At 70.1% G+C, this 50,737-nt stretch carries 47 protein-coding genes and 1 riboswitch; of the genes, 17 read left to right on the forward strand and 30 right to left on the reverse strand.

What is annotated here, in order from left to right; translation table 11 throughout:
- Positions 1 to 109: 109 nt before the first annotated feature.
- The 16 genes from ACFWV3_RS40495 to ACFWV3_RS40570 all read right to left on the reverse strand — a co-directional run bounded on the left by ACFWV3_RS40495 (position 110) and on the right by ACFWV3_RS40570 (position 17,507).
- Complete coding sequence (locus tag ACFWV3_RS40495; RefSeq protein WP_382419251.1) at positions 110 to 1,078, reverse strand: serine protein kinase RIO; 969 nt, start codon at positions 1,076 to 1,078, stop codon at positions 110 to 112.
- Between the two features lie 205 nt (positions 1,079 to 1,283).
- Entirely contained in the window at positions 1,284 to 2,012 is a 729-nt protein-coding gene (gene yaaA / locus ACFWV3_RS40500; protein ID WP_382419252.1) for a peroxide stress protein YaaA, read from the reverse strand.
- Between the two features lie 56 nt (positions 2,013 to 2,068).
- Complete coding sequence (locus ACFWV3_RS40505) at positions 2,069 to 2,959, reverse strand: hypothetical protein (RefSeq protein WP_382419253.1); 891 nt, start codon at positions 2,957 to 2,959, stop codon at positions 2,069 to 2,071.
- Between the two features lie 81 nt (positions 2,960 to 3,040).
- A complete protein-coding gene (cobA, locus tag ACFWV3_RS40510) occupies positions 3,041 to 4,249 on the reverse strand; it encodes a uroporphyrinogen-III C-methyltransferase (RefSeq protein ID WP_382419254.1) in 1,209 nt (402 codons plus the stop codon).
- A 51-nt stretch (positions 4,250 to 4,300) separates the two neighbouring features.
- A complete protein-coding gene (locus ACFWV3_RS40515) occupies positions 4,301 to 5,017 on the reverse strand; it encodes a PIG-L deacetylase family protein (RefSeq protein ID WP_382419255.1) in 717 nt (238 codons plus the stop codon).
- A 47-nt stretch (positions 5,018 to 5,064) separates the two neighbouring features.
- Entirely contained in the window at positions 5,065 to 5,841 is a 777-nt protein-coding gene (locus ACFWV3_RS40520; protein ID WP_382419256.1) for a S1 family peptidase, read from the reverse strand.
- Positions 5,842 to 5,965: 124 nt separating this feature from the next.
- Complete coding sequence (locus ACFWV3_RS40525) at positions 5,966 to 7,336, reverse strand: M36 family metallopeptidase (RefSeq protein ID WP_382419257.1); 1,371 nt, start codon at positions 7,334 to 7,336, stop codon at positions 5,966 to 5,968.
- 101 nt (positions 7,337 to 7,437) lie between these two features.
- Positions 7,438 to 8,694: a cobalamin biosynthesis protein gene (locus ACFWV3_RS40530; protein ID WP_382419258.1), complete on the reverse strand. Its 1,257-nt coding sequence runs from the start codon at positions 8,692 to 8,694 to the stop codon at positions 7,438 to 7,440.
- A 43-nt stretch (positions 8,695 to 8,737) separates the two neighbouring features.
- A complete protein-coding gene (locus ACFWV3_RS40535; RefSeq protein WP_382419259.1) occupies positions 8,738 to 9,559 on the reverse strand; it encodes a hypothetical protein in 822 nt (273 codons plus the stop codon).
- Positions 9,559 to 10,605: a cobalt-precorrin-4/precorrin-4 C(11)-methyltransferase gene (locus tag ACFWV3_RS40540; RefSeq protein WP_382419260.1), complete on the reverse strand. Its 1,047-nt coding sequence runs from the start codon at positions 10,603 to 10,605 to the stop codon at positions 9,559 to 9,561. The genes ACFWV3_RS40535 and ACFWV3_RS40540 overlap by 1 nt, the downstream gene beginning before the upstream one ends.
- A gap of 32 nt (positions 10,606 to 10,637) precedes the next feature.
- Positions 10,638 to 12,014, reverse strand: a complete 1,377-nt coding sequence (locus tag ACFWV3_RS40545; protein WP_382419261.1) for a cobyrinate a,c-diamide synthase — start codon at positions 12,012 to 12,014, stop codon at positions 10,638 to 10,640.
- Positions 12,011 to 12,625: a cob(I)yrinic acid a,c-diamide adenosyltransferase gene (gene cobO, locus ACFWV3_RS40550; RefSeq protein ID WP_382419262.1), complete on the reverse strand. Its 615-nt coding sequence runs from the start codon at positions 12,623 to 12,625 to the stop codon at positions 12,011 to 12,013. Before cobO ends, ACFWV3_RS40545 begins: the two co-directional genes overlap by 4 nt.
- 10 nt (positions 12,626 to 12,635) lie before the next feature.
- A complete protein-coding gene (locus tag ACFWV3_RS40555; RefSeq protein WP_382419263.1) occupies positions 12,636 to 14,552 on the reverse strand; it encodes a putative cobaltochelatase in 1,917 nt (638 codons plus the stop codon).
- 39 nt (positions 14,553 to 14,591) lie between these two features.
- Positions 14,592 to 14,716, reverse strand: a riboswitch (cobalamin riboswitch).
- 135 nt (positions 14,717 to 14,851) lie between these two features.
- Positions 14,852 to 15,376 carry a hypothetical protein gene (locus tag ACFWV3_RS40560; protein WP_382419264.1) on the reverse strand — a complete coding sequence of 175 codons (525 nt, stop codon included), beginning with the start codon at positions 15,374 to 15,376 and terminating at the stop codon, positions 14,852 to 14,854.
- A gap of 81 nt (positions 15,377 to 15,457) precedes the next feature.
- Positions 15,458 to 16,423, reverse strand: coding sequence for a threonine aldolase family protein (locus ACFWV3_RS40565; RefSeq protein WP_382419265.1), 966 nt, complete (start codon positions 16,421 to 16,423; stop codon positions 15,458 to 15,460).
- Between the two features lie 22 nt (positions 16,424 to 16,445).
- A complete protein-coding gene (locus ACFWV3_RS40570) occupies positions 16,446 to 17,507 on the reverse strand; it encodes a hypothetical protein (RefSeq protein WP_382419266.1) in 1,062 nt (353 codons plus the stop codon).
- Between the two features lie 37 nt (positions 17,508 to 17,544).
- Between ACFWV3_RS40570 and ACFWV3_RS40575 the strand changes: the two genes are divergently transcribed.
- Positions 17,545 to 18,744 carry an 8-amino-7-oxononanoate synthase gene (locus ACFWV3_RS40575; RefSeq protein WP_382419267.1) on the forward strand — a complete coding sequence of 400 codons (1,200 nt, stop codon included), beginning with the start codon at positions 17,545 to 17,547 and terminating at the stop codon, positions 18,742 to 18,744.
- On the opposite strand, the gene ACFWV3_RS40580 is transcribed toward ACFWV3_RS40575, so the two are convergent.
- Complete coding sequence (locus ACFWV3_RS40580; protein ID WP_382419268.1) at positions 18,698 to 19,156, reverse strand: GNAT family N-acetyltransferase; 459 nt, start codon at positions 19,154 to 19,156, stop codon at positions 18,698 to 18,700. The two genes, ACFWV3_RS40575 and ACFWV3_RS40580, sit on opposite strands and share 47 nt — an antisense overlap.
- 13 nt (positions 19,157 to 19,169) lie before the next feature.
- A complete protein-coding gene (locus ACFWV3_RS40585; protein WP_382419269.1) occupies positions 19,170 to 19,904 on the reverse strand; it encodes a serine protease in 735 nt (244 codons plus the stop codon).
- Positions 19,905 to 20,052: 148 nt separating this feature from the next.
- Here ACFWV3_RS40585 and ACFWV3_RS40590 point away from each other — a divergent pair, with 148 nt between their 5' ends.
- Positions 20,053 to 20,661 (forward strand): LysE family translocator, encoded by a 609-nt coding sequence (locus ACFWV3_RS40590; RefSeq protein WP_382419270.1) that lies wholly within the window; start codon positions 20,053 to 20,055, stop codon positions 20,659 to 20,661.
- Here the strand turns inward: ACFWV3_RS40590 and ACFWV3_RS40595 are convergent.
- Genes ACFWV3_RS40595 through ACFWV3_RS40605 form a run of 3 tightly spaced genes read right to left on the reverse strand, consistent with a single transcriptional unit; the run spans position 20,633 to position 22,947 of the window.
- The gene (locus ACFWV3_RS40595; RefSeq protein WP_382419271.1) at positions 20,633 to 21,115 is read right to left on the reverse strand and encodes a GNAT family N-acetyltransferase; all 483 of its coding nucleotides are present in this window, start codon (positions 21,113 to 21,115) and stop codon (positions 20,633 to 20,635) included. The two genes, ACFWV3_RS40590 and ACFWV3_RS40595, sit on opposite strands and share 29 nt — an antisense overlap.
- Before the next feature lie 23 nt (positions 21,116 to 21,138).
- Positions 21,139 to 21,909, reverse strand: a complete 771-nt coding sequence (locus ACFWV3_RS40600) for a S1 family peptidase (RefSeq protein ID WP_382419272.1) — start codon at positions 21,907 to 21,909, stop codon at positions 21,139 to 21,141.
- A 15-nt stretch (positions 21,910 to 21,924) separates the two neighbouring features.
- Positions 21,925 to 22,947, reverse strand: a complete 1,023-nt coding sequence (locus ACFWV3_RS40605; protein ID WP_382419273.1) for a M48 family metallopeptidase — start codon at positions 22,945 to 22,947, stop codon at positions 21,925 to 21,927.
- Between the two features lie 70 nt (positions 22,948 to 23,017).
- On the opposite strand from ACFWV3_RS40605, the gene ACFWV3_RS40610 reads away from it, so the two are divergent.
- The 5 genes from ACFWV3_RS40610 (at position 23,018) to ACFWV3_RS40630 (ending at position 29,571) form a co-directional block, all read left to right on the forward strand.
- Positions 23,018 to 23,914, forward strand: coding sequence for an alpha/beta hydrolase (locus ACFWV3_RS40610; RefSeq protein WP_382419274.1), 897 nt, complete (start codon positions 23,018 to 23,020; stop codon positions 23,912 to 23,914).
- Between the two features lie 34 nt (positions 23,915 to 23,948).
- A complete protein-coding gene (locus tag ACFWV3_RS40615) occupies positions 23,949 to 25,823 on the forward strand; it encodes an ABC transporter ATP-binding protein (RefSeq protein ID WP_382419275.1) in 1,875 nt (624 codons plus the stop codon).
- Entirely contained in the window at positions 25,820 to 26,452 is a 633-nt protein-coding gene (locus ACFWV3_RS40620) for a CatB-related O-acetyltransferase (RefSeq protein ID WP_382419276.1), read from the forward strand. Before ACFWV3_RS40615 ends, ACFWV3_RS40620 begins: the two co-directional genes overlap by 4 nt.
- A gap of 56 nt (positions 26,453 to 26,508) precedes the next feature.
- Positions 26,509 to 28,389 carry a patatin gene (locus tag ACFWV3_RS40625; protein ID WP_382419277.1) on the forward strand — a complete coding sequence of 627 codons (1,881 nt, stop codon included), beginning with the start codon at positions 26,509 to 26,511 and terminating at the stop codon, positions 28,387 to 28,389.
- A gap of 153 nt (positions 28,390 to 28,542) precedes the next feature.
- Positions 28,543 to 29,571 (forward strand): hypothetical protein, encoded by a 1,029-nt coding sequence (locus ACFWV3_RS40630; protein ID WP_382419278.1) that lies wholly within the window; start codon positions 28,543 to 28,545, stop codon positions 29,569 to 29,571.
- On the opposite strand, the gene ACFWV3_RS40635 is transcribed toward ACFWV3_RS40630, so the two are convergent.
- Complete coding sequence (locus ACFWV3_RS40635; protein ID WP_382419296.1) at positions 29,544 to 30,338, reverse strand: SAM-dependent methyltransferase; 795 nt, start codon at positions 30,336 to 30,338, stop codon at positions 29,544 to 29,546. The two genes, ACFWV3_RS40630 and ACFWV3_RS40635, sit on opposite strands and share 28 nt — an antisense overlap.
- Positions 30,339 to 30,506: 168 nt before the next feature.
- Here ACFWV3_RS40635 and lon point away from each other — a divergent pair, with 168 nt between their 5' ends.
- Positions 30,507 to 32,855, forward strand: a complete 2,349-nt coding sequence (lon, locus tag ACFWV3_RS40640; protein WP_382419279.1) for an endopeptidase La — start codon at positions 30,507 to 30,509, stop codon at positions 32,853 to 32,855.
- Between the two features lie 68 nt (positions 32,856 to 32,923).
- Here the strand turns inward: lon and ACFWV3_RS40645 are convergent, their stop codons facing one another.
- The 4 genes from ACFWV3_RS40645 to ACFWV3_RS40660 form a co-directional block, all read right to left on the reverse strand.
- On the reverse strand, positions 32,924 to 33,400 hold the full coding sequence (locus tag ACFWV3_RS40645) for a hypothetical protein (RefSeq protein ID WP_382419280.1): 477 nt from the start codon (positions 33,398 to 33,400) through the stop codon (positions 32,924 to 32,926).
- Positions 33,401 to 33,467: 67 nt separating this feature from the next.
- A complete protein-coding gene (locus tag ACFWV3_RS40650) occupies positions 33,468 to 33,932 on the reverse strand; it encodes a hypothetical protein (RefSeq protein WP_382419281.1) in 465 nt (154 codons plus the stop codon).
- A 20-nt stretch (positions 33,933 to 33,952) separates the two neighbouring features.
- Positions 33,953 to 34,402 carry a hypothetical protein gene (locus ACFWV3_RS40655; protein WP_382419282.1) on the reverse strand — a complete coding sequence of 150 codons (450 nt, stop codon included), beginning with the start codon at positions 34,400 to 34,402 and terminating at the stop codon, positions 33,953 to 33,955.
- A 64-nt stretch (positions 34,403 to 34,466) separates the two neighbouring features.
- Positions 34,467 to 35,090, reverse strand: a complete 624-nt coding sequence (locus tag ACFWV3_RS40660) for a polysaccharide deacetylase family protein (protein ID WP_382419283.1) — start codon at positions 35,088 to 35,090, stop codon at positions 34,467 to 34,469.
- 245 nt (positions 35,091 to 35,335) lie between these two features.
- Between ACFWV3_RS40660 and ACFWV3_RS40665 the strand changes: the two genes are divergently transcribed.
- The 3 genes from ACFWV3_RS40665 (at position 35,336) to ACFWV3_RS40675 (ending at position 38,157) form a co-directional block, all read left to right on the forward strand.
- Positions 35,336 to 35,863 (forward strand): YbhB/YbcL family Raf kinase inhibitor-like protein, encoded by a 528-nt coding sequence (locus ACFWV3_RS40665; RefSeq protein WP_382419284.1) that lies wholly within the window; start codon positions 35,336 to 35,338, stop codon positions 35,861 to 35,863.
- A gap of 442 nt (positions 35,864 to 36,305) precedes the next feature.
- The gene (locus ACFWV3_RS40670; protein ID WP_382419285.1) at positions 36,306 to 37,679 is read left to right on the forward strand and encodes a mycothione reductase; all 1,374 of its coding nucleotides are present in this window, start codon (positions 36,306 to 36,308) and stop codon (positions 37,677 to 37,679) included.
- Positions 37,680 to 37,743: 64 nt separating this feature from the next.
- A complete protein-coding gene (locus ACFWV3_RS40675) occupies positions 37,744 to 38,157 on the forward strand; it encodes a hypothetical protein (protein ID WP_382419286.1) in 414 nt (137 codons plus the stop codon).
- Positions 38,158 to 38,161: 4 nt separating this feature from the next.
- Here the strand turns inward: ACFWV3_RS40675 and ACFWV3_RS40680 are convergent, their stop codons facing one another.
- Positions 38,162 to 38,566, reverse strand: coding sequence for a VOC family protein (locus ACFWV3_RS40680; RefSeq protein WP_382419287.1), 405 nt, complete (start codon positions 38,564 to 38,566; stop codon positions 38,162 to 38,164).
- A 78-nt stretch (positions 38,567 to 38,644) separates the two neighbouring features.
- On the reverse strand, positions 38,645 to 39,739 hold the full coding sequence (locus ACFWV3_RS40685; protein ID WP_382419288.1) for an MFS transporter: 1,095 nt from the start codon (positions 39,737 to 39,739) through the stop codon (positions 38,645 to 38,647).
- A 204-nt stretch (positions 39,740 to 39,943) separates the two neighbouring features.
- Here ACFWV3_RS40685 and ACFWV3_RS40690 point away from each other — a divergent pair, with 204 nt between their 5' ends.
- The 4 genes from ACFWV3_RS40690 (at position 39,944) to ACFWV3_RS40705 (ending at position 46,752) form a co-directional block, all read left to right on the forward strand.
- Positions 39,944 to 40,615 (forward strand): FadR/GntR family transcriptional regulator, encoded by a 672-nt coding sequence (locus ACFWV3_RS40690; RefSeq protein ID WP_382419289.1) that lies wholly within the window; start codon positions 39,944 to 39,946, stop codon positions 40,613 to 40,615.
- A 44-nt stretch (positions 40,616 to 40,659) separates the two neighbouring features.
- Positions 40,660 to 41,763: an epoxide hydrolase family protein gene (locus ACFWV3_RS40695; RefSeq protein ID WP_382419290.1), complete on the forward strand. Its 1,104-nt coding sequence runs from the start codon at positions 40,660 to 40,662 to the stop codon at positions 41,761 to 41,763.
- Positions 41,760 to 42,851 carry a winged helix DNA-binding domain-containing protein gene (locus tag ACFWV3_RS40700; RefSeq protein WP_382419291.1) on the forward strand — a complete coding sequence of 364 codons (1,092 nt, stop codon included), beginning with the start codon at positions 41,760 to 41,762 and terminating at the stop codon, positions 42,849 to 42,851. Before ACFWV3_RS40695 ends, ACFWV3_RS40700 begins: the two co-directional genes overlap by 4 nt.
- Positions 42,852 to 42,924: 73 nt before the next feature.
- Positions 42,925 to 46,752: a hypothetical protein gene (locus tag ACFWV3_RS40705; protein ID WP_382419292.1), complete on the forward strand. Its 3,828-nt coding sequence runs from the start codon at positions 42,925 to 42,927 to the stop codon at positions 46,750 to 46,752.
- Here ACFWV3_RS40705 and ACFWV3_RS40710 read toward each other — a convergent pair.
- Entirely contained in the window at positions 46,700 to 47,623 is a 924-nt protein-coding gene (locus tag ACFWV3_RS40710; protein WP_382419293.1) for a LysR family transcriptional regulator, read from the reverse strand. The two genes, ACFWV3_RS40705 and ACFWV3_RS40710, sit on opposite strands and share 53 nt — an antisense overlap.
- 73 nt (positions 47,624 to 47,696) lie before the next feature.
- On the opposite strand from ACFWV3_RS40710, the gene ACFWV3_RS40715 reads away from it, so the two are divergent.
- Positions 47,697 to 48,590, forward strand: coding sequence for an EamA family transporter (locus tag ACFWV3_RS40715; RefSeq protein ID WP_382419294.1), 894 nt, complete (start codon positions 47,697 to 47,699; stop codon positions 48,588 to 48,590).
- Here the strand turns inward: ACFWV3_RS40715 and ACFWV3_RS40720 are convergent.
- Positions 48,514 to 50,013 carry a cobyric acid synthase gene (locus ACFWV3_RS40720; RefSeq protein WP_382419297.1) on the reverse strand — a complete coding sequence of 500 codons (1,500 nt, stop codon included), beginning with the start codon at positions 50,011 to 50,013 and terminating at the stop codon, positions 48,514 to 48,516. The two genes, ACFWV3_RS40715 and ACFWV3_RS40720, sit on opposite strands and share 77 nt — an antisense overlap.
- Here ACFWV3_RS40720 and ACFWV3_RS40725 point away from each other — a divergent pair.
- Positions 50,012 to 50,722, forward strand: a complete 711-nt coding sequence (locus ACFWV3_RS40725) for a hypothetical protein (protein ID WP_382419295.1) — start codon at positions 50,012 to 50,014, stop codon at positions 50,720 to 50,722. The genes ACFWV3_RS40720 and ACFWV3_RS40725 overlap by 2 nt on opposite strands.
- The last annotated feature ends 15 nt before the right edge of the window (positions 50,723 to 50,737 follow it).

The raw sequence follows: 50,737 nt of genomic DNA on the forward strand, positions 1-50,737 counted from the left end.
TTGCCCCTGCTTTCTCCCCTTTCCTCTGTTCTCCCCCCCTCCCTTCTTCCTCCCCCGGCGTTTTCCTCTCTTTTTTTTTTTTCCCCCCCCCCCCCCCCCCCCACCCCGCTCAGGACATCCCCGCCACCTCCAGCAGCGTCGCCACCAGCGAGGACGGGTCCGCGATCTCCGGCGGGAGGCCGCGCGAGGCGAACCAGCCGCTGACGTTGCGGACGTCGCGGTCGAGGAACTCCACGCCGCGCGGGTTCGCGACGAGGTCGACCACCTGGGGCAGGTCGATCATGACCAACCGGCCCTCGTGGACCATCAGGTTGTACGCGGACAGGTCGCCGTGCGCGAGCCCGGCGTCCGCGAGCGTCGTCAGCGTCGCGACCAGCTGACGCCACAGGTCGAGCAGCTCGTCCTCGCCGGGACGGGTCTGCGCGAGCCGCGGCGCGGCGTTGCCCTCACCGTCCCCGATGAACTCCAGCAGCAGCTCGGTGCCGCTGCGCTGCACCGGGTACGGCACGGGCGCGCCGATCTGCCACAGCCTGGCGAGCGCCGCGAACTCCGCGACGGCCCACTGCTCCGCGATCAGGTTGCGCCCGAACGCGGTGCGGTTCGCGATCGCCCGCGTCTCGCGGGACTTCTTCATCCGGCGGCCCTCCAGATATCCCGCGTCGCGGTGGAACATCCGGTGGTCGTTGCTGCGGTAGCGCTTGGCGGCGAGCAGGCACGCCCTGTCGCCCAGCGCGCGTTCCAGCAGGAAGACGTCGGCCTCCTTGCCGGTCTTCACGATGCCGAGCTCGCGGTCCACGGCGGCCAGTTCGGTGATGACCCAGCTCGGGTGCGGCTTGGGCCCCTGGTCGGCATCGCCCCACGTGGACCAGCGGTCGCCGTCCTCGGGGGTGTCCGCCGACGAGAGCTGGTCCTCGCGCACTCGCGCGACGCGCAGCTTCTCCTCTTCGGTCATGCGGCCGCGACGTGTGGGTTCCGCGTCGTCGAGCCGGGACTTGGTGCGCTTTCCCTTGCGCCGCATGGTGTCCTCGGCGCCGTCGAAAGCAGACTCGTAGCGTTCGAAAAGATCGTGCTCGCGCACGGTGGGATCTCCCGGGGAGGTGAAGGTGACCGCCCCACCGGCGCTCTGCGATCAAACGGTGCTGATCAGGCGCGAAGGGCGGCTGGACGGGTCGCGAACGCGGTGCCACGTCCAAAGACAGGCTCTGACATCACGCACCTCCTCGATCCGGCTCGACGCTTCGAGGCAGAAGACTGCCCGGCGACCCCCACCGGCCGCAACCGAATTAACCGGTGATCAGGTCCGCGGTCTTCTCGCCGGTCGGCACGAGCGTCAGCCCGGCCTTCTTCGCGAGCTTGACCAGGCCTTTCAGGTCGCCCGGCTCGACGCTCGTGGTCGTGATGGCGCGAGCGAGCAGCCCCTTGTGCGCCTTGTTGAAGTGGCTGACGACCTTGCCCTCGCCGGTGACCACCCGCACCACGACGGCGTGCGGAACCCGCGCGAGGCTCGAGTAGGCACCGGACCGCAGGTCGACGACGAACTCGTCGGCGTCCCGCAGAACCGGCTCCAACGACGGCTTCCACACCGTGCGCAAGCTCCCGTGCGACGGCAACGCGCTCCCACCGGACAACCGGTAGGCGGGCACGGGATCACCACCGCGCACGACCCCGAACAACGCCGAAGCCACGGCGAGCCGCTGGTACGCGCGTTCCTTCTCGACCTTCTTCAACGACGGGAAGTCGAGGTTGTCGTAGAGCACGCCGGTGTAGCGCAGCAACGCGGGCGTCGTCTCGGACGTGCGCAGCGCCGCGTTGCGATGCACCTCGTCGACCTGCCGCTCGGAGATGTCGAGCGCCTTGAGGCTCGCCGGCACGTCCAGCGCGAGGTCGGTCAGCGCGGACACGAGCTTGTCGCGCACGGGGTTCAGCTCGGGGAACGACAGCGCGTCGAGGTCGAGCGGCGCGCCCTGGCCGCCGATCGCCTTGGTCTCCGACGGGGGAAGCAGCACCAGCACGGTTCGAAAGCGTAGGGCAAGGCCGCTCCCCCGGTTCGGGGAGCGGCCTCGCCTGGTCAGCTCGCCGCCGTGAACGTCCACTTGGCAGCGTCACCCGAGCACGACGCCGCCGTCACCTTCCCCGACGCGTCCCGGTAGCACTTGGTGTTGTACTGCATGTCCGAGATGGTCTGGTTCGGGTTGACGGACCACTGTTGCGCCGGGCCGCCGTCGCACTTCTTCAGCAGCACCTTGCCCGACGACAACGTGGTGCACAGCTGCGGCGAGCCCTGTTCCATGAACGCGCCGTGGAACTTGAACTGCTGCGAGGCCGCGCCGGTGCACGTGGCGGTCGTGAGTTGTGCACCCGAGGCGCCGCCCTGCAGGCACTTGCCGGTCGAGACGTTCTTGTACTCGCCGTTGGTGGTCTTGGGCTTCGCGCCGCCGTAGCACTCGCCGGTCGAGGTGTCGAAGATCGGCGTCGGGTCCATGGTCAGGTTCGACGGCGGGTTGAGGATCGTCTCCTCCAGCACCGGCTTGCCGTCGTCGTGGTAGTCGGTCAGCGCGTCCTCGCAGTCGATGGCGTTCATGGCGTTGCCGCCCTTGCCGCCGATCCACGCGTCGAAGTGCCACAGGCGCGGGCCGCCGTTGGGGCCGTTGCCGTTCCAGTCCTGCTCGCAGGAGGAGCAGGAGTCCTCCATGACGAAGTACTTCTTCACGCGCGGGAAGTAGATCTTCGTGCCGGGCTTGGCCTCCTTGCTGGAGGTCGCGAACGTGATCGGGTCCGACCAGGTGCCCTTGCCGCCTGCCGTGTCGTGCAGCTGCGGGTAGGCGATGTCGCCGCCGGGCGGGGTGTTGTCGTACCAGCCGTAGAAGGTCCAGAAGACCTGTTGGGACGCCGCGTGCGCCGGGGACGCACCGGACATCGCGAGCAGGATGGCTGCCGCCAGGAACAGGACGCGTTTCATGCGTGCCTCCGCGGAAGGGTGGACTCTGGCGGCGTGCGAGCAAGAGTCCACCGGGCGGGCGGCTTTTGTAAAGAAACTTACCTAACTATTTGCTGACGCAATGTCGGCGACCGGGCCCACCACGATGATCGCGGGCGGGCGGATGGCGTGCTCGGCCATGTCGGTGGCCAGCGAGTCCAAAGTGGACTTCAGCACGCGCTGGGCGGCCGTGCTGCCTTCCTGGACGACGGCGACGGGGGTCGAGCCGGGGCGGCCCTCCATCAGTGCCGTGGCGAACGCACCGGCTCGTTCGACCGCCATCATCAGCACGACGGTTCCGTTGAGCCGTGCGATCGCGGGCCAGTCGACGAGCGAACGCGGGTCGTCGGGTGCCACGTGTCCGGAGACGACGACTACCTCGTGTGCAACCCCTCGGTGCGTGACCGGCACACCGGCCAACGCGGGCACACCGAACGCCGACGTCACGCCTGGCACCACGGTCACGGGGATGCCGGCCTCGGCGCACGCCAGCAGCTCCTCGAAGCCGCGCCCGAAGACGTACGGGTCGCCGCCCTTCAGCCGGACGACGAACTTGCCCTCCTTGGCGCGGTCGACCAGCGTCTGGTTGATGAAGTCCTGCGTCGCCGCGCGGCCGTAGGGGATCTTCGCCGCGTCCACGACCTCGACGTGCGCCGGCAGCTCCCCCAGAAGCTCGCGGGGCGCCAGGCGATCCGCCACGACTACGTCCGCGAGGGCGAGCAAGCGCTTGCCCTGCACGGTGATCAGCTCGGGGTCGCCGGGGCCGCCACCGACCAGCGCGACGCCGACGGGCGGGGCGGCCTGGTCGGCGATGCGACCGTCGCGCAACGCCGCCAGGAGGCCGTCACGGACCGCGGCGGACCGCCGGTGTTCCCCACCGGCCAGCACACCGATCATCATGCCGTCGTGCATCCCGCTGGCCGGTGTGACGGCCGTGCCCTCGACGGCGATGTCCGCGCGCACGCAGAACACACGCTGCGAGAGCGCTTCCTCCGAGATCTGCGCGTTCACCTCGATGTCGGACGTGCACGCCACCACGTACCAAGCGCCCTCGACGTCACCGGCCTCGAACAGTCGCTCGTGCCAGGTCAGCTCCCCCGCGTCGACCATGCCCTGGACGGCGGGCGTGACGGCGGGCGACACGAGGTCGACGACGGCGCCGGACGCGATCAGGCGGGGCAGCCGGCGCTGCGCGACCGTGCCGCCGCCGACCACGAGGACGCGCCGGCCCCGGAGGTCGAGGCCGGCCAGGTAGTGCTGTTCAAAGGGCATGCGTAGAAGCATCCACACGCGACAGGCCGTGTCCAGCCGAAGGGAACATGGTCACAGCGGCAGGACCTCGAAAGAGGTCGCCAGGACGCCGCCGAACCGGGTCCCCACGGCCTCGGCCATCCGCCTCAGGAACGGCTCCGGGTCCGCCATGTCCCCGCTCAGCGCATCCAGGTACGCCTTGTGAGCGCGCAACGACGCCACCGAAGCGTCGAACGAGTCGGTGATGTCCACGGCGTGCGTCGCCAACGGCGAGGACGCCGCGGCCACGTACTTGACGCCGTCCCACTTCTCCAGCCCCAGGTCCCGGAAGAGCCACCGGTTGCCCGCGTCGCGCACGGCGTCGACGGCGGCACGTCCCACCGCGATGTGGTCCGCCATGTTCAAGCCGCCGCCACCGGGCCAGTTCTCGCGGAAGTTGCCGGTGATCACGACCTCAGGCCGATGGCGGCGGATCGCGGCCGCAATGTCACGGCGCAACGGGATGCCGTACTCGATGAGGCCGTCCGGGTGGTCCAGGAACTCGACGTCGGTCACGCCCACGACAGCACACGACGCGATCTGCTCCTCCACGCGCAACGGACCGCACTCCGCGGGGTCCATCGAGTCGATGCCGGCTTCACCACGGCACGCGAGCAGGTACGCGATCTTCTTGCCCTGGGCGGTCCAACGCGCGATAGCGCCCGCACCGCCGTACTCCATGTCGTCGGGGTGAGCGACGACGACCAGCGCGCTCGACCAGTCCTCCGGCATTACCTCTAGGTCAGACATAAGGAGCAGGGTGCGCGCCGTGGCACGCACCCTGCAACCGAACCGTCTTACAGCTGAGCGGTGATCACCGAGTTGTAGGTCGCGATGCGGCCGTACACACCGGGGTAACCGGCACCGGCGCAACCGCGGCCCCACGACGTGTCGCCGATGAGCTTGCCGCCGTAGACCAGCGGGCCACCGGAGTCGCCCTGGCAGGTGTCGGTGCCGCCCTGCGGGAAGCCCGCGCAGACCATGGAGCTGTTGCTGTACTGCGAGTACGCGGTCTTGCAGGTCGAGTCGGACGTCAGCGGCACGTTCGCCTGCAGCAGGTACCGCGAGGCGGAGCCACCGGAGGACGTGGTGCCCCAGCCGAGGATCAGCGCGGAGTTGCCGGCCGCGTAGAGCGAGGTGTCCGACGTGGTCGCGAGCGGCAGGGTCGCCGAGCTGATGGTGCGGTCCAGCGTCAGCACGGCCACGTCGTAGCCGGCGGTCGCGGTCGTGTAGCTCGGGTGCACCCAGATCTTCGTCACGCTCGCGACGGTGCCCGCGGTGCTCTGCTTGTCGTCACGGCCGTGCACGACGCGCACGCTGGAGGCCGAGCTGCCCTTCACGCAGTGCGCCGCGGTGACGACCTTGTTGGTCTTCACGAGCGTGCCGCCGCAGAACTGCGAGCCGGACGTGGAGGCCAGGTAGACCACCCACGGGTAGGTCGAGGTGCTCGCCCGCGTGCCACCGACGATCATCGGTGACACCTCGTCGGCGTGGGCGGCCGGAGCGGCGAAGAAGATGCTCGCGAGAGCCGAGACCACGACGGACACGATCAGGCGATGCAGGGATTTCGCCATGTTGCCAGTCCTTCCCGATGACGCTGTGTGTGCAGGGAGTGGAGCACTAGCACACACAGCGTCACCGGACCGGAATGAACGGCGTAACCGCCATTAGTCGGACAAACTCGACTTCACACTTGACTCAGGCGATGCCCCGCGCGGTGAACGCGGCCTGCACCGCGGCGGCGTCCGCGTCGCCGTAGAGCTTCTTGGCCGCGGCGACGGTGGCCTTGGCGGCAGCGGAGAACGTGGTCGACGGCGAGTACGAGAACTGCGCCTCCAGCACGATCTTCGCCGCCTTGTCGCGGCCGAACTTCTTGTAGACGTCGAAGAGCGCGCGCGACCAGATCTGCCCGTCGTGGTGCACCTCGCCGTCGCGGTCGGCGTACTTCAGCTCGGTGTCCGTGCGGCGCAGGCAGTGCGGCGTCTCGGTCGTGTACGCCGTGGCGTCCCAGTCCATGATGCACGCCAACGGGGTCAGTGCCGTGTCCTGCGCGTCGCGGGAGGACATGATCAGCGCCCACCAGTCGCCGAAGCCCTCGCCGATCGAGCCCGCCTCGGTGCTGGAGCCGAAGCCCGGCACCTGGGCGTCCTGGATCGCGTGGCCGAGCTCGTGCCACACCACCTCGACGTCCTCGGCGTCGTCGACACCACCGGTGCCGAACGTGATCTGGTCCTTCGACGGGTCGTAGAACGAGTTGTCGTCGGTCAGGCCGAGCGTGGTGATCTTCTGCGGCTCGTTGTTGACGTTCGTGAAACCGATGCTCTGGATGTACTTCTGCGCCTCGGTGACACCCCAGTACGCGTTGACCTGCTCGAAGTAGTCGTTGGCGCGCGTGTACTCGAACTTGTTGCTCTTGTTGTACGCGAGCTTGCTCTTGGCGCCGGTCACCGTGGCGTACTTGCCCTTGAGGTACCCGGAACCGTCCAGATCGGACAGCGTGACGGTCTTGTACGCCGCCGCGGGCACGGCGGAGTCGGCGTCGTTGGCGTCCTTGAGGTTCTGGTTCTGCTGCGAGGCGACGGGGTTCGGGCTGAACACCTTGCCGGTGCCGTTCGCGTGCTTGACCAGGCTCTCGGACCGCACGACCGCGCCGGACTCCGCGTGCACCAGCGTGCGCTCGGATCCCTTGCCGTTGTCGGAGATCACCTCGTAGACGAGGCCCGTGCCCGGCAGCACCTTGAGGTTCGCGCCTTCGGGCACACCGGCGGACTTGGCCTTGGCGTCCTCCGCGCTGACGGCGGGCGTCACGTCGACAGAGCCGACCGCGAGCCGGCCGTCGTCCACGGTCTTCACACCGGTCGCCTTGTCGACGTGCTCGACGTAGTAGGCACCCAGCACGGCCTTGCCGTCGAAGGTCTGCTCGTACCAGCTGTGGGTGGCGGTCAGGGAGTCGCGCACCGCCAGCAGGCGCAGGCCTTCCTTGGGCGCGGCGGCCTGGGCGTTGGCCGTGAGCAGGGACAGTGCGACACCTGCGGTGCAGGCAACCGCGACGAGACGACGGGCTCTCATGTCGGTCTCCAGTGCTTTCGGGCCCGAGCAGGGTGGGCCGTGTGCATGGCGACGCTAATCGGGAAAACTTCGACGGAGACCCTACGAAAGAAGGAAAAACGTCAGCGCTCCCACACTCCGGGAACAACAATTACGTCGGCTTCGACCGGAATGTCCAGCGTTGGCCCGGTTCCGAAAGCGACGAATGCGACCGCCGCCCCACTCGCGGCCAACTCGGACGCACCCTCGTGGCGGATCTCCGTGCCGGAGCGCAGGATCGGGCCGACCGACTCGACCGCCGCGGGGCTGCCCACCACGAACGCGGCCCGCCGGATCTCCGCCTCCGCGCGCGGCGTGCGTTCCTCCGCGGGGCCGGGACCGAGCCCGACCAGCGCGAGCCGCCCGCGCGGCAGCACCCGTGCCGCGGCCACGGTCACGTTGTCCCGCTTGAACTTCTCGGCCGCCAGCTCGACCGGCGCGCCGTGGCCGACCTGCCGCGCGCCGCGCAACGCCGCCGCCTCCGCGACGCTCGCGGTGCCCAGCGAGTTGCGCACCACCGAGCTCGGGTTCGGCACGCCGATCTCGGCGAGCTCCTCGGTCGGGAACGTCAGCAGCTCGGCGGTGTCGCCGTGCCAGAAACCCCAGTCCTCCACCGCGTCCACGATGCCCGGCTCGTCCGCCTTGACGTCGGCCGTCGCGAACGCCTTGATGGCGCGGAGGTCCAGCCCGCCCTGGGCGTCCAGTTCCGACAGGGCCGCGCCGACGCTCGTGGCCGACGCGCCCCGCGTGGAGCCCACGCCGACGACGAGCGTGCGCGGCACGATCCGCAGCACGTTGTCCTTCGCCGCGGCGGCCCGGTCGTCGACGACGATCACCCACGTCGCATCTTCGCCGCCCGCCACCACGTTCGGCGGCAGCGCGGGCAGCGGGAAGCCCAACGGGTTGCGCAGCACGACCTTCTCGCCCGCCTCGATGGCCGCGACGCACGCCGCGACATCGCCGTCGGCCGTCGCGTCGAGCTGCTCGACCAGCTCGTCCAGCACCGAGTCGATCAACGGGCCGCCGGTGACGACGGGCGCGAGGTTCAGCACGTCCGCGATGTGCCGGGTCAGGTCGTCCGCGTCACCCGCGAGCGCGACCACGAAGTGCTGGTCGACGCAGATGACCGCCGGGTCGGAGTCCTTGTCCCGCAACAGGGGCGCGATCAGGCGGACCGCGGACCCCGCGTCCAGGAAGAACACCGCCGCGCCGAGCCGGGACCACAGGGTGAGGGCGGCGGGCTTGACGGGACCGTCGGGGACGACGGCGTCCGAACCGAGCAGACCGGCGAGGTCGGCGGCGTCACCGCGCTGCGCCGGTCCCGCGAACACACCGATCACGCCCGCGCTCCCCGCAGCTCGACGGCCGCGCGGTCCGCGGCACTCACTTCTTGGTACCCCACAACACCGTCACCGGAACGGCCGGCGCGAAACCCGAGTCGAGCAGCCTCGACGCCGTCCAGTGCACGCCCTCGACCTCGTACCCGGCGGCCTGGAGCGCGTCCCTGGCGGGCACGATCTCGTCCACGCTCTCCGTCGCGACGACCACGCGCTTCGCGGACACCGCCGCGCTCGCCTTCACCGCGGCGAGATCGCCACGACCGACGAACACCGCGTCCGGCCGCGGCAGCGCGGACGTGTCGAGCTCGCTCTCCTCCACGCGGACGTCGACGCCGTGCGCGGAGGCGTTCGCGATGATCCGCACGCACTGCACGGGATCGGGCTCGACCGCGATCACCGCGGCACCGAGCCGGGCGCACTCCACGCCCACCGCGCCGGACCCGGCCAGCACGTCCCACACCAGCACGCCGGGGCGCGGGGCGAGGCGGGCCAGCACGAACGCGCGCACCTCGGCACCCAGGACGTGGGTGCGGCTGCCGAACGCGTCCTCGGGGAGCGCCCAGCCGTCGTTCGACCGCAGGAACTCGGTGTCCGCCAGGCACAGCACCGCGTCGGGCGCGGTCCAGCGGCGGGTCACCGCGTCCCGCGGGTCGACCGTGACGAGCTCGTCGCCGTCCGAGACGACCAGCGAGCGGCGCCAGCCCGCGACACCCGCGCCGACCTCGGCCGGGCCGATGCCCGAGGCCAGCTTCACGACCACGGCGGACCGGGCGCGGCACACGTTCAGCGCCGGGCGCAGACCGTCCGCGGCGTCGACGACCTCGACCGGACGGCCCGCTGCCTCCCGCAGGGCTTCGACGGACATCAGTTGCCGGCGGTGCGCTTGTGGGGCTTACGAGCCGGCTTCTTCTTCTGGGCCGATGTCGAGGCGCGCACCGTCGGCGGCTTCGGCATCTCGGCCGCGACCACGGTCAGCTTCGGCTTGGGCGCGGGCTCCTCGGCGGGCCTGCGGACGGACTGCTGTATTTCCTCGACCGCTGTCCACGCGGGGTTGGGCTCCGCGGCGGCGGTGCCGGCGGCGGGAACGGGCGCGGGAGCCGGGATCGGCTCGTCGGTGCGCGTCGCGATGCGCGAGGCGGCCCTGCGCGACCAGCGGCTCGGGCGGGCGGCCCGCAGCGGTTCGTCGACGGAGGTGCCGACCGAGGAGGAGACGCGGCGGGTCGGCGCCTTCACCGCGGTGCCGACCAGGAACAGCGTCGGGCGGTACAGCTTGTGCTGCTTCACCACCGACTCCAGCTCGCCGACCGTGGTGTGCGCGACCACCTCGTCGGCCTGGCTCACCTTGTACGCCACGACGACCGGCGTCTCGGCGGTGTACCCGCCCTCCAGCAGCTTCTCGACGAACTGCCCCACGCGCGCGCCCGAGACCGTGGCGGCCATCGTGGTCTGCAGCGCGGCGAACTCGCGGACCTTCTCGCTGCTCTCCGGCGAGATCAGCACGGCCGACGACGCCTCGGTGGAGGTGATCTCCCTGCCGATCTTGGCCGCGGCGGCGGCCACGACCGAGACGCCCGGCACGACCTCGACGTCGAGGCCGAGGCGCACGCACAGGTCGTGCTGCTCCTGCACGCCACCACCCGTCGCGGCGTCGCCCGCGTGCAGGCGCACGACCGTCTGCCGGGACGCTGCGGCGCGGCGGTACAGGTCGGTGATCTCCTCGGGCGTGACGCGCGAGAAGTCGACCAGCTCGGCCTCGGCGCGGGCGTGCTCGCGGACGCACTCGGCGTCGACCGCGCTGGGAGCCCAGATGACGACGTCGGCTTCCGCGACGCGGCGCGCACCGCGCAAGGTGATGAGGTCGGCGGCACCGGGACCGGCGCCGACGAAGGAGACCCGACCGGTCGTCGTCACGACAGCTCCACAGGGGGGTTGGGGAGAGAGGCTTAGGCGTTGACCGTACCGCCTGCCGATCCCGCCACGAACGGGTGGCAGGCCCGCACGAAACGCGCCACCGACTCCGGGTCGCCGGCCGGGTGGGTGTGCAGGTACGACGCGTGCACACCACCGGTCACGAACCCCTCGGCGACCGGCCGAGAGTCGACGCCGCGCCAGTGCCACGCGGGCGGGGCGGAGTGCGGTGTGGACAGCTGCGTGCGGTGGAACTCGTGGCCGGTCACGCGGCTGCCGGGCAGGTGCAGCGGCGAGCTCGCGGACGCCACGGCGTCGCGGTAGCCCAGCGTCAGCTTCGGCGTCATGAACCCCTCGGCGTCGAGCACGCCGCACATCGGGTGCCCGTCGAGCGACCTCGCGAGGTACAGCAACCCACCGCACTCGGCGTGGACCGGGGCACCCGATCGAGCGAACCGGGCCACCGCGTCGCGCAGCTTCACGTTGCCGGACAAGGCTTCCGCGTGCTGTTCGGGGAACCCGCCCGGCAGCACGAGGCCCGCGGTGCCCGCCGGCAGGTCCTCGTCGTTCAGCGGGTCGACGACGGCCACCGCCGCACCCGCCGCCCTGAGCACCTCGACGTGTTCCGCGTAGCCGAACGTGAAGGCCGCACCGCCCGCCACCGCGATCACGGGCTCGTCCGCGACCGCGTCGACCTGGGGTTCCCACGGGGCGACGGCCATGGACGGCACCGACCTGGCCAGCCCGCGCACCGCGTCGAGGTCGACGTGCTTGGCCACCGCTGCGGCGATGGCGTCGACCGCCGACACCGCCTCCGACCCGTGCTCCGCCGCCGTCACGAGCCCCAAGTGCCTGGAGGGCAAGGAGAACTGCGGATCGCGCGGCAGCACCCCGAGCACGTCGAGGCCCACCTCGTCGCACGCGGACCGCAGCACCTGCTCGTGCCGCTCGGACCCGACCTGGTTGAGGATCACGCCCCCGAGCCGGACCGTCGGGTCGTAGCCGCGGAACCCGTGCAGCAGCGCCGCGAGCGACCGGCTCTGCCCGCGTGCGTCCACGACGAACAGCACGGGCGCGTTGATCAGCTTCGCGACGTGCGCGGTCGAGCCGATGCCCGCGGTGTCGACGCGGCCGTCGAACAGGCCCATCACACCCTCGACGACGGCGATGTCGCAGCCTCTGGAGCCGTGCGCGAACAGACCGGGGACGCGGTGCTCGCCGACCATGACCGGGTCGAGGTTGCGCCCGGGACGTCGCGTCGCGAGCGCGTGGTAGCCCGGGTCGATGTAGTCGGGGCCGACCTTGAACGGCGCGACCCGCGACCCGGCGTGGCGCAACGCGGCCATCAGTCCGGTCGCGACGGTGGTCTTGCCGCTGCCGGAGGCGGGGGCGGCGACGACCAGCCGGTTCACCACTCGATCCCCCGCTGGCCCTTCTGCCCGGCGTCCATCGGGTGCTTGACCTTGGTCATCTCCACCACGAGGTCGGCGGCGTCGACCAGCGGCTGCGGCGCGTACCGGCCGGTGATCACCACGTGCTGGTGGCCCGGCCGGTTCGCGAGCGTCTCCACGACCTCGTCCACGTCGATCCAGCCCCAGTGCAGCGGGTACGTGAACTCGTCGAGCACGTAGAGGCCGTGGCGTTCGGAGGCGATCCGGCGCGCGATCTCCGCCCAGCCCTCGCGCGCGGCGGCCGCGTGGTCGTCCTCGGTGCCCTGCTTGCGGGTCCAGGACCAGCCCTCGCCCATCTTGTGCCACTCGACGGCGCCGCCCTCGCCGGTCTCGTCGTGCAGCCGGCCGAGCGCCTTGAACGCGGACTCCTCGCCCACCTTCCACTTGGCGGACTTCACGAACTGGAACACGCCGATGTCCCAGCCCTGGTTCCAGCCGCGCAGCGCCAGGCCGAACGCCGACGTCGACTTCCCCTTCATCTCACCGGTGTGCAGCATCAGCAGCGGGCGGTTGCGGCGCTGACGGGTGGTCAGGCCGTCCTTCGGAACCTCGGTCGGTTGTCCTTGGGGCATCGGTCTCTCCTCACGCTGCCCGGACGACGCCGGCGAGGTGGTCGGCGCTGAGCTGGTCGAGCCGCACGCAGGTGCCGTGCAGCGCCTCGGCGATCTTCTGCGCGAGACCGAGCCGGACGTGGCCCTGCTCGCAGTCCACGACCACGACGGCGGTCTGTTCGAGCAGACCGGCGACCTTCAGCGCGTCCTTGGCCGGGTCACCACCGAGTCCGGACGACGTGGCACGGCCGTCGGTCAGCAGCACGACGAGCGGACGCTTGCGCGAGTCGCGGAGCCGTTCGATCTCCAGCACCCGGTGGGCCTTCAGCAGACCGTCCGCGAGCGGGGTGCGGCCTCCGGTGCGCATCTTCTTGAGCCTCGTGGCCGCGGCGTCGACGGAGGTGGTCGGCGGCAACGCGACCTCGGCCTGGCTACCGCGGAACGTGACCACACCGACCTTGTCGCGGCGCTGGTAGGCGTCGCGCAGCAACGAGATCACCGCGCCGCTGACGGCCGACATCCGCTTCTGCGCCGCCATCGAGCCGGAGGCGTCGACGACGAACAGGACGAGGTTCGACTCCTTGCCCTCCCGCACCGCCTTGCGCAGGTCTGCCGCCGTGAGGAGCAGGCCGGGACCCGTCCGTCCGCGGCTCGCCTGGTGCGGCGCCGCGTTCGTGAGCGTGTCGACCAGGTGCAGCCCACTTCCGTCCACTGTGGACGACCGCACGACGCGGCCGGTGCGCGCACGGGCCCTGGACCGCTTGCCGGGCGCGCCTTCGCCGACTCCGGGCACCTCCAGCATCCGCGCCTTGAACGCGGGCGACGGCTCCGGCGCCGGCCGCTCCTGGGGCGCGTTCCCGTTCCCCTTCGGAGCATCTCGGGGACTTTCCTGGGGTTCGGGCAGCTCACCGCCACCGGGCCCGTCGTCGTCGGGCCCGTCCTCCTGCTCCTCGGCGTGCTCGGCCGCCTGGCGCATGGCGTCCTCGAGCTGTTGCTCCTCGATACCGGGCTCGTCGAACGGGTCGCGCCGCCGCCGGTGCGGCAGCGCGAGCCTGACCGCAGCCTCGACGTCGGACTCCTCGACCTCGCTCGCCCCGCGCCACGCAGCGTGGGCCGTGGCGGCACGGGCGACGACGAGGTCCGCCCGCATCCCGTCGACCTCGAAAGCCGCGCAGACGGCGGCGATCCGGCGCAACTCACCGTCCGGAAGGGACACTTCGGGCAGCTTCGCCTTGGCGTCCGCGATCCGCTGCTTCAGCGCAACGTCCTCGTGCGCCCACTTCGCCGCGAACGTCACGGGGTCCGCCTCGTAGGCCAGCCGCCGCCGGATGACCTCCGCACGCACCCCCACGTCCCGCGCCGCCTTGACCTGGACCGTGAGCCCGAACCGGTCGAGCAGCTGCGGCCGCAGCTCTCCCTCCTCGGGGTTCATGGTCCCGACCAGCAGGAACTGCGACGGGTGCGACACCGAAACACCTTCGCGCTCGACGTGCGCACGCCCCATCGCCGCAGCGTCGAGCAGCAGGTCGACCAAGTGGTCGTGCAGCAGGTTGACCTCGTCGACGTAGAGCACGCCCCGATGCGCCGCCGCCAGCAACCCGGGCTGGAACGCCCGCACGCCCTCGGTCAGCGCCTTCTCCAGGTCGAGCGACCCGACCAGCCGGTCCTCGGTCGCGCCAACCGGCAGCTCGACGAGCTTCGCGGCTCGCCGTTCCACCCCGTCGTGCGGCGCGTCGGGGCAGTCCGCCGTACCCGGTACGCAGCCGAAACGGCAGTTCGCGGAGATCTCCAGCTCCGGCAGCAACGCGGCGAGGGCACGCACGATCGTCGACTTCGCGGTCCCCTTCTCGCCGCGGACGAGAACACCACCGATGCCGGGGTGCACGGCGTTCAACAGCAGGGCCAGCCGGAGGTCGTCATGTCCGACGACAGCCGAAAAGGGGAACATGCGCGGTGAAGTCCTTCCTCGGGTGTCCACGCCCGTGGTCGGTCGAGTGACGAGGGGGACGAGTTCCTGACTCCCGGAGCGGGTCCGGTCACAGTCGCGGGACGGCGCCGGATTCACACCGGCTTCCTCGCGCTCCCCTCACAGCCCCGGCATCGTCGCATTCGGCGGGGGCAGGACCAACAGCCAGGTGAGCGACATCGCCTCGGGAAGTGCGGTATCGTTGCGGTGCGCAGTCGCAGTAGCGCTGCGAAGTGGACCCGGCAGCCTTCCGGACGGTGGGTGGGCCGGGTTTCGCGGTTTCAGAGGACGTGCACTGCCTCGACCAGTGGCTGCACGCGCTTCTTCCAATGGCCACCGCGGTGCCAGCACCACGCGATCGCATCGGGCAGTGCCAGCAACGGCTCCTCGTGGGCTCGGTGGTGCCGGTAGACGAGCATCTCGTGGCAGCCCTGCTCGCGGACCGTGCGGTACAGCAGCTTCTTGTCGGCATCGAGGACCGAGTCGTCCTGTTCGAGCACCAGCATCGAAGCACCGGACTTCGCCAGGTCCGCGACCAGGTGGACCAGGCACGCGTCCCGCTGCCGGCGGCGTGCGCACCCCGACCCGTCGTAGATCGTGACGGCAGGCGCGATCTCGACGACCGCGTCGAGGATCTGCTTCCGGCGCTGGTCCGACTCCTTGTGGAAGTGGATGCGCCGTTGGTTGGCCATGATCAGACCGCGCACGGTCCGACGTGCGGCCGCGAGATCGCCTGACACCAGGGCTGCCGCGGTGACGAGATAGCCCTTTTCCTTCGTCTCGTCCACGAACACATGGCCGGTCACGCCGCACTGCCCCCTGCTTCGACAACGGAGGCCAGATGGTGGCAGAACCCGCCCGTACACGATCGAGGTAGTGGGATGTCCTCAGATCAAGCTCTGGAACTCCTCCCAAGCCGAAGCCACCTCGTCACCGGTCCACTCCAACGCCGGCCCAGCCACCGTCACCTCGGTCTTCGCCCCCACCCCAGTCCCATCCGGCCAAAAAGACCCGAGGAACTTCCCGCTGACCTCGGTCAACCGAGCAGGATCCCCGCTCAACCGCAACGCGAACTGGTGCGTATCAGGCTCCGGCAGCCCCATGGCCGCAGCCACCACCTTCGCGTGCGCGACATAAGACCCCAACCGGGGCAACACGGTGTCCAACCCGTGCAAAGCAGACAAAGCAGCAGGCCACTGCTGGAACAGCATCCCGCCGTACCGATGCCGCCACACCCGAGCCTGCTCGACGAAGTCAGCAGACCCGGCCAGCGCCGCCCCGGAGATCCCCTCCAGCGACTTGTAGAACGACACGTACACCGAGTCGAACAGCCCGACGATCTCCGGCAGCGGCTTGCCCAGCCCGAACGTGCTCTCCCACAGCCGCGCGCCGTCGAGGTGCACGACCGCGTCCCGCTCACGAGCGGCATCCACCCACGACGTCAGCTCGTCCCAGGTCGGCAGGACGAACCCGGCCTCGCGGTCGGGCACCTCCAGCAGCAGCGTCCCGTACGGCTCGGGGCACGATCCCACGTCGGAGTTGCGGACCTTGATCGGCCGCAGCCCGGACAGCACGGTCAGCGCGTCGTCCTCGTGGTGCAGCGGGTGGGCCTGCGGGTGCATGGCGACGATCGGGTTGTGGGTGCGGTCGGCCCAGCACCTCAGCGCGATCTGCTGGGCCATCGTCCCCGTCGGCACGAACAGCGCTGCCTCGGTGCCGAGCAGCTGGGCCACGCGGGTTTCCAGGGCTCCCACCGGGCCGCCGTCGCCGTAGCGGTCGGGGTCGACGTCCGGGACCGGGCCGAGCGCCTCCAGCAGGGTTTTCTTGTGGACACCCGAGAGTTGGCGGTTCATCACCACCGCATCCAACCTCAGGTCAGCGACTGACGGCCACCGACTTCGGCGCGCGGAACGACAGCAGGTGCAGCCACTCCGGCGAGGGGTCCGCCAGCTCCAGCGAAGGCTCGTGCGACGCCACCGTCCGCAACGTCACCGCCGCCTCCAGCCGGGCGAGGCCGGCGCCGAGGCAGAAGTGGCGGCCGTACCCGAACGCCAGGTGGCGGGAGTCGGTCTCCTTGCCGCTCAACAGCAACACGAGCTCCGCGCCGGCCGGGACGCGCACGCCGGACAGCACCACCTCGCGCGCGGTCAGCCTGCGCCAGGTCACCACGGGGGTCTCGGTCCGCAGCACGTCCTCGACGAAGGACTCGGCCACACCGGGCAACGGCAGCCGTGCCCACAACGCGCGGTCTTGCAGAGCGCGGCGCAGCGCCGTGGACAGCAGCTGGGTGGTGGTCTCCTGGCCCGCGATCAGCAGGAAGTAGCAGAGACCGGCGGAGTCCTCAGCGGACACACCGGCGTCGGCCAGAGCGCGGAACAGCTCGCCGTCCCGGGCGTGGTAGCGCTTGACCAGCCACTGGTGGAACTCGCCGACGTCGTCGACCAGCTCCATCTGGCGTTCCGGCGTCAACGAACCCCAGAAGAACTCCAGCGACCCCGAGCTCCACCGCTTCAACGTCGGGATGTCGACGTTCTCCAGCCCGAGCAGGTCCATCAGCACGATGGCGGGCAGGTCCCACGCGAGCGAGCGCACGAGATCCGCGCCACCCAGCCGTTCCCGAACCAGAGATCGGATGCGAGGCTCCGCCGCGGCGACGCGGGCCGGTGTGAAGAACGACGCCACCAGCTTCCGCAGGCGGGTGTGCGACGACGAGCTGTTGTTCGCCAGCGTCGGCGGCAGCGAGAAGCGGGCCCTCACCAGGGCGCGCAGCGCGGCGGGCGCGACGGGCGTCACGGCGGTCAGCGCGTTGTCGGGCAGGTACGTGACCGGGTCGGCCAGCACGGCGCGCACGTCGTCGTGGGCGGACACCACCCAGCGGCCGTCGAGGAACTGCACCGGTGAGGTGAGCTCGGCGCGCGTGAAGGTGAACAGGTCCACGAGCGGCACGCTAGTCGGCGGATGGGAGACTCAGTCGGTGACCGTGAGCACAACCGAGGCAGTGTCCACCAGCGGTGAGGCGACGTTCGACTGGATCGACGTCCGCTCGGAAGCGCGCGCCAAGGCGGGTCTGACCCGACGGGTGCGGCCGCGCAAGGCGGACTCGACCGATCTCGACCTCGCGAGCAACGACTACCTCGGCCTCGCGAAGGACAAGCGCGTCGCGGGTGCCGCGGCCGCCGCCACGCTCAAGTGGGGTGCGGGCTCGACGGGATCGCGCCTGGTCACCGGGTCGACGGAGCTGCACAACGAGCTGGAGTTCGAGCTCGCGAACTTCTGCGGCGCGCAGTCGGCACTGGTGTTCAGCAGCGGGTACATGGCGAACCTCGGCGCGGTCACGGCGCTGTCGGGTCCCGGCACGGCGATCGTCGCCGACCAGCACATCCACGCGTCCCTGATCGACGGCACGCGCCTGTCGAAGGCCGACGTCGTCGTCGCGGACCACTGCGACGTCGGCAAGGTCCGGCATGCCCTGGAGACCCGCGGCAAGCGGCGCGCGATCGTCGTCACGGACTCGGTCTTCAGCGTCGACGGCGACATCGCCCCGCTCGCCGAGCTGCACGAGGCCTGCCGCGCGACAGGGGCCGGCCTGGTCGTCGACGACGCGCACGGGCTCGGCGTCGTCGGACCGGGTGGCCGGGGCGCGGTCGCCGAGGCCGGCCTGATCAAGGCGCCGGACGTCGTCACCACGCTGACGCTCAGCAAGTCGCTCGGCGCCCAGGGCGGCGCGGTGCTCGGCCCGAGCCGCGTGATCAAGCACCTGATCGACACCGCGCGCACGTTCATCTTCGACACCGGTCTCGCGCCGAGCAGCGCGGCGGCGGCGCTCGCGGCCATCAGGATCCTGCGCGAGGAGCCGGACCGCCCCGAACGTGCGCTGACGGTCGCGCACGACCTGAGCAACCGCCTGAAGGAAGCCGGGTTCCAGGCCAGCACGCCCACGGCCGCCGTGGTCAGCGTGCGCGCGCCGGGTCCGGAGCAGGCGTTGCGGTGGGCGGAGGCCTGCCGCGCGAACGGCGTGATCGTCGGCTGCTTCCGGCCGCCGTCGGTGCCCGACCAGATCAGCAGGCTGCGGCTCACCGCGCGCGCCGACCTGACCGAGGCGGACATCGAGCGCGCGGTGCGCGTGATCAGGGAGTGCGCCGCATCCGCAGGTGTGGAATCCCGTCCTCGATGAACTCCTCGCCCTCGGCCACGAAGCCGAACGAGGCGTAGAACGGCGCCACGTACGTCTGCGCGTCCAGCACGCACGGCGCGGTGCCGACGTCGACGAGCGCGGCCAGCATGAGCCTGCGGCTGAACCCCTGGCCGCGGGCCATCCGCGCGGTGACGACGCGCCCGATGCGGAACGTGCCGCCGGGCTCCTCGAGGAGCCGCAGGTACGCGATCGGGTCGTGCGACCCCTCCGCCTCCAGCCAGAAGTGCCGGGTGCCCTGGTCCAGGTCGCGTCCGTCGACGTCGCAGTAGACGCAGTTCTGCTCGACGACGAAGACGTCCTGGCGCAGCCGCAGGATGGCGTAGAGCTGGCCGGGGCTCAGATCGAGCCCCCACTGCCGCCGCAGGGTGGCGGGAAAAGGTGTGGTTCGCACCGAACCTTGGATATCAGAAGCCGAGCACGGACCGGTAGTTCGCCAGCCTGGTGTAGACGCCCGGTTCGTCCGGACGCGCGCACCCGCGGCCGAACGACACGACGCCCGCGAGCCTCCCGCGCACGACCAGCGGGCCGCCCGAGTCGCCCGTGCAAGCGTCCTTGCCGCCCCGTCCGGCGCACAGCATCGCGCCCGGCCGGTAGTCCGGCTCCTTCAGCGCGCACTCCTGGTCGGACAGGATCGGCACCGACACCTTGCGCAGCGTCATGGCCGGCGGGGTGTTCTCGGCGGTGCGGCCGTAGCCGAGCACCACGCCCTCGTCGCCGACCTCGCCGAGCGCGATCGTCCGGTACGGCAGCGCTCGGGCGAGCGTCAGCACCGCCACGTCGTCGCCCCGGGTGACCTCGCGGTACTCGGGGTGCCGCCACACGCCGGCGACCGGGGCGTCCACCCCCTCGTCCTTCACCCGCAGGTCCGTGCGGCCCGCGACCACGCGCAGCTGCTCCGGCCGGCGCTGGTTGTCGCCGATGACGCCCTTGTTCGTGACGCAGTGCGCGGCGGTCATGACCTTGTCCGGGGCGACGAGCGCGCCACCGCAGATCAGCTGACCGTCCGTGGTGGTGATGGCCACAACCCACGGGGTGTCCGCCACCCGCGCGGGTGTCCCCCCGACGATCGCATCCGCCGTCGAACCACCGTTGACCAGCGCGATCGCCGCTACCAGCACGGCAACTCGCTTACCCCTCACGGACCACTCCTCGTTGCACCAGGTGGACGATCGGTCACCTACGGTAGCGATCGCGCTAGGACGGCGTCAAAACCGAAGATTCTCGTGTTAGTGTCGCGTCAGGCCGGAGATTTTGCGGTCAGTGTTCTAGATCACGGGGGTATGTACGGTGTTGTTCGACTTCGGCCAGGTTCCGGCCTTCCTCATCGCGTGCGCGGTCGTCATCGTGACCCCCGGTGTCGACGCGTTCCTGCTCCTGCGCACGTCGTTGCGCTCCGGCACCCGCGCCGGCCTGCTCGCGCTCGGCGGCATCCACTCGGCCGCGGCGGTGCAGGTGGCACTGGTGATCTCAGGCCTCGGTGTGGTGCTCGCGCGGTATCCGATGGTGCTCACGGCGCTGCGCTGGATCGGCGCCGCCTACCTGCTCTACCTCGCGGTTTCCATCACGCGCGGCCTGCTCAGGAGGTCCGGCGGCGAGCAGGAGGAGGTCGTGGGCGACCGGCCGTTCCGGCAGGGATTCCTGACCAACATCACGAACCCGAAGATGATCCTGTTCTCGCTCGCGTTCCTGCCGCAGTTCATCGGATCGGGTGAACCGGCGCCTCAGCTCACAATGCTCGCGATCGTGTTTCTGGGCCTCGCCGCGATCTGGGAGCTGATGATCGTGCTGGCGGCCTCGCGTGTCGCCGGGCGGCTGAAGCGACCGGGCGTGACGACGGCGCTGGACGCGGTGTGCGCGGCCGCCTTCCTCACGATGTCCGTCGGTCTCGTGGTCTGACGCGCAGCCGCGGCAGCACCCGGCCGGGGATCGACCCCGACGGCGTCTCGCCGATCCGCTCGGCGCCCATCCTGAGGTAGAAGCCCTCGGCGAACGGCTCCGCGTCGATGTCGAGGTGCTCGAACCCGGCCGCGGCCGCCTCGGTCAGTGCGTGCTCCCAGAGCACCCGGCCGAGACCGGTGCCGATCCGGTCCGGCCGCAGCCACAGGTTGCCCAGCTCGCCGTGCGGGGGCTCGCCGTCGAGGCTGTAGAACCCGGCCAGGTCGCCGTCCAGCACGGCGACCACGACGTGCCGCTCCGCCAGGTCGTCCGCGCGGAAGGTCAGCTCCTCCCGCACGGACGCCAGGAACGCCTCGTCGTAGCCCCAGTGCGCCTTCGAGGCCAGTGCCAGGCCGCTCAGCGCGTCCGCCTCGTCCGGTCTGGCCCGGCGCAGGACCGGTCGCAGGTTCACCACGCCGGCCAGGCTCGCACGTCCGGCTACGGCTCGACGGCCGGGGGCGCGTCCACGACCGGGTGGAGGTCCTTCGCGTACCGGGAGATCCGCACGTAGACGCCGGGCTTGCCCTTGCGCGCGCAGCCCTCGCCCCACGACGTGACGCCGACGAGCTTGCCGCCCGCGACGATCGGCCCGCCGGAGTCGCCCTGGCAGGTGTCGGTCCCGCCGCCCGCGAACCCGGCGCAGAACATGTCCGCCTTCACGAACTGCGGGTACGCGTCGACGCAGGTGTCGTCCGGCAGCACCGGCACCGTGGCCTGCATGAGGTAGCGCGAGGTCCTGCCGTTCTCGACGGTGCGGCCCCAGCCGAGGGCGCGCAGCTCCGTGCCCGGCTGGTAGAGGGCCCGGTCGCCGACCTCGGCGAACGGCAGCGGCGTGTACGGCAGCGCCTCGCCCAGCGTCAGGACCGCGACGTCCTCGCCCTGGTCGGCGGAGACGTACTGCTTGTGGATCCAGAGGGACTCGGGCATCACCGACACCCCGGCGTCGCGGTCGAGCTTGTCCTCGCGGCCGGCGACGACCCGCAGGTCCTTGGGCGTGCGCCCGAGCGCGCAGTGCGCGGCCGTGAGCACCTTCGTGGGCGCGACGAGCGTGCCGCCGCAGAACTGGCCGCCGTGGTCGTCGGTCAGGAAGACGGCCCACGGGTTGGCCTCGATGGAGGCGCGCTCGCCGCCGACGACCTGCACGTCGGCGGCGGCGACACCGGTCGGGCCCAGCATTGCGCAGAGAACCAGCACCAGGAGTCGTCTCATGACTCCAGATGGTAGCTACTCCGCTGAGCCGTTCGGAGCAACCTTGCTCCACATCCTGCCCGCGGCTCCCACGACCGTCTCGCCGATGTCGTTGATGGTCTTGATCAACGGGTCGGCGGAGGTGCTCATGGACTCCTTGTACGACCGGGCTGCGCCCTTGATGTCGTCGGTCAGGTTGTTCGTCGGCCGGTCGTCCTCGCGGCGCGGGTACGTGCCGGTCAGGATCTCGCGGTACTCCTCGCTCGCGGACCAGCGCTGCAGCTCGGCGGCGCGCACCACGACGAGCGGGTGCGTGCGGGTCTCGGTGTGCAGGAGCTTGAGGAGGCTGTCGCGGATGTCCTCGACCTCCTCGTACTCCCTGGCCTGGGCGAGGAACGACGCGATGTCGACCTGGCCGCCGAGGTCGCCCGCGAGCGCGAGGTGCGTGCGCAGCGCGGCCTGCGGGTCCTGGCAGGCCAGCAGGCCCGCGCGGTCGCAGGAGAGCTCGGTCTTGCGCTGCCACTCGCGCAGCGCCGCGATGACCGCGCGCATGGCGATGGCGCCGGCGGGCACCCACGCGAACGACGTGGTCAGGTCGATGAGCCTGCGCAGCAGCGTGTTGTAGAGCGCGTGGCCCGACATCACGTGGCCCATCTCGTGGCCGATGACGAACCGCAGCGACTCGTTGTCGAGCAGGTCGACCGAGCCGGTGCTGATCACGATGAACGGCTTGTCGATGCCGTAGGTGTAGGCGTAGGCGCCCGCGCTGCGCTCGACGAAGAGCTCCGGCACCTCCGCGAGGTCGAACGCCGCCGCCACCTCGTTGCGGATGCGGTCGAGCTGCGGGTACTGCTTCGGGCCCACGCGCACGGAGGACGCCACCTGGAGCAGGCGCTCACCCCGTTCCGTGAAGGCTCCGGCGACCGCCTTGAGGATCGGCGCCACGGCGGGCACCGCCCTCAGCACCGCTAGGGCGCCTCGGTCGGCAGGATGTTCATAGGCGCGCGGGCTGATGCCCGGGAACCGCACCCTCGACGACTGCTCAATATCCCCCGTCACGCCATCCAGGTTAGACACGATCCGGACAAGGCTGCACGGAATCGGCGCAGGTCCGTTGCAAACTTGCGCGGTGAGCAGCGACGAAGACACCACCGTTCTGCCGTTGCGCGGCGGAGCGTCAGCCACCCTGGTCCGCCGCCGTGCCGCGGCCAACGACCGGGGCGCGATCCTCTACGTGCACGGCTTCGCGGACTACTTCTTCCAGGAGCACGTTGCCGAGCACTACACAGCTCAGGGCTACGACTTCTACGCCGTCGACCTGCGCGGATACGGGCGTTCGATGCTCGACGGCGAACTGCCGAACTACACGACCGACATCGAGGTGTACTTCGAGGAGATCGACGCCGCGATCGCGAAGGTTCGCGAAGAACACTCGCGGGTCGTGCTGATGGGGCACTCGACGGGCGGGTTGACCACGTCGTTGTGGGCGCACGAACGACGCGCGGGCGACCTCATCGACGCGTTGGTGCTCAACAGCCCGTGGCTCGACGTCGTCGAGCCGCCGTTCATGCGGCAGGTCGTGAAGCTGGTCGGACGGGTCGCGCCCAAGGCCAAGATCCGCGCGAACCTCGGCGAGGCGTACGGGTCGGCGATCCACAGCTCGCGCAACGGCGAGTGGGACTTCGACCTGAAGTGGAAGCCTCTCGCGGGATTCCCCGTGCTGGCCGGGTGGATCCGCGCGGTCCTGATCGCCCAGGAGAAGGTCCACAAGGGACTCGACGTGCGCGTGCCGGTGCTCGTGCTGCACTCCGACAAGAGCATGCTCAACGCTCGCGAGTGGAGCGAGGACGTGGCGAAGGCCGACGCGGTGCTCGACGTCGAGGGCATGCGCAAGTGGGGTCCGAAGATCGGATCATCGGTCAAGGTCGTCGAGATCAAGGCAGGCATGCACGACCTGTTCCTGTCACCGGAGCCGGTGCGCGCGGCGGCGCTCGCGGAGGTGGACGAGTTCCTGAAAACGGCTTGACCTCGTCATAGGTCGAAGTTCGAGACTTTCCGTCATGAGCATCGACTTCAACCACTGGTACGCGCTCGAAAGCGCTATGCAGGACGAGAAGAGCCGTCGGGTGAGCCGGGCGACGTTGAAGCGAGTCGCTCGGTTCGCCCACCCGCAACGACGGGCCGTGTTCGCGTTGCTGGCCACGAGCGCGGTCGCCGCGGTGCTGGCCGTGGCGTCGCCGGTGCTGGCCGGCCGGGTGGTCGACACGATCATCGGCGGGCGGGACTTCGGCCTGGTGGTGTGGCTCGCGCTGGCGATCGCGGGCGTGGCGGTGCTGGAGGCCGGGTTCTCGCTGGCGGAGCGCTGGCAGTCGGCGCGGGTCGGCGAGGACCTGATCCTGCGGCTGCGGCAGGCGGTCTTCGACCACGTGCAGCGGATGCCGGTGGCGTTCTTCACCCGCACCCGCACGGGCGCGCTGGTCTCCCGGCTCAACAACGACGTGATCGCGGCGCAGCGGGCGTTCTCCGAGACGATCTCCGGCGTGGTCACCAACGTGATCGCGCTGATCCTGACCCTGGCCGTGATGCTGACGCTGTCGTGGCAGGTCACGGTGCTCGCGATGGTGCTGCTGCCGATCTTCCTGATCCCGGCGCGGCGGATGGGCAAGCGCTTGGCGTCGATGCACCGCGAGGCGGCGAACCTCGACTCGGCGATGACGACCCAGATGACCGAGCGCTTCTCCGCGCCGGGCGCGACGCTGATCAAGCTGTTCGGCCGTCCCGAGCTGGAGAGCGCCGAGTTCGGGTCGCGGGCGCGGCGGGTGCGCGACATCGGCGTGCGGTCCGCGGTGGCGCAGTGGCTGTTCCTGGTGGCGTTGACGCTCGTGTCGTCGTTGGCGCTGGCGCTGGTCTACGGCCTGGGTGGCTGGTTCGTGTTCGCCGGGCAGATGGCGCCGGGCACGATCGTGACGCTGGCGCTGCTGCTGACGCGGTTGTACGCGCCGCTGACCGCGCTGGCCGGTGCGCGGGTGGACGTGATGACCGCGCTGGTGTCGTTCGAGCGGGTCTTCGAGGTGCTGGACCTGCCGCCGTTGATCAAGGAGAAGGAGTCGCCGGTCGCCGTTCCCGACGGACCCGTGTCGGTCGAGTTCGCGGACGTGCGGTTCGCCTACCCATCGGCGGACAAGGTCTCGCTGGCGTCGCTGGAGGAGGTCGCGGTGCTCGACACCCGCGGCGGCGAGGAGATCCTCGGCGGGGTGTCGTTCACGGCGGAGCCCGGCTCGCTGATCGCGCTGGTCGGCTCGTCGGGTGCGGGCAAGTCGACGATCGCCTCGCTGCTGCCCCGCCTGTACGACGCGGACTCCGGCGCCGTGCGACTGTCCGGTGTGGACGTTCGCGACCTGTCGTTCGCCTCGATCCGCGAGACCGTCGGCATGGTGACGCAGGACGGTCACCTGTTCCACGAGACGATCGGCGCGAACCTGCGGCTGGCCGCTCCCGACGCCTCCGACGAGGAGATCTGGGACGCGCTGCGCAGGGCGCGGCTGGCCGACCTGGTGTCGTCGCTGCCGGACCAGCTGGACACGGTCGTGGGCGAGCGCGGGTACCGGCTCTCGGGCGGGGAACGCCAGCGGCTGACCATCGCGCGCCTGCTGCTGGCCAAGCCGCGCGTGGTGATCCTCGACGAGGCGACCGCGCACCTCGACTCGCGGTCGGAGGCGGCGGTGCAGGAGGCGCTGGTGGAGGCGTTGGCCGGCCGGACGTCGCTGGTGATCGCGCACCGGCTGTCGACGATCAGGGCGGCCGACCAGATCCTCGTCGTCGACCGGGGGCAGGTCGTCGAACGTGGTACGCATGAGTCGTTGCTGGCCCTGGAAGGCCACTACGCCAAGTTGTACCGCACGCAGTTCAGCGAAGAGCCGATCGGAGCGCCGTGACCATCCCCTCGCCCGACAACCTCTACCCGTTGCCCGACTACCCGCGCACGGTGCTCCTCAAGCCGTTGGTGAAGAACCCGCAGATCGAGATCGGCGAGTACACCTACTACGACGACCCTCATCACGCCGAGCAGTTCGAGCAGCGCAACGTGCTCTACAACTTCGGCCAGGAGAAGCTGGTCATCGGCCGCTACTGCGCGCTGGCCGAGGGCGTGCGGTTCATCATGTCCGGCGCCAACCACCGCACCGACGGCGTGTCGACGTTCCCGTTCACGATCTTCGGCGGCGTGTGGGGCGAGAAGACCCTGGACATCGCGCTGGGGGCGGCCAGCCGCGGCGACACGGTGGTGGGCAACGACGTCTGGATCGGCTACCAGGCGCTGATCATGCCGGGCGTGCGCATCGGCAACGGCGCGATCATCGCGTCCGGCTCGGTGGTGGTGTCGGACGTGCCGGCCTACGGCGTGGTCGGCGGTAACCCGGCCCGGTTGCTGAAGAAGCGGTACGGCGACGACGAGATCGCGTTGTTGGAACGGACCGCGTGGTGGGACTGGCCGGTGGAGAAGGTGACCGAGCACGTCCGCGTGATCATGGCAGGAACTCCGGCGGAGCTGGCGGAGCTCGCCTGAGGGCTGTCCGGGTGAACTTCACGGACGCCTCGCACCGGCCGCGAGATCATGAGCGCATGGAGTACGACCGCTACTGCGACCTGACCATGCGCGGAGGCACGACCAGCGGGGTCGTCTACCCGCTGGCCGTCGCGTCGCTGGCGCGCCACTACGAGTTCAAGCAGATCGGTGGCGCGTCCGCGGGCGCGATCGCGGCGGGGTTCACCGCCGCCGCCGAACGCGGGCGTGCTTCCGGTGGCTTCGACAAGTTCGCGAAGCTGATCGACTGGTTCACCTCTGGCACGGGCGCGGACCGCTGGCGGATGGCGCAGCTGTTCCAGCCCGCGCAGAAGACCCGTGCGCTGTACCGGATCGTCGTCGCGAGCATGCAGAAGCGCGGCACCACCGGGCGCAGTGCGATCTCATGCCTGTTCTTCGCGTTCCTGGGCGCCGTGGGGTTGCGCGCGAAGGCGGTGCTCGGGCTGATGGCGTCGCTGTGGCTCGGCGGCCCGGTGCTGTGGTCGGCGTTGCTGGCGCCGTCGTCCTACGCCACCTGGCTCGGCGTGCTGGTGGTCGTGCTGGCCGTGGCGTGCGTGGTGATGGTGCTGTGGCCGTTGAAGGCGAGTCTGCCCTGGGCCGCGTGGGTCGTGGCCGCCGTGCCGCTGGTGCTGGGACTGGCGTTCTCGCGGCACTACGCGACGGCGGCGGTCGCCCTGCTGGTGTGGCTGGTGCTCTCGCTGGCGGCGGTCAGCGCGTTGATCGTCACGTACGGGTACGCGATGCAGAAGTTCCTCAGGGACAACGCGCGGTCCATCCACTTCGGACTCGTGCCGGGCACCGGCGACTTCAAGCCGTCGCTGCTCGACCGTCTGGCTGGCGTGCCGAAGTCGACCGGCGTGCCGCCGCTGGCCGACTGGATCGCGGACACCCTCGACTCGCTGGCGGGCACCGAGGAGGCGCTGACGTTCGGCGACCTCGGCGACATCAACCTCGTGCTGATGACGACCGACGTGTCCGAGGGGCGGCCGTACCGGCTGCCGTTCAAGGAGAACTGGCAGTACTGCGACGAGTGCCTCGGGTACGTGCTGCCGGGCCGGGTCGTCGAGCAGCTGAACGGTCCCGCCGGCGACGCGAAGTGCCCGCTGCACGAGCACATGCCGTTGCGCGACCTGCCCGCACGCGAGAACCTGCCGGTGGTGCTGACCGTGCGGATGTCGTTGTCGTTCCCCGGCCTGATCGCCGCCGTGCCGCTGGTGCGGGACGGGCGCGTGCACTGGTTCTCCGACGGCGGCATCACCAGCAACTTCCCGATCCACTTCTTCGACGCGCTGCTGCCGCGCTGGCCCACGTTCGGCCTGAGCCTGCAGCCCTACCCGAACGGCGACACGAACGAGGTCTGGCTGCCGGAGCAGGACGCGTCCACGTCCGGCACGCGCTACGCGTCGCTGGGCTCGATGCCGGGCTTCCTGCTGTCCATCCTGGACACGTTCCTCGACTGGCGCGACACCATGCAGTCGGCGCTGCCGGGCTACCGCGGCCGCATCGCGCACGTCCGCCAGTCCGCCGACGAGGGCGGCTCGAACCTCTTCATGCCCCCGGACACCATCCGCCGCCTGGCCCTGCGCGGCCAGCACGCCGGCGACCTGCTGCGCGAACGGTTCCAGCAGCAGCACAACACCGACCGCTACCGCTGGATCCGCCTCCGCATGGCCCTGCGGGAGTACCAGGAGCTCGGCGAGCAGGCCGCGGACCGCGACGCGCTGTACGACGAGGTGCTCGCCCGGTTCGAGATCCCGGCCGAGCTGCACGAGTGGTTCCGCACTCCCCCGTCGGACGGCGACCCGTTCCGCGCGGACATCGAGGTGGCGCTGGACCACGTCGGGCGGTTGAAGGAGGACGGGCCGTTCGACGGGGCTCCCCCGGTGGACCCGGACCTGCGGCTGACGCCGCCGGAGTAGCCGATCAGGGCCAACGGCCTTGACCTGCCGCGCTAACCTGGGTCCATGACGCGATTTAGCCGCCCCCGACCTGCGTGGGTGGCGCGCGCCTAGAACCTTCCCGTCGGTCGGGGGACTCCGCATCCCACCGGACCGGAAGAAACGGGAAGTCCCATGTACCGCACCGAAGAGCTCGTGCACGCCCTGACCGTCCGCGACCTCACCGACCCCGCGCAGGGCCCGCACGCGATGCAGCTGCTCATCGCCGACCTGAAAGCCGTCCTCGACAACCCGGTCGAGGTCCGCCACCACCCGCTCGTGCCGGTGGAGCACAACTACGAGCTCCTCGGCTACCCGGCGGACGCGGTCACCCGCGAGGCCCGCTACACCAGGTACGTCAGCGAGACGTGCATGTTGCGCAGCCACACCACGGCGATGATCCCGCCGGCGCTCAAGGACGTGACGCCCGATGTCACGCTGCTCTGTCCGGGCCTGGTCTACCGCCGCGACACCGTCGACCGGCTGCACACCGGCACGCCGCACCAGCTCGACATCTGGCGGGTGAGCACCGAACAGGAACCGCTCGAGGACCTCATCCACACCGTCGTCACCACGTTGCTGCCCGGCAAGCGTTACCGCACAACGGAAGCAGAGCACCCGTACACCACGCACGGCAAGCAGATCGACGTGGAGCACGACGGCGCGTGGGTCGAGATCGGCGAGTGCGGGCGGGCCGCGCGGCACGTCCTCAAGGACCATCCGCACGGGCTGGCGATGGGCATGGGGCTCGACCGGGTGCTCATGCTGCGCAAGGGAGTGCCGGACATCCGCCTGCTGCGCAACGGCGATCCGCGCATCGCCGGCCAGATGCTCGGCCTCGACGCCTACCGGCCGATCTCACGGCATCCGGCCGCCATCCGGGACATCTCGATCGTGGCGGACGTCCACGACGACGTCGAGACGCTCGGCGACCGCATCCGCGCGCTCGTGCCGGAGGACGTCGTCGAGGAGATCGAGATCCTGAGCGAGACACCCGCTGAAGAGCTGCCGGAACACGTCCGGCAACGGCTGGATGCGCTGCCCGGTCAGAAGAACGTGCTCATCCGCGTGACGATGAGGGCGCCGGAACGCACCCTCACCGACCGCGAGACGAACGCGATCCGGGACCGCCTGCTTCAGGGCTTGCGGGCGACGGCGCCGTAGATGCCCGTGCGGTCCTCGTAGGAGTCCGGGCGCCAGTCGTTGACCGCGACGACGCCCGGCTCCAGCATCTCCATGCCGTCGAAGAACCTGGTGACCTCGGCGTGCGTGCGCATGGTCAGCGCGTTGTCCGAGCTGTTGTAGATCTTCTTGATCTGGTCGGCCTCCGCGCGCTCGTCGTCGGTCAGGCTGTCCCAGCTCGCGTGCGTGATCGCCAGGTACGAACCGGACGGCAGGTCGGACAGGTACGACGCGACGGCCTCGTACGGCTTGTCCGAGTCGGGGACGAAGTGCAGGGCGGCGATGATCAGCACGCCGACCGGGCGGGAGAAGTCGAGCACCTCGCGGGCGCCGTCGATGACCGACGAGGTGGCGCGCAGGTCGGCGAGGATCGCGCTGGCGTTCGGGTTGTCGGCGAGCAGGGCGTTGGCGTGCGAGACGGCGACCGGTTCGAAGTCGACGTAGACGACGCGGGCGTCCGGGTTGTCCTGCTGGGCGATCTCGTGGACGTTGCCCACGGTCGGGATGCCCGAGCCCAGGTCGAGGAACTGGTCGACGCCCTCGGCGACGAGGTGGCGGACGACCCTGCGCAGGAACGAGCGGTTCGCCTGCGCGCTCTGGGCCACGCCGGGGAAGTGCTGCTCCACCTGCTTGGCGGCGGCGCGGTCGGCTTCGAAGTTGTGCGAGCCGCCCAGGTAGTAGTCGTACATCCGCGCCACGCTCGGGCGGGTGACGTCGACCGTGGACGGGACCCACTTCAGCTCTTCCATCACGCCCGCATCCTCACCCCTGCGCCGCACGGGTGTCCACCGCCGGGCGCCCCAACGGCGATCAAGTCCGCCTATCGAGGCCGCTCGCTCACAGCGAACACCTCGGGGGAACACCACCCCGCTGAAGTTGGTTGAGCGGTACAGACTCAACTTTGGAGGGTGATGGAGATGGGCGAGACGTTGGCCCTGCCGGTGCTGCCGCTCGATGACGTCGTGGTGCTCCCCGGCATGGTGGTGCCGGTCCGCATCTCCGGCGCGGACGCCAGTGCCGAGGCCCGTGCGGCCGTGGACGCCGCCACGACGGCCGCGAATCATCAAGTGCTGCTCGTCCCACGACTGGACGGCAAGTACGCCCCCGTGGGCACGCTGGCCGAGATCGAGCAGGTCGGACGCCTGCCGGGCGGTGAACGCGCCGCCGTCGTGCGCGGCACCAAGCGCGTGCGCATCGGCACGGGCACCACGGGGCCGGGCGCGGCGCTGTGGGTGAACGCGACGATCGCGGACGAGTCCGAGATCACCGACCGCACCCGTGAGCTCGCGAAGCAGTACCGCGCGATCGTCACGAACATCCTGCAGACGCGCGGCGCGTGGCAGATGGTCGACTCGGTGCAGCAGATCACCGACCCGTCGGCGCTCGCCGACCTGGCGGGCTACGCGCCGTACCTGGACGAGAAGCAGAAGATCTGGCTGCTGGAGACGTCCGACGTCACCGAGCGGCTCGAGAAGCTCGTCGAGTGGGGCCAGGCGCACCTGACCGAGCTCGACGTCAACGAGACGATCGCGAAGGACGTCAAGGAAGGCGTCGAGAAGCAGCAGCGCGAGTTCCTGCTGCGCCAGCAGATGGCCGCGATCCGCAAGGAGCTGGCCGAGCTCGACGGCAAGCCCGCCACCGAGCAGGAGGACTACCGCGCCCGCGTCGAGGCCGCCGAGCTGCCCGAGAAGGTGCTCAAGGCCGCGCTGGCCGAGGTCGACAAGCTGGAGCGCACCTCCGAGCAGTCGCCCGAGGTGGGCTGGATCCGGACGTGGCTCGACACCGTCCTCGAGATGCCGTGGAACGAGCGGACCGAGGACTCCTACGACATCAAGGCGGCGCGTGAGGTCCTCGACGCCGACCACGCGGGCCTCGATGACGTGAAGCAGCGCATCACGGAGTACCTGGCCGTGCGCAAGCGCCGTGCCGACCGCGGCATGGGCGTGGTGGGCGGGCGTCGTTCCGGCGCCGTGCTCGCGCTGACGGGCCCTCCCGGCGTCGGCAAGACGTCGCTCGGCGAGTCCGTGGCACGGGCGATGGGCCGCAAGTTCGTCCGCGTCGCCCTGGGCGGCGTGCGCGACGAGGCCGAGATCCGCGGCCACCGCCGCACGTACGTCGGCGCGCTGCCGGGCCGGATCGTCCGCGCGATCAGCGAGGCCGGTTCGATGAACCCGGTCGTGCTGCTCGACGAGATCGACAAGGTCGGCTCCGACTACCGCGGCGACCCCACGGCGGCGTTGCTCGAGGTGCTGGACCCGGCGCAGAACCACACGTTCCGCGACCACTACCTGGAGGTCGAGCTCGACCTGTCGGACGTGGTGTTCCTCGCGACCGCGAACGTGCTGGAGTCGATCCCGGCGCCGCTGCTCGACCGCATGGAGCTCGTCCAGCTCGACGGCTACACCGAGGACGAGAAGGTCACGATCGCCAGCGACCACCTGCTGCCGCGCCAGATCGAACGCGCCGGCCTCACCTCGGAGGACGTCACGTTCGACAAGCCCGCCCTGCACCAGCTGGCGAGCGAGTACACCCGCGAAGCCGGTGTGCGGCAACTGGAACGGGCTCTCTCGCGCATCCTGCGCAAGGTGACCGCGAAGGTCGCCCTCGGCGAGGGCGAGCTGCCGATCACGGTCGACCAGCCGTCGCTGAAGTCCTACCTGGGCAGCCCGAAGAACACCCCGGAGTCGGCCGAGCGCACCTCGGTCCCCGGCGTGGCGACGGGCCTGGCCGTGACGGGTGTCGGTGGCGACGTGCTGTTCATCGAGGCCTCGCTGGCCCCGAAGGACACCGGCTCGACCGGCGTGACGCTGACCGGCCAGCTGGGCGACGTGATGAAGGAGTCGGCGCAGATCGCGCTGTCGTACCTGCGTTCGCACGACGAGAAGGCCGCGTCGCTGGCCGACCGGGGAGTGCACATCCACGTTCCGGCCGGTGCGGTGCCGAAGGACGGACCGTCCGCGGGCGTCACGATGACGACGGCGCTGGCCTCGCTGCTGTCCGGCCGCCCGGTGCGCTCGGACGTGGCGATGACCGGTGAGATCTCGCTGACCGGCCGCGTCCTGCCGATCGGTGGCGTGAAGCAGAAGCTGCTCGCCGCCCACCGCGCGGGCATCACGACCGTGCTGCTGCCCCAGCGCAACGAGCCGGACCTGGACGACGTGCCGGAGTCGGTGCGCGACCAGCTGACCGTGCACTTCGTGTCGGACGTGGCCGAGGTGCTGGAGCACGCGCTGTCGAAGGAGGTCGTCGCGACCGTTGCGGCGTAACACCTCCACCTAGGTCCCTCGTGGGGGCAGTAGCGGCGACTACTGCCCCCACGAGGCTTTTCGCGTTGCTACAGGCCGACGTCGATGACGAGCCGGTTCGGGTTCGTCAACGTGAAGACCCGGTGCCACGAGCTCGGGTTGGCGTACCCGACGGCGACCTCCAGCGTCGCCTCGAAGTCGCAGGTGAGCGCGACCCCGCGGACGTTGCCGAGACCGGGGGTCGCGAAGTTCTGCGACCCCGGGTAGGTCAGGTTGCCGTTGTCGTCGTGCGCGGCCGCACCGACCAACGTGACCCGGAGGATCTCCTGGACCCCGCCACCGGCGACGGTGATCGGGTTCCCGGACGCGCAGTGCGAGACGCTGGTGACCTCGCTGACCCGGTGCTCCGAGGGCAGTCCCGACAGGTCGAGCACCACCCGGCTGAACCCGTTGTGCTGCCCGGTCCTGATGTCCGACAGCGTGGGCACGCTCTGCGCCGACGCGACCGGTGCGATCGTGAAGACCGCCAGGACCGCGACCAGCACCGCGGCGAGACGTCTGTTCATCTTCGGCCCCCTCTCAGGGCTCGTGCGATGCCCTTAAGACGTGTGACCCAGGCCACAGTTGCTTCGGTCAGTCGCGGATGTCGATGACGACCCTGGTGGGGTTCGTCAGCGCCTGGACCTCGTACGTCGAGCTCACGTCGTCGAACCCGACGGAGACGTAGAGCATCGACTCGAAGTCGCAGAGCGCGACACCCTTGACGTTGGTCAGTCCCTCCGGCGCGAAGAGCCGCGGCCCGGTGTACGTCGGCTTGAAGTTGTCGCTCATCGCCGCGCTGAAGTGCGTCGTGCGGATGAACTTCTGACCCCCGACAGGAATCAGGACGTCCTTGGCGCAGTGCCAGACCTCGTCGACCTCTTGGACGAGGGACTGGGTGGGCAGACGGTCCATCATGAGCTCGATCCGCTCGAAACCGTCGTGCTTGCTGGTCACGATGCTCGTGAGGTGGGCGTTGCCGTCGTCGGCCGACGCCACCGGGACGAACGTGACCATCGCGAGCACTGCGAACAGTGCCGCGGTGAAACGCTTCTTCATTTGTCTCCCCATAAGACAACTCAGCTGTTGTGGATGTCCACCACGACTCGCGTGGGGTTGTCCTGGACCGAGACCGTGTACGCGCGGCCGGTGCCGGCGTACCCGATCGCGAACTCCAGGTGGGCCTCGAAGTCGCACGTGTTCGCCACGCCCCGGACCTGCGAAAGGCCGGGGGTCTCGAACTCACGAGGCCCTGTGTGGTCGTGCGCGTTCGCGGGCTGCATGGTGACGACGAGGAACTCGTCGCCAGGGGCCCACATCGGCTTGCCGGACCCGCACCTCTCCAGCTCGGTCGTCCGGTACTCGGCCACACCCGGCCGTGCCCCGGTGAACTCGAACTCGACCCGGTCGAAACCGGCGTGCACCCCGGTGCGGATCTCCGTCAACGCGGTTCCCTCAGCCGCGAACGCGCTCGGCGCGAAGCTCATCGCCATCGCCGCGGCGACGAGCACTGCTGCGATCCTCTTCATCGTTCCCCCAGTCCCCAGTTCCCCCACCTTGATCACGCGCCCGGAGCCGTCGGGGGTTGCACGGCTAGCCGAGAAAGTCCTCCAGCGGCACCGGCGTCAGCCCGTCCTGCTTGGCCCGGTCCAGGAACGCGGTGAAGTCCTCGACGAACGTGGTCCGGAAGTGCATGAGCACGATGTCCCCCGGCTTGAGCCGATCCCCCTGCTGGAACTGCACGTGCCCGTCGTTGACCGCGGCCGTCCAGTTGACGAGCGCCTTGAACCCGCAGCTGGCGGCAGCATGGCGGGTAGTCGCGTCGTAGTTGCCGAACGGCGGCCGGAACAACGTGGGCCGCTTCCCGTAGTCCGAGGCCAGGAAGTCCGCGTTCCCGCAGATCTCGTGCTTCTGGAACTCCAACGGCCGCCCCTGCAGGTTCGGGTGGCTGGTCGTGTGGCTCTGCACCGTCACCGGCAGCTGCTTGAAGTAGTCCTTGTGCCCCTCGGCGTACTTCGTGTTGAGGAACACCGAAGGCCACACGCCGGCCCCGATCATCAACTCACGAGCCTTGGGATGCTGCACGGCCCCGTCGTCGATGGTGATGAACACGTACGGCTTGTCGGTGGGAATGTGCGTGACGACAGGCACCATCCCGTCGACCACAGCAGGCGCCTTCGCCTGCACGGTCCCGTACGGATACGGCGGCTCGAACATCCGCTTCGGCCGCTCCACCGACGACGTAGGAGCCGCGGTGGTCGTAGGCGCCGTGGTCAACACGGGCCCGCTGGCGTGCTCCTCTGGCGTCTGTCCACACGACACCAGCCCAACAACCAACGCAAACGCAGCACAAAGCCGCAACCTGGACATCATCTTTCCCCTCACCCCGCAGGAAGACGTCGAACAGGCCGTCGCGGTTGCCCGGGGATAGGCTCGAACTGATCACAAAAAGGAGGAGTTCCATGAGCCTCGAGCGCCCAGTCGCTCCAGACCCCTACCTGCTGCTCCCCCAGGTGGGCACCTTCACCGTCACCTCGACGGACGTGCGCGACGGCAAGCAGCTGGACACCGCCCAGGTCTTCGAAGGCGGCAACACCTCACCCCAGCTCTCCTGGTCGGGCCACCCGGCCGAGACCAAGAGCTTCGTGGTCACCTGCTACGACCCGGACGCCCCGACCCCGTCGGGCTTCTGGCACTGGGTGGCAGTCAACCTCCCGGCCGACGTCACCTCCCTCGACACGGGCGCGGGCGCCTCGGACGACACCCTCCCCGGCGACGCCTTCCACGTCCGCTCGGACTACAGCACCCGAGCCTTCGGCGGAGCCGCCCCACCGAAGGGCGACCACCCGCACCGCTACTTCTTCGTCGTCCACGCCGTGGACGTGGAGAAGCTCGACGTCGACCAGGACGCCTCCGCAGCCGTGGTGAGCTTCAACCTCGCCTTCCACACCCTCGCGCGGGCGATCATCACCCCGACCTACCAGCACTGACGCGAAGGCAAAGCCGAGCCACCGCGAAGCCGAAGGCGAGCAGTCTTGGCTTGAAACGCGAGGTTCCGGTGGGGTGGTCCCGTCACGAGCCGTGCCCAGCACTAGCTGCACGTGAGGAGGGGTGTCAACCCGGCACGCTTTTCGCCGGGTTGACACCCCTCCTCACGTGTGGCTCGCTCGGACTCGGCTTGGGACGGGACCACCCCACCCGAACCGAACCACCTACGCAGCAGCAAGCCGCCGAACGCAACAGGCGTGCCATCAACCCGCTAACGGCGCTGGGGGTCTTTGATCAGTTGGCGGGGTCCGGGGCAGAGCCCCGCGCACGAAACGGGACAGGCACGCACCAACGAGCCCACAACGTGAGCCCGCCACGCCACGTAAGCCCCACGTAACAACCAACCGGGGAACACCCCCAACCCAAAAATGGTTGGATCCACACGTGAGGCACTTCGACCTGGTCATCATCGGCACCGGCTCCGGCAACAGCATCCCGAACGACGCCATGGCAGGCTGGCAGATCGCCATCCTCGAAAAGGGCACCTTCGGCGGCACCTGCCTGAACGTGGGCTGCATCCCCACCAAGATGTTCGTCCACACCGCGGACCAGGCCGCAGCCCCGGCCAACGCCAAGAAGCTGGGCGTGGACGCACACACGGACGCGGTCCACTGGCCGGAGATCCGCGACCGCGTCTTCGGCAGGATCGACCCGATCGCGGAGGGCGGCCGCAACTGGCGCGCCAACGAGAACGCGAACGTGACGGTCTACGAAGGCACCGCGAAGTTCCTCGACGAGAAGACGATCGACACCGGCACCGGCGAGACCATCACCGCCGACCGGATCGTCATCGCGGCGGGCAGCCGCCCGTCCATCCCCGACATCGCGGACCTCGACCAGACCGGCTACCACACCAGCGACACGATCATGCGCCTCGACGAGCTCCCGAAGAGCCTGGTCATCGTGGGCAGCGGGTTCATCGCGTCGGAGTTCGCCCACGTCTTCAGCAGCTTCGGCGTCGAGGTCACGGTGATCGCCCGCTCGAACCTCCTCCTCCGCCACGAGGACCTGGAGATCGCGGAGCGCTTCACGGAGATCGCCAGGCAGAAGTGGGACGTCCGGCTCCAGCGCAAGACCACGAGGGCCGAGAAGACCGCGACCGGTGTCAGGCTCCACCTGGAGGGCCCGAACGGCGAGGAAACCGTTGAGGCGGAACAACTCCTCATCGCCACGGGCCGTCAGCCGAACACGGACCTGCTGGACGTGGCCAAGGCGGGCCTGGACCTCCACGACGACGGCCGCGTCAAGGTCGACGAGTACCAGAGGACCAGCCAGGACCACATCCTCGCCCTGGGCGACATCAGCTCGGACTACCAGCTCAAGCACGTCGCCAACCACGAGGCCAAGGTCGTCCAGCACAACCTGCTGAACCCGGACAGCCCGCGGAAGTCCGACCACCGCTTCGTCCCGGCCGCCGTCTTCTCGAGCCCGCAGATCGCGAGCGTCGGCCTCACCGAGGAACAGGCCAAGGACAAGGGAATCCGGTACGTCACCGCGAGCCAGGCCTACGCCTCGATCGCGTACGGCTGGGCCATGGAGGACACCACCGGGTTCGCGAAGCTGCTGGCGGACCCCGCCACCGGGCAGCTGATCGGCGCGCACATCATCGGCCCGCAGGCGTCGACGGTGATCCAGCCGCTGATCCAGGCGATGAGCTTCGGCCTCGACGCGAAGACGATGGCGCAGGGCCAGTACTGGATCCACCCGGCCATGCCAGAGCTCGTGGAAAACGCGCTCCTCAACCTGCCGCTGGACTGAAGGCCTTACGGGACAGGGACTTCCGCCGCTCCCGCGCCGGGCAGAAACCCAGCACGATGCAGCGATGACCGAGAGAGTCCTCGTCGCCTACACGTCGAGAATCGCCGCCACGGATGAGATCGCCGAGATCATCGGCACCGAGCTGGCCGGCTGCGGACTGAGAGCCACCGTGCTCCCGGTGGCCGCGGCCGAGTCGCTGTACGAGTTCGGTGCCGTGATCATGGGCGACGCCGCCTCACGAGACGCACAGCGGTTCGTGCGGCGGCACAAGGCGTCCCTGAAGTACACACCGCTGTGGTTGTTCCACCGCGGCACTCCTCCCGTCCCCCAGGACGTCACGCGCATGGTCCGCAGGCTCGGGGCCATCGGGCCCGTCAGCTTCGGCGGCGCGGCACCGGACTGGGACCGGGCGAAGGCGTGGGCCCGCTACCTCGCCGACCAGCTCACGGTGCTGCACCGCGGGTTCGTCGCGAACTGACCGGCTAGGCCTGCTGGATGCGCACGGTGTTGCCGGCCGGGTCGCGGAACACGCAGTTCCGCACACCCCACGGCTGCACGGCCGGTTCCTGCAGGACGTCCGCACCGCCCGCCTGCAGCTTGTCGAACACGCCGTCGAGGTCGGGTGTGGCCAGGTTGATGAACGCGTACGAGCCGTTCTCGATCATCTCCGTGATCGCGGTGCGCTGCGCGTCCGTGAGTCCTTCCGCCATGGCAGGCGGTTCCAGCACGACGGAGGAAGCCGAACCGACCGGGGCAACGGTGATCCACCTCATCGTTCCCCGACCGACGTCGGCACGGACCTCCCAGCCGAGCAGGTCGCGGTAGAACGCCAGCGAGGCATCGGGGTCGGTGTGCGGGAGGAACGTCGCGTCAATGGTGATGTCCATGCCGACAAAGCTAGGACCAGCGCGAACGCCGTGCTTCTCGATTCCTGACCACTACACCGCCACCACTACACCGCACCACTACACGTAGCGCGGGCGCCCGGCGATCATGCCCAGGGCGGTCAGCGCCGCGAGCAGCACCAGCTGCAGCACGAGGGACACCGACCACGACCCCGTGGACTCGCGCAGCACGCCGAACGCGAACGGGCCGGACGCCGCGATCAGGTAGCCGACGCTCTGCGCCATGGCCGACAGGCGCGCGGTGTCCGAAGTGGACTTGGTGCGCAGCGACATGATCAGCAGGGCCAGCGGGAACATGCCCATGCCGAACCCGATCAGCACCACCCACAGACCGGGTGCGGCCGCCGGGGCCACCAGCATCCCGAACATGCCCGCGAACGACAGCACGCCGAGCGCCAGCACCACGAGGGACTGACTGGAGAACCGCGCGGCGATCGGCGGCACGAGCAGGCTCACCGGCACGCCCAGCAGCATCGAGACGGCGACCAGCATGCCCGCGGTGTTGCGGTCCAGGCCGCCGTCGATGAGCATCGCCGGCAACCAGCCCATGACGGTGTAGGCGAACAGCGACTGCAGGCCGAAGAACACCGTGATCACCCACGCGAGCGGGCTGCGCAGCAACGAGCGCTTCTCGACCGGCGTCACCGAACGGACCACCGAAGCCTCGGAACCGTGCCGCGCACCGGCGAACCACACGATCACCGCGCCGGCCGACAGCAACGCCCAGGCGCCGACGGCCGGCCGCCACGAGCCGAGGTAGTCCTCCAGCCGGGGCGTCAGCGCGGCGGCCAGCGCGGCACCCGCGGACAGCGTTCCCGTGTAGACGCCGGTGATCAGGCCGACCTTCGACGGGAAGGACGCCTTGACGACCACCGGGATCAGCACGTTCGACACGGCGATACCCGCACACGCGATGAAGGTGCCGCCCAGCACCACCCACGGACCGTCGACCACGCGCAGCACCAGGCCGAGCGTGAGCACCCCCAGTGACAGTCCGATCGCGCGGGCCATGCCGAGGCGGCGGCCGAGCCACGGCGCCGCGAACGCCGCGAAGCCGAAGCAGAGCGCCGGAACGGCCGTCAGCGCGCTGGTCCAAGCGGCCGAAACGCCCAGGGCGGCGCGGACGTCGCCGAGCACCGACGCCAGACTGGTCACCGCAGGACGGAGATTCGCGGCAGCGAGGGCGACCCCGATCGCGAGCACAGCGGACCCGACCAGCGGAACGTGACGATTCTTGACGACCGTCACCCTGCGACCTCGATCGGTGGCAGTCTGTGCGGCAAAGGTCGTCTGCTGGGTAGGCGTCGTCACGCGCACCACTATCGCAGACATGGGATGTTCGGATGAAAGGATGAGGTTGTGCCGTTGGCCACTACCCGGCGAGCAGGCCTCGTCGACCAGGTGATCGACCAGATGAGAGGGGCGATCACCAGCGGCGAATGGCCCGTCGGGCAGCGCATTCCACCGGAACCGGAGCTGGTCACGGCTCTCGGCGTCGGCCGGAACACGGTTCGCGAGGCCGTGCGCGCGCTCTCGCACGCCGGTCTGCTGGAGGTGCGGCAGGGCGACGGCACGTTCGTCCGCGCCACCAGCGAGATCTCCGGCGCGGTCCGCCGCATGTGCGGGACCGAGCTGAAGGAAGTCCTCGAGGTCCGCCGCACCCTCGAGATGGAGGGCGCGCGGCTCGCCGCCCGGCACCGCACCGAAGCCGAGCTCGCCCGCCTGACGGACCTGCTGCACAAGCGCGACGCGGCCATGGAGAACGAGCAGTGGACCGAGGTCGTCGAGCACGACACCGCGTTCCACGTGCTGCTCGTCCAGTGCTCGCACAACGCGCTTCTAGCGGAGCTCTACCAGGGCTTGACCGAGGCGGTCAAAGCTTCGGTGGCGGCCTCTGTCGACACCAGCCAGCCTGGTACCGACCAGGTGTCGCACACCGGGCTGCTGCACGCGGTCCGCGACGGTGACCAGGAGAAGGCGGCGATCGAGGCGGGCGGGTTCTTCGAGGAGCTGATCGAGAAGTTCTGCTGAGACGCGGACAAGGGCTGTCCGCACGAGCTCATAGCGTGGGGGCCATGGAGATCACGCCGTTCCGCATCGAGATCCCGCAGGCCGAGGTCGACGACCTCCGCTCACGGCTCGCCGGCACGCGCTGGCCCGAGGACGACCTGCCCGGCGTCGGGTGGTCGTACGGCATCCCGCGCAGCTATCTGCGCCCGCTCGCCGAGTACTGGGGCAGCGGGTTCGACTGGCGCGCGCAGGAAGCGCGTCTCAACTCGTACCCGCAGTTCACGACCGAGATCAGCAACCAGCGCATCCACTTCCTGCACGTCCGCTCCGAGAACCCCGACGCGGTGCCGTTGCTGATGATCCACGGCTGGCCGGGCTCGGTCGTCGAGTTCCTGAACGTGATCGAGCCGCTCTCGCGGGACTTCCACCTCGTCATCCCCTCCATCCCCGGCTTCGGCTTCTCCGGCCCCGTGACGAAGCCCGGCTGGAACGTGCTGCGGGCCGCGTGGGCGTTCGCGAAGCTGATGGAGGGCCTGGGTTACGAGCGCTACGGCGCGCAGGGCGGCGACTGGGGGTCGGGCATCGCGCAGGAGATCGGCCGGGTGTTCCCCGAACAGGTCATCGGCGTGCACGTGAACATGCTGCAGACGTTCCGGCCGTCCGGGGTCAACGACCTCACGCCGGAGGAGATGCGCGCGCTGGAGTCGCTCGACCTGTATCAGAAGGAGCTCTCCGGCTACATGCACCTGCAACGCAGCCGGCCGCGCACGCTGTCCTACGCGCTGACGGACTCGCCGGTCGGGCAGCTCGCGTGGATCGCGGAGAGGTTCCACGACTGGACCGACAACGACGGCGTGCCCGAGGACGCCGTCGACCGCGACCAGATGCTGACCAACGTGTCCGTGTACTGGTTCACCGGCACCGCGGGGTCGTCGGCCGCGCTCTACAAGGAGCAGGCCGCGTCGTGGGGCAGGCAGCAGCCGACCACGGTGCCGACCGGTGTCGCGGTCTTCCCGCACGACCTCAGCCTGCCGGTGCGCTCGCTCGCGGAGAAGATGATCCCGACGATCGTGCACTGGACGGAGTTCGACCGCGGTGGGCACTTCGCCGCGATGGAGGAGCCGGACCTGCTGGTCCAAGACATCAGGAAGTTCTTCGGATCGCTGTGACGACAACACTTTCGAACCGCACCCTCAACCGCACGCTCCTGGCGCGCCAGCTCCTCCTGGAGCGGACGGACCTGCCGATCGTGCAGGCCGTCGAGCACCTCGGCGGGCTGCAGGCGCAGGCACCGATCCCGCCCTACCTCGCGTTGTGGACGCGGCTCAAGCCGTACGAGGTCGCCGCGCTGAGCAAGCTCATCATCGACCGTTCGCTGGTGCGGATGACGTTGTGGCGCGGCACGTTGCACCTCATCTCGGCCGACGACGTGTACTTGATGCGCACCGCGTTGCAGCCGGAGCTCGACAAGTGGGCGAAGATCGTGATGCCCCCGGCCACGCGGGTCGAGATCGACCTGGACAAGCTGGCCCGGCTCACCCGCGAGTACATCGACACCGAACCGCGCACGGTCGCGGAGATCGGCGCGTACCTGGAGGAGCAGTTCCCCGAGGCCAAGGCGCGCGAGCTGTCGACGCAGGCGCAGATGCTGGTGCCGATGGTGCAGGTGCCGCCGCGCGGGATCTGGGGCGTGGGCGGCGTCCCGCAGAACGTCGCGATGGCCTCCTGGCTCGGGCGGGAGCTGCCGGAGCGGGCCGCGGCCGGCGAGCTGATCCAGCGGTACCTGCGCGCGTTCGGACCGGCGACGCTCGCGGACATGCAGGCCTGGTCGCGGTTGATCGGGCTGAAGGGGCACGCGGCCGATCTCGACCTGGTGGAGTACCGGAACGAGGCCGGCAAGGTGCTGCTCGACGTGCCGGACGGCGTGATCGTGCCGGAGGAGACGAAGGCGCCCGCGCGGTTGCTGCCCGCGTTCGACAACGTGCTGCTCGGGCACGCGGACCGGACGCGGATCATGAGCGAAGACGCGCGCTCGCGGTGGGGTGCGGTGCGCAACGGCGTGTTCCCGCCGACGTTCCTCGTCGACGGGTTCCTGCGCGGCACGTGGAACGTCGTGGAGTCCAAGGACACCGCGACGCTGGTGGTCGAGCCGTACTTCAAGACCACCAAGAAGGACATGGCGGGCGTGGTCCGCGAGGCCAAGGCGGTGCTGAAGGTGATGGCGCCCAAGAAGGCGCACGTGGTCGCTGCCCCTTAGGGCGGCTTTTCGTGCCCGCGCGGGTGTCTGGCGGTCGTGGTCCCGGCCCGAGCCGTCGTTCAGGCTCTAGATCATGGCCGCACGCAGGGAAGCCGAGGTCACCCACGCTCTCGCGGACGGCAAGCGCAAGGCCGCCGCACCCACCGTCGCGGGGAGTCCGCACGCCCTGCTCGCCCTGCAACGCGACGCGGGCAACGCCGCCGTCGGCGCGCTCATGGCCGCCAAGCAGAAGCAGCCGGACGAGGCGCACATCGACGCTGCCCTGAAAGAGGTCAAGCGCGGTGAGCCCGACATCGACACCGTCGAGAAGGGACTGAAGGCGGCGCAGACCGCGGGCGTCCCGGTGACGATGGAGGGCCCGAAGCCGCCCGCGTCCGCGCTGGCCGTGACGACGACGGGGTTCGGGCCGAACGCCGTGCAGCCCAAGAAACCCACGCCACCCGCGAAACCGGTGCCCGCGAAGTCGAAGCTGGGCACGGCAGGAGCGAAACCGGCGGTCAAGCCCGGTGGCGCGGCACCGAAACCGGCCGCCGCACCGGCCATTCCCGCCGTCGCCGCGGCGGACCCCGCGTTCGTGCAGGTGGCCGAGAAGGTCAAGGGCGTCGCGGTGGCCAAGAAGGCGCACCCGCCCGCCGCCGCGAAGGCCAAGGAGGCGCAGGACGCGGCGCAGGGTCCGAGCGACGACCTGGCCGGGCAGGCGAAGGCCGCCAAGGTCGACTCGATGGACGCGCAGCAGGCCGGGTCGTTCGACAAGCAAGCGTTCATCGCGGCCGTGAAGACCGCGATCGAGGCGAAGGCACCGAAGTCGTTGCAGGAGGCGACCTCCCCGCAGGGCAAGGCCGACGGGGTCGCCACCGAGGTCAAGGGCATGGTCTCGCAGGGCAAGGACGGCCAGGCCAAGGACATCGAGCAGGCCACCGACGCGCCACCGGACCAGTCGAAGGCCGTGCCGAAGCCCGTCACGCCGATGGCCGCCGAGAACGCCGGTGCCGCACCGGCGATCCCGGCTTCCGGCGCCGCGCCCAAACCCGTTCCGGCCGCGCAGACCGACCTCACGGCGGGCAAGCAGCAGGTCGCGCAGGAACAGGGCGACGTCACCGACGAACAGCTGCGCCACTCCAACGAGCCGCAGTTCCAGCAGGCCCTGGACGCCAAGCAGACCGCCGCCGCGCACGCCGACACCGCGCCCGGTCAGTTCCGCGCGCAGGAGCAGCAGGTGCTGGGCCAGGCCAAGACCGACGCGAACGCCGAGACGGCGACGGGTGTCGCCGGGATGCAGGGCGCGAAGGGCGCGGCGCTCGCGAAGCTCGTGGCGGACAAGGGGAAGACGAAGACCAAGGACGAGGCGAAGCGCGCCGAGGTCACCACCAAGATCCAGGGCATCTTCACGGCCACCGAGGCCGAGGTGAAGAAGATCCTCGGCGGCATCGACGCGAAGGTCGAGACCGCGTTCGCGACCGGCGAGGCGCAGGCGAAGCAGGCGTTCGAGTCGTTCGTGGCGGCGAAGGTCGGTGCCTACAAGCAGGACCGCTACAGCGGCTGGCTCGGCGGGTACCGGTGGGCCAAGGACAAGCTGCTCGGCATGCCGGACAAGGTCAACGAGTTCTACACCGCCGGCCGCGAGCTCTACCTCAAGCAGATGGACGGCGTGATCTCGCGCGTCGCCGACGTCGTGGGCGGCGACCTCTCCCTGGCCAAGCAGCGGATCGCGGCCGGCAAGGCCGAGATCGCCGCGTTCGTGAAGACGCTCTCCCCCGAGCTGCAGAAGGTCGGCGCCGACGCGTCCGCGGAGATCGGCGACAGGTTCGAGCAGCTCGAGAGCGACGTCAACGACAAGCAGAACGAGGTCGTCGACACCCTCGCCACCAAGTACACCGAGGCGAAGCAGGGCATCGACGAGCGCGTCGAGGCGTTGCAGGCGGAGAACAAGGGCCTGGTCGACGCGGCGCTCGACGCGGTCAAGGGCGTGATCAACACGATCCGCGAGCTCGCCGGAATGCTGCGCGACGTGCTCGCCCGCGCCGCCGGGGTCGTCGGCGACATCATCAAGGCGCCCGTCGAGTTCCTCGGCAACCTGGTCGCCGGGGTGAAGGGCGGCATCCTCAAGTTCAAGGACAACATCCTCGACCACCTGCGCAAGGGCCTGATGGGCTGGCTCTTCGGGGCGCTGGCCGAGGCGGGCGTCGAGCTGCCGGAGAAGTTCGACGTGCGCGGCATCGTCAAGCTGCTGGCGTCGATCTTCGGCCTGACCTGGTCGAACATCCGCAACCGGCTGGTGAAGCAGATCGGCGAGAAGGCCATGGCCGCCGCCGAGAAGGGCGTCGAGATCTTCCAGGTCCTGACGTCGCAGGGCGTCGCGGGCCTGTGGCAGATGCTGATGGACAAGCTCGGCGACATCAAGGAGACCATCCTCGAGCAGGTGAAGGACTTCGTCGTCACGAAGATCATCACTGCCGGCATCACCTGGCTCATCGGCCTGCTCAACCCCGCCGCGGCGTTCATCAAGGCCTGCAAGCTGATCTACGACGTCGTGATGTTCTTCGTGAACAACGGCAGCCGGATCATGAAGTTCGTCAACACCGTGATCGACTCGGTGGCGGACATCGTGCGCGGCAACGTGAGCGGCGTCGTCAACAAGATCAACGACGTGCTCGGCCAGATGGTCCCGATCATCATCGGCTTCCTGGCGAGCGCGATCGGCCTCGGCGGCATCGGCGCGAAGATCCGGTCGATCATCGAGACCCTGCAGAAGCCGGTGAACAAGGCGCTGGACTGGGTGATCAAGAAGGGGCTGACGCTGGCCGGTCCGCTCATCAGGGCCGCGAAGGGGGTCAGCGGCAAGGTGAAGGCAAAGGTGGCCGCGGGCAAGGCCTGGGTGAAGGACAAGGCCGACTCCGCCAAGGCGAAGGTGAAGAACTGGGCGGCGGCCGTCCCCGCCCTCTTCGGGTTCCAGGGCGGCGGGGAGTCGCACAAGATCTGGATCGAGAAGACCGAGGCCCGGCGCGTGATGGTGGCGAGCACGCCGACCGAGGCGGGCGTGCTGCTCGACCACTACTCGGCCCAGGTCAACGGGTTCCCCGGCGACACGGCAGCGCAGCGCGCCAGGCGCACCGAGTTGCAGGGGCACGTCACCACCGCCCGCTCACGGCTGCAGAACCTGACCACCGACGTGAAGATGCCCTACGACGAGCGTGACACGTTCAACCACAAGAACAGCCTGGCCCGCAAGCAGTCCGCGCTCGCGGGCAGCCTCAAGACCGTCTTCGACGCCGTTCACCGGGAACGGATGGCGCTCGCCGGGAGGGTCCCCGCCTACACGACCGGTTCGGGCAAGCCGGCGGCCGGAAGTGTCCGCTGCGTGGCGACCTTCCTCGTCGACTGCGCGCCCGGCCAGCAGCCCTATCCCAGCAGTGGCGGCAGGCCGGCGGGCACCGAGACCGACACCAGGACGGTGCGCGAGCGGGAGCGACGCGAAGCACACCCGATGGATCGCGAGGACAGCAAGAACACCGGCCAGACGGGCGGGTTCGTGATCGGCTCCCCCGCCTCCGCCCAGCACGCCGAGCTGCCGCTGGAACTGGTCAGCCGCGCCACAGGTGACGCGACCGCGGAGTCCCACGCCGAGGCACGGGTGCTGACCCAGATCACGTCGTTCGTCGCACAGGACCCGACCTGGGCGGCACGGGTCCGCACCATCCAGGTCAACATCTCGCACAGCCCCTGCCCGAGCTGCACGCGACTGCTCCTGGACCTGCGCGCGCTCCTGCAGAACTCCAGGCTCCGCCTCTCCGTCGTGCAGTGGGGTGCGCCCTACGACTGGGGTCCGACGCCCACCACACCGCAGTCGCTCAGCGCGTTGCGCGCGAAGTACCGGACGCTCGGCCCGATACCTGGCGGATGACCTCGAGGGTCGCGGTGATCGCGGGCCGCCGCGACGCCTGTGTGCGCCACACCGCGTACAACCGTCGCGTCGGCGTCGGCCGCAGCGGCACCGTCACGACGCCCTCCGGCACCTCGCCCCTGCCGAGCCGCGGGATCAGCGCGACGCCGATCCCCTTGGCCAGCAACGCCATCTGCGTCCGGTACTCGCTGATCCGGTACGCCACCACCGGTTCGATGCCCGCGCCGTGGAACGTGCGCTCGAGCCAGTCGAAGCAGATCGACCCCTCGACCTGGCAGATCCACCGCTCGCCGGCCAGGTCGACGGGTTCGAGGAACTCCTTGCGCGACAACGGGTTGGTGACCGGGATCAGCACCTCGGCGACGTCCTCGCCGATGAACGCGCGCGACAGCGACTCCGGCACCGGCAGCGGCGTGTTCGCCCAGTCGTGCACGATCGCCATGTCGAGCTCGCCGCGGGCGACGGCCTCGGTGGCGTACGGCGGGTCGATCTCGGTCAGCCGCACGTCGAGTGCGGGGTGCTGTTCGCCCAAGCCCACCAGGACGTCCGGCAGGAGCCCGCGCGCGGCCGTGGCGAACGCGCCGAGGCACAGGCGGCCGATCGCGGCGCCGCGTTGTTCCTCCAGCGCCACCTCGGCCTCCTCGACGAGCTTGAGGACCTGGCCCGCGGTCTCGGCGAGCAGGTGGGCGGCGTCGGTCAGGCGGACGCCGCGGCCGTTGCGTTCCAGCAGCGTAGTGCGGGTCTCGCGTTCGAGCTTCGCGATCTGCTGCGAGACCGCGGACGGCGTGTAGCCGAGCACGTCGGCTGCGGCGCCGACCGTGCCGTACGTGGCGACGGCGTGCAGCGCCTTCAGCCTTCCCAGATCGAGCATGTAGCGATGCTAAACCCATAACCTAAGCAATCGGAACTGGTGCTAAACAGTCGGCACGCGCAGGCTGAGCCCCATGAGTCCCCGTCACGTCCTGCTCGCCGTACTCGTCGCCGCCATCTGGGGCTTCAACTTCGTCGTGCTCAAGGTGGGCCTCGACGAGTTCCCGCCGATCCTGTTCTCGGCCCTGCGGTTCCTCGCGGCCGCCGTGCCCGCCGTGTTCTTCGTGGGACGGCCGTCGGTCGCGTGGAAGTGGGTCGTCGCCGTCGGGCTGGTGCTGGGCGTCGCGAAGTTCAGCCTCCTGTTCATCGGCCTCAGCGCGGGCATGCCGGCGGGCCTGTCCAGCCTGGTGCTGCAGAGCCAGGTGATCTTCACGGCGGTCTTCGCCGCCGTCGTGCTGCGCGAGCGGCCCAAGCCCGTGCAGATCACCGGGATCGCGCTGGCCGTCGCCGGCATCGGGCTGATCGCGTGGGACTACGGGCTGTCGTCGCCGCTGCTCGGGTTCCTGCTGGTGATCGCGGCGGCCGCGTGCTGGGGCGTGTCGAACGTGCTGATGCGGTACGCGCGGCCGGCGGACACGCTGCGGTTCATGGTGTGGGTCAGCGCCGTGGCGGTCCTGCCGCTGTTCGCGCTGTCGGCGTTGACCGAGGACATGTCGGCGCTGGGCCGCCTCGACTGGGCCGGGGTCGGCGCCATCGGGTACGTCGCGTGGATCTCGACGCTGCTCGGGTTCGGCGTGTGGGGGTTCCTGCTGCGCCGGTACGAGTCGTCGGTCGTGGCGCCGTTCTCGCTGCTGGTGCCGGTGTTCGGGATGTTCTCGGCGTGGGCGTTCCTCGGCGAGGACCTGACGGTGCTGCGCGCCGCCGCGGGCGGGGTGGTGCTGCTGGGCCTCGCTATCCCGCAGTTCGCGGGGCGCCGGGCGGCACGAACGGAAGTCCTGCCGGAGCCCCTCGTTCCAGCAGGTCGATGACCGCCTTCGTGTCGAGGTGATCCGCGACCAGGTCGCCCAGCAGGTCCAGCTGGGCCTCGCGGGCGGCCTGGAAGCTCACCTCCGCGGGCACGAAGTCGCGGCCCGACCGGTCCGCCGCCCAGCGCAGGAACTTGCGCCGGAACGCGTCGTTCTCCAGCAGGCCGTGCCAGTGCGTGCCGAGGACGCGGTCGGTCTCCGCACCCTCGTCGCCGACCAGCGGCCGTTCGGTGCTGCGGACGACCTGGCCGTGGTGGATCTCGTACCCGGTCACGGGTTCGTCCCACGCCGTTCCCGACGGGGTGGCCAGGGTCTTGCGCGACTGGAAGCGGATGTCGACGTCGAGCAGGCCGAGCCCGTCGACCACGCCGCTGCCCGACTCCACGTCGTCCTCGATCGTCTTCGACAGCATCTGGAAACCACCGCAGATGCCCAGGACCGGTCCGGCGAAGCGCTGGACCGCCTGCGCCAGACCGGTGTCGCGCAACCAGCCGAGGTCGGAGACGGTGGCCTTGGACCCCGGCAGCACCACGAGATCGGCGTCCGCCAGCCGCGAGGGCTCGGTCACGAACCGCACGGAGACACCGGGTTCGCACGCCAGCGCCTCGACGTCGGTCGCGTTCGAGATGCGCGGCAACCGGACCACGGCGACCCGCAGCCAGTCCCGCACGGGCGGCCGCGGACGGCCGATCACACCGTCCGCGTTGTAGGACAACGAGTCCTCGGCGTCGAGCCAGAGTTCTTCGCGCCACGGCAGCACCCCGAGCACCGGCCGTCCGGTCAGTTCCTTCAACTGCCGCAAGCCGGGTTCGAGCAGACGTTCGTCACCGCGGAACTTGTTGACGACGAAGCCGGAGACCAACGCCTGGTCGGCCGCGTCCAGCACCGCAACCGTGCCGAAGAGGTGCGCGAACACCCCACCCCGGTCGATGTCGCCGACCACGAGCACCGGAAGGTTCGCCCGCGTCGCGAGCCCCATGTTCGCGATGTCGTTGGCGCGCAGGTTGATCTCGGCCGGCGAGCCCGCGCCCTCGCAGACGACGACCTCGTGGTCGTGGCGCAGGCCCTCCAAAGTGGACAGCACGGTGTCGAGCAGGTGCTGCTTGCGGTCGCGGTAGCTCAACGCGGAGACCTCGCCGACCGCCTGCCCGAGCACGACGACCTGCGACGTGCGGTCGCTGCCCGGCTTCAGCAGCACGGGGTTGAACCGCACGCTGGGCTCCTGGAACGCGGCCCGCGCCTGCACCGCCTGCGCGCGGCCGATCTCGCCGCCGTCGAGTGTGACGAACGAGTTGTTCGACATGTTCTGGGCCTTGAACGGCACGACGTCCACGCCCTGGCGTGCCAGGAAGCGGCACAGACCCGCCACGAGCACGCTCTTGCCCGCGTCGGAGGTCGTCCCACAGATCAACATCGCGCCCCGCATGGACGCCAATGCTGCCATCATCACGGGCATGGTCACCGTCGTGCTGATGCACAGCCCGTTCCTCGGCCCGTCGAGCATGCGCCCGCTCGCCGACGAACTGGCCTCCGACGGGGTGGCCGTCCTGCTCGTCGACCTGCAGATGACGATCAACGAGGCCCCCGTCCACCAGCGGCTGATCGGCGCCTTCGCGGACGCGCTCGACGACGCGGGGGTGGCGGACGAGCTGGTCCTGGTCGGGCACAGCGGCGCGGGCCCGTTGCTCCCCGGTTTCGCCGACGCCCTCGAACTGGCCGTCACGGGTCTGGTGTTCCTCGACTCCGACCTCCCCACGCCCGGCAGGTCGTGGCGCGAGACCGTCGACCCCGCGCTGGTCAGCCAGGTCAAGGCCTCGGTGCGCGCCGGCAAGCTGCCGCGCTGGGACCGGTGGTTCCCCGAGGACCCGCTGAAGCTGGTGCCCGCCGGCCTGCGCGAGGAGATGCGCGACGAGGCGCCCGAGGTGCCGTGGGAGTTCCTGAAGGAGCAGCGCCCGGTCGTCGAGTGGTCGGGACCGTGCGGGTACGTGCTGCTGTCCCCCGTCTACGAGGAGGCGGCGGCGAAGGCGGAGGAGCTGGGCTGGCCGGTCGAACGCGTCGAGTCGCACCACCTGGCGGGCGCGACGTCGCCCCCGAAGGTTGCGGCCGCGCTTAGGTCGGTCGTCAGACGGGTGTGACGCCTCGCTATACGA

Origin of the sequence: Lentzea sp. NPDC059081, from assembly GCF_042738015.1 — a bacterium.
Lineage (GTDB): Bacteria > Actinomycetota > Actinomycetes > Mycobacteriales > Pseudonocardiaceae > Lentzea.

Coding starts and splice junctions, on each gene's coding strand:
- ACFWV3_RS40675 (WP_382419286.1), top strand. CDS start 37,744: ATGACCGAGAGAGTCCTCGTCGCCTACACGTCGAGAATCGCCGCCACG.
- cobO (WP_382419262.1), bottom strand. CDS start 12,625: ATGCCCCAAGGACAACCGACCGAGGTTCCGAAGGACGGCCTGACCACC.
- ACFWV3_RS40665 (WP_382419284.1), top strand. CDS start 35,336: ATGAGCCTCGAGCGCCCAGTCGCTCCAGACCCCTACCTGCTGCTCCCC.
- ACFWV3_RS40505 (WP_382419253.1), bottom strand. CDS start 2,959: ATGAAACGCGTCCTGTTCCTGGCGGCAGCCATCCTGCTCGCGATGTCC.
- ACFWV3_RS40705 (WP_382419292.1), top strand. CDS start 42,925: ATGGCCGCACGCAGGGAAGCCGAGGTCACCCACGCTCTCGCGGACGGC.
- lon (WP_382419279.1), top strand. CDS start 30,507: ATGGGCGAGACGTTGGCCCTGCCGGTGCTGCCGCTCGATGACGTCGTG.
- ACFWV3_RS40655 (WP_382419282.1), bottom strand. CDS start 34,402: ATGAAGAGGATCGCAGCAGTGCTCGTCGCCGCGGCGATGGCGATGAGC.
- ACFWV3_RS40660 (WP_382419283.1), bottom strand. CDS start 35,090: ATGTTCGAGCCGCCGTATCCGTACGGGACCGTGCAGGCGAAGGCGCCT.
- ACFWV3_RS40600 (WP_382419272.1), bottom strand. CDS start 21,909: ATGAGACGACTCCTGGTGCTGGTTCTCTGCGCAATGCTGGGCCCGACC.
- ACFWV3_RS40720 (WP_382419297.1), bottom strand. CDS start 50,013: ATGCGGGGCGCGATGTTGATCTGTGGGACGACCTCCGACGCGGGCAAG.
- ACFWV3_RS40565 (WP_382419265.1), bottom strand. CDS start 16,423: ATGAACCGCCAACTCTCGGGTGTCCACAAGAAAACCCTGCTGGAGGCG.
- ACFWV3_RS40615 (WP_382419275.1), top strand. CDS start 23,949: ATGAGCATCGACTTCAACCACTGGTACGCGCTCGAAAGCGCTATGCAG.
- ACFWV3_RS40535 (WP_382419259.1), bottom strand. CDS start 9,559: ATGTCCGTCGAAGCCCTGCGGGAGGCAGCGGGCCGTCCGGTCGAGGTC.
- ACFWV3_RS40625 (WP_382419277.1), top strand. CDS start 26,509: ATGGAGTACGACCGCTACTGCGACCTGACCATGCGCGGAGGCACGACC.
- ACFWV3_RS40555 (WP_382419263.1), bottom strand. CDS start 14,552: ATGTTCCCCTTTTCGGCTGTCGTCGGACATGACGACCTCCGGCTGGCC.
- ACFWV3_RS40695 (WP_382419290.1), top strand. CDS start 40,660: ATGGAGATCACGCCGTTCCGCATCGAGATCCCGCAGGCCGAGGTCGAC.
- ACFWV3_RS40525 (WP_382419257.1), bottom strand. CDS start 7,336: ATGAGAGCCCGTCGTCTCGTCGCGGTTGCCTGCACCGCAGGTGTCGCA.
- ACFWV3_RS40715 (WP_382419294.1), top strand. CDS start 47,697: ATGAGTCCCCGTCACGTCCTGCTCGCCGTACTCGTCGCCGCCATCTGG.
- ACFWV3_RS40650 (WP_382419281.1), bottom strand. CDS start 33,932: ATGAAGAAGCGTTTCACCGCGGCACTGTTCGCAGTGCTCGCGATGGTC.
- ACFWV3_RS40520 (WP_382419256.1), bottom strand. CDS start 5,841: ATGGCGAAATCCCTGCATCGCCTGATCGTGTCCGTCGTGGTCTCGGCT.
- cobA (WP_382419254.1), bottom strand. CDS start 4,249: ATGCCCTTTGAACAGCACTACCTGGCCGGCCTCGACCTCCGGGGCCGG.
- ACFWV3_RS40645 (WP_382419280.1), bottom strand. CDS start 33,400: ATGAACAGACGTCTCGCCGCGGTGCTGGTCGCGGTCCTGGCGGTCTTC.
- ACFWV3_RS40515 (WP_382419255.1), bottom strand. CDS start 5,017: ATGTCTGACCTAGAGGTAATGCCGGAGGACTGGTCGAGCGCGCTGGTC.
- ACFWV3_RS40630 (WP_382419278.1), top strand. CDS start 28,543: ATGTACCGCACCGAAGAGCTCGTGCACGCCCTGACCGTCCGCGACCTC.
- ACFWV3_RS40710 (WP_382419293.1), bottom strand. CDS start 47,623: ATGCTCGATCTGGGAAGGCTGAAGGCGCTGCACGCCGTCGCCACGTAC.
- ACFWV3_RS40680 (WP_382419287.1), bottom strand. CDS start 38,566: ATGGACATCACCATTGACGCGACGTTCCTCCCGCACACCGACCCCGAT.
- ACFWV3_RS40635 (WP_382419296.1), bottom strand. CDS start 30,338: ATGGAAGAGCTGAAGTGGGTCCCGTCCACGGTCGACGTCACCCGCCCG.
- ACFWV3_RS40725 (WP_382419295.1), top strand. CDS start 50,012: ATGGACGCCAATGCTGCCATCATCACGGGCATGGTCACCGTCGTGCTG.